The sequence below is a fragment of the Campylobacter sp. CNRCH_2015_0814 genome (assembly GCF_025772765.1).
Lineage (GTDB): Bacteria > Campylobacterota > Campylobacteria > Campylobacterales > Campylobacteraceae > Campylobacter_D.
In genome coordinates, this window is the sequence record NZ_JAKMSR010000010.1 from 1 (window position 1) to 56,632 (window position 56,632).

A 56,632-nucleotide genomic window follows, 5' to 3' on the forward strand; every position below is an offset into this window, starting at 1 on the left:
TTGCTTTGTTATTAAAAATATTGTTAATTAGTCATATTGTAAAAATATAATGCTATTATAAATATAGAGTTAGCAATATTTCATGATAAATGTGAAATTTGTATCTTTATAAAATAATACATTAGAGGTTGAGTGAAAAAATACATTTTTTTAAGCTGTATATGCATAAATGCATTTGCTTTAAATTTAGAAGAAAGCTTAGGTGAGGGTGAGGCTAATATTAGCAAATATCAAAAGTCAAACACTGTTTCTAAGCAAGTATTTTTTCAAAAACCACAAGAATACCAAGCTCAAAGTACAGATCTTAGTTCTTTTGCTAGTAATTCTTTAGGTCAAGTTTTAAATTTAAGTTCTAAGGATAAAACAGAGGCTAATTTAGACTATGATGCTTTAAATGTAAATATAAAAAATATTAATTCAATACTAGATTATGAAAATGCTACTTTACTTTTAGAAAAACAAGCAAGAATAGGGCAATTAGAACAAGCTTATTCTTTAGGACTTATTAATCGTTATGAATTTGATGAGTTTAATTTAGGTTTTAATTATTTTAATGATCAGTATAAAGAAGCTTATGAAAAAAATAGTTTTGGTGCTGAATTTCAATTTAGTCATTATTTTAAAGCTTATGCTAATCACTATAATATAAAAGAAAATGATAGTGAAGATAGCACAGAGCTTGGTTTGATGTTTGATTTGCCTTATTTGAATGTTTTAAATGTAAATTCTAATATAAAAGAATTACAAAATCAATATAACATTACTTATTCTCCAATTTCTATTTTAGATTTATCACTTAATTATCAAGATGAAAAAACCAGCGCCAAAGATCAAACAGCAATGTGGGTAAGATTTAGACTAAATTATGAGCAAAGTTTAAGTAAGCAATTTTATAATAGTTTTTACCGTAAAAACAATATAGGTGAATTTAATCGCTATGATTTTGCTACTAGGACTTATTAATTACTCATAAAACGAGTAATATCATTATAAGTTACAAACACCATTAAACTTAAAAGTAAAGCCATGCCAAAATAACTAAGATATTCAAAACATACCTTTGGCACTTCTTTTTTAAAGACTAACTCATAAAGGTTAAAAAGTATATGCCCTCCATCTAGCGCTGGAATGGGAAGTAAATTTAATACTCCAAGGTTGATAGAAATTAAAGCGGTGATTAAAAATAAAACCACTATGCTAGTATTTGCTGCTTTGGAAGTTATATCCACCATAGTGATGATTCCACCCATATTCTTAGCGTCTAATTCCCCGCTGATGATTTTAGCAAGACCTTTAAAAATAAGTAAAGAAGCTTCTATGCTTTCTTCATAAGCATATTTTAAACTACTAAATCCTGGATGATAAATAGTAACAAACTCACCCTTAGGTGCTATGCCAATTAGTGGTTTTTGAACTTTTTGATAAAACTCATTATAACCTTGATCAATTTGTGGAGTTAGGGTGATGTTGATGAGTTTACCATCGCGTTCTATACTAAGTAAGGTTGGTTTTATATGCACAAGTTTACCGATTTCTTCAAAGCTTTGAATTTTAACTCCATCTATAGCTAGGATTTTATCTCCAATTTGTAAATTTGCTTTTTGCGCAGCTGAGTTTGGTGCTATATTGCCAATAACAGGTGCAAGTTTTTGAACTCCTAAAAAACCTATGGCTGTATAAAGTAAAAATGCTAGAAAAAAGTTAAAAAATGGTCCTGCAAAAAGTATGTAAATTCTAGCTAGAGGACTTAAAGTGTTATAGCTATTTGGTTCGTAATTTTTTTCGCTAGGATTTAAATCATCTTGTCCTTTGAGTTTAACATAACCACCAAAAGGTAGAGCAGATAAGCGATATTCTGTGTTTTTGTAAGTTTTTTTAAAAACAGCTCTTCCAAAGCCTATACTAAAAATTTCTACATCTACTTTCATATGTTTTGCGGCTAGAAAATGTCCTAACTCGTGAAAAAAAATTAAAAAAGATATAACCAAAAGCGTTATTAAAAAGCTAAAAGAATAAAATTTAAAGCCAATAGCTAAGATAATAAATAAAAATAAATATGATTTCAAATTATACCTTTTTTAAATGTTTTGTATAAGCTAGTATGTATTCAAAAGCCGAATAAAGTGTAAGTACTAAGGCAATAAATAACAATGTATTAGCAAAAGGCCATTGCATGATTAAAAATATAATGGCTATCATTTGAAAGGTTGTTTTTATTTTTCCTGCAAAAGAAGCACTTACATCAAATTTTTCACTCACCATAACTACTCGAAAACCGGTTATAAAAAACTCTCTTACTAAAATAATATAAATCATCCAAGGATCAGCTTTTTGGGTGAGTAATAATCCTAAAAAAGCAGCCAAAACAAGCATTTTATCTGCTAGTGGATCTATAATAGCTCCAAGTTTTGTAGTTTGATTCCAAGTTCTTGCAATATAACCATCAAAAAAATCAGTCAAGGCAGCTATACCAAAAACAACACAAGCAAAATAATTTACCCAACTGGGATGAATATTTTCAAAATCATTAATAAGTAAAAAAAACAAAAGTGGAGCTAATAATATCCTTATAAATGCTAAGATATTAGGTAAATTCATTGTTTGTTAATCCTTGTGTTTAAAGAAAATACCCCAAAATGGGGTAATGAATTATTTAAAAGTGGTACCACCATCTACGATTAAAGTGTGTCCTGTGATCCAATTTGCTTTATCAGAACATAAAAATAAACATGCTCCTGCTAAATCTTGAGGCTGTCCAATACGGTTTAGTGGACTAAGATTAATAGTTGCATTTTTAACTTCTTCATAATTTGTAAATGCTTTAAGCGCATCAGTGTCAATTGGTCCACCACTTACTACATTTACACGGATGTTTTTAGAACCAAGTTCGGTTGCAGCATATCTTGCCATAGCCTCAACTGCTGCTTTTGCTGTACCGTGTCCTGCGTAATTTTCAATATGTACTAAATTTCCTGTTGAAGAAATAGATAATATACTACCTCCACCAACTTTTTCCATTCTTTTTGCTGCTTCTTGTGCTCCAACTACAAATGCATTTACGGTTGCTGTGAAAATATTATTTATTCCGCGAGGTTTTAATTTCATAAATTTAGTATATCCACCTACAACGGCACGACCTGAGATAATAGCATTAGAGATGAAAAAATCTATTCTGTCAAAATCTTGATCGATTTTTTCAAATAATTCTTTATAAGTTTCTGGTTCAAGTATGTTAAACTCGTAAGCCTTTGCTTTGATTTTGTAGTTATTTTCTAAATCTTTTACAATTTCTTGAGCTAAATCTGCATTAGAATTATAAGTAAAAGCTACATTGGCTCCTGCTTTTGCAAACTCATATACAATAGCTTTACCAATCCCTCTTGTTCCACCGCTAATTACTAAAGTTTTATTTTGAAAAAAAGTATCCATTAAAATCCTTTGATATTATAGTTTTTCATAATCGCTTCTATTTTTGCTAAATTGCAATCACTAGGTTTACAAAGTGGCAAACGATATTCTAAGGTAGGGGTTAAACCTGCTATATACATTGCTGCTTTAATAGGTATAGGATTGCTTTCGCAAAATAAAATTTTATTGATATTATATAACTCATCATTAATTTTTTTAGCTTCAATATATTTTTCTTCTAAAGCTAGATGAGTTAATTTTGAAATCATATCAGGAAGTAAATTTGAAGTAACTGAAATCACACCTTTACCGCCATTTGAAAGTATAGGATAATTAATCGCATCTTCTCCGCTTAAAAGCATCATTCTAGGCTCATGTGCTAGCAAATCAACGCATTTATCAATGCTCCCACTAGCTTCTTTTACTCCATAAATATTTTCACAATCTCTAAATAATCTTATAATGGTTTCTGTTTGAAGCTCACAACCTGTTCTTCCTGGCACGTTGTATAAAAGTACAGGTATATCTATGCTTTTTGCTATTTTTTTATAATGTAAATACAAACCTTCTTGTGTGGGTTTGTTATAATATGGAGTAACGCTTAAAATACCATCAGCTCCATGCTCTTGTGCAAATTTAGCCAAACTTACAGCTTCATGGGTAGCATTGCTTCCTGCTCCTGCTAAAACCTTACAAGAACTTCCCTTGCAAGCATCTAATGCTATTTCTATACAAATTCTATGTTCTTCATGGGTTAAGGTGGCACTTTCTCCGGTTGTTCCAACAGGCACTACTGCATTAATCCCATTTGCTATTTGTCTTTTGATGAGTTTGTGGTAAGTTTGTTCATCTAATTTCCCATTTTTAAATGGAGTTATTAAAGCTGTCATTGCTCCTATGATGATTTTATTGTCCATTTTCACTCCTTTTTTAAGATTATTGTAGTAGATTTGTTTTCATTGAAATATTTTCTAGCACAATGAATTAAATCATCTTTGCTTAGATCTTCTATATTTTTTTCATAATCAAGTAAAGGTTTTAAATCGCCTTTAGCAAGATAAGATCCATAAATATTTGCAACACTACTTGCATTGCTTAGTGAAAAAATAAAATCACTTTTTACGGTGTTTTTGATTTTTTCCATGATAGTATCATCAAATTTAGCATTTTTTATATTTTCAAGAATTTTTAAAAGCTCTTTTTCAACATCTTCTGCTTTTATGCCTTCATTGCAAACACAAATAAATATAAATAAATTCTCATCTATATTTTCACTTGCATAAGCATAAAATTCATTGATAAGTTCTAATTTATCAATTAAAATTTCACTTATTAAAGAACTTTTTCCATTTCCTAAAAGCTCACTCAATGCGCAAAGTTTTGGCATATCCTCATGATTAAATGCAGGAATTTTATATGCAAGTGCTAGCAATTGTGTATCGCTTTCTTTATGCAAGATCACACGTTTAGCACCATCTTGCTCAGGTTCTTTTTCATGCACTATAGGGATTTCTTTGGTATTTTCTATATCTTGAAAATGCTTTTTAGCTAAAGTAAATACTTCATCTTCGTTAATATCGCCACTTACAAGCAAAATAGCATTTTTAGGTTGATAAAAAGTTTGATGAAAATCTTGTATATCTTCTATTTTCCAATTTTGTATATCTTTAAAAAAGCCTATCGGGGTCCAGTGATATGGATGGTGTAAAAAGGCATGATTGTATAATCTAAAATACAAATATCCCAAAGGATTATTATCAGTTCTCCAACGCCTTTCTTCTAAAACTACATTTCTTTCAGGCTGAAACTCATCATCTTTTAAATTTAAATTACGCATTAATTCAGCAAAAAGCCATAAAGACTTATCTAAATTTTCACTAGAGCATTTTATAAAATAATGCGTATAGTCAAAGCCCGTGCTTGCATTATCCACTCCGCCAAAACCCTTGACTATTTCATCAAATTCACCTGCTTTTAAATTTTTTGTACTTTTAAAATTTAAATGTTCAAGCATATGAGCTATGCCACTTTTTCCCATTTTTTCATTTCTTGAGCCAACTTTATAAAAAATATCTACACTTATAACCCCGCTTTTTTTATTTACAGGTAAAGTATAGACTTCAAGTTTATTTTCAAGGGTGATTTTTTTATAATTAATCATTTAAAATTAACTCCTATAGCTTGACTAATATGATTAAAACCATCTTGTTTTAAAAGTTCAATTAAGCCTTGATTGATATTTTTAACAATACTTGGTCCTTTAAAAATCATAGCTGTATAAATTTGAACCAAACTAGCCCCATTTTTAATGCGCTCATAAGCAAGTTCAGCACTATCTATGCCTCCACTTGCTATTAAAATAGTATCTTGATAAATTTCTTTAGCTACTTCTTTAAAAAATGTCGCACTTTTTTGGGTGATTAATCTACCACTAATCCCGCCAAAAGTTCTTGCATTATCAATCAAAGAATAATCTATACTAGTATTTGCCATGATAATACCATTAGCTTTTGCACTAATAGCGCTTTTACAAAGTGAAATTGCGCTGTCTATATTCATATCTGGAGCAATTTTTAAAATCACAGGTTTATTTGTGATTTCTTTTGCTTGGTTAAATAAAGTACTTACAAATTCCTCGCTTTGTAAATCTCTTAAATTTTTGGTATTTGGAGAGGAGATATTAATCACAAATAAATCACATAAATCTTTAAATTCTTTTAATAAAATAATATAATCATTAATAGCTTCTTCATTTGGGGTGATTTTGTTTTTACCTATATTTGCTACTAAAGGTATGCTAAAAGGATAGACTTTTTTTACTTCTTTTGCAATGGCGTCTTTGCCTTTATTGTTAAAACCCATAGCATTTTGAATACTTTCTTGTTCAACAAGTCTAAAAAGTCTAGGTTTTTCATTACCATTTTGAGGTTTTGGAGTAAAAGTTCCATACTCTAAAAAACCAAAACCTAAAGCACTTAGTGGTCTTATCATAGTTGCATTTTTATCAAAACCACCTGCTAAACCCACAGGATTATAAAAATTCAGATTAAAAATTTCTTGATTTAAAATTTCATCATTTATTACACGATCTTTTGCAAAAAAACTAAGCCCTCCAGGAAATATACAATCTAGCGTCCGCATACTAAATTCAGCCAGAGCATGAGCATTTTCTGGATCTAATTTATATATTAAAGGTTTTAAGCTTTCATAAGTCATATTTTTCCTTTATTTGCAAAATAGCATATTGTACTAAAAAAATGATAATTTTTAGTTTTCATTTTCTTTGACTTTATCAGTTTTTTGTACTTTTTGTTTTAATTTTTGATAAATTTCACAATGTTGCATTAAATAAGCATCATTTCCTATAGAAGCTATTTTTCCTTTATCAAGCACAGCAATTTTATCAGCATTTTCTATAGTGCTAAGTCTATGAGCGATGATGAGTATCAAACGATCTTTTTTTAAGCTTTCTATAGTTCTTACTATGGCTTTTTCGCTTTCATTGTCAAGTGCTGAGGTTGCTTCATCAAAAATTAAAATTTGAGGATTTTTATATAAAGCCCTTGCTATAGCAATGCGTTGTTTTTGTCCACCGGAGAGATTTTTTCCATGTTCTTTTAATTCAGTATGTATACCACCAAGTTCTTGAACAAAATCATAAGCATTAGCTTGTTTTAAAACCTCTACTACACGTGCTTCATTATATTCTTTAGCATAAGCTATATTTTGAGCTATAGTGTCATTAAATATATAAATATTTTGAGTTACCAAAGAGATATTTTCTCTTAAACTAACAATATCAAAAGAGCTAATATCTTTTTGATTGATTAAAATTTCACCGCTATCTTTTTCAAAAAAATACATCAAAAGATTGATAATAGAAGATTTTCCTCCACCGCTTGATCCAACTAAGGCTAGAATTTCTCCTTTGTTAAAAGAAAAATTTACATCTTTTAATACCATTTTATCTTTTTGATAGCTTAAAGAGACATTTTTAAAATGGATATTTTGGATATTTTCTGTAAGTTTTTCTTCACCACCTTTAATTTGTGGTTCTAAATCAGTTAGATAAAAAGTTCTCTCACTAGCTGCCACAGCATTTTGTAATCTTGTATAAAGTGAAGAAAGTCTTTTAATAGGAGTATAAGCCATAAATAAAGCTGTAGTAAAACTAAAAAAAGAACCTATGCTTAAACTTCCATCGATTACTTCTTTACCACCTATTATAATTACTATTGCAAAGCCAATTGAACCCATAGATTCCATTAAAGGGCTACTCAAAGCTTCGATTCTAATGCCCTTTAAGGAAAGTTTACAAACTTCGCTATTAGTTTGGCTGAATTTTTGCATTTCATTTTTGCCTGCATTGGAAGCTTTAATAAGTTCTATATTGGAAAAGATTTCACTTAATCTTGAAGTAAGATCAGAATTTTTTTCTTGGGTATTGCGTCCTATTTTTTTGATTTTTTTAGCAAAAATAGCAAGAGGGTAAATTGCTAAAGGTAAAATAACTAAAGCAAAAAAAGCAAGTTTTGGGCTTTGATAAATCACTACGCTTAAAAGTCCAATGGCAGTTAAACTTTCTCTTAAAATTTCAGGTATGATAGTAGAAACTATATTTTGCAAAGCTCCAATATCAGAAGTACACCTGCTGATTAATTCCCCACTTCTGTATTTATGAAAAAAACTCATATCTAAGCGCAAAAGATTGCCAAGAACTAATTCTCTTAATCTTCTTAAAATATCTGTCCCAACATAAGATATATAATAAACTTGCATATAAGCACCAAGATTTTTTAAAGCATAAATTAAAACAACAAGTAAAGGCATGTAGTAAAGCAAATTAACATTTTTTTCTATAAAAATTTTATTTAAAATAGGCTCTATGATGTATGCGCTAGCTGCTGTGCCACCACTAGTTAAAAGCATGCCAATGATAGCTAAAACAAAATAAAACCAATAATCTTTATAATAAGGCTTAAAGCGAGTAAAAACCTCTTTAAGCTTCATTTCTTTGTAGTTTTTATCCATTTTTCTCCCATACCACACCATTTGGTGTATCCATTAAAAGAATATTCTCTTTAGCTAAATCATCACGAATTTGATCTGCTAGGGCATAGTTTTTTTCTTGCTTTGCCTTGTTGCGTAGAGTGATTTTTTCTTCTATTTCTTGACATTTTTCTTCACTAATGCCAAATTGAAAATATTTTATGGTATCTATGAAGCCTATACCAAAAATAAAAGCAAGTTCTTTTAAGGTTTTTTCTACTTGTATTTTATAAGTTTTATCTTTTGGGTTTTGATCTAAGTAAATATTACTTTCATTGATAAACTCATCAAGTAAAGCTAAGGCTTTAGAGGCATTTAAATCATCATTTAAAACTTCTAAGATATTTTTAGCTACTTCACTTTCTATGGTAGTTTTTTCATCTATAAAAACATTTAAATTTAAGCGTTTTTTTAAGCGGTAAAATTTATCAAGTCTTTTTTTAGCAGCTTGTAAGTCTTCTAAAGCATAGTTAAAATGCGCTCTATAATGCACACTTAAAAGATAAAATCTCAAAACCTCTCCACTAAAAAGTTTTAAAGAATCTTTTAGAAAAAAGCTATTTCCCAGGCTTTTGCTCATTTTTTCACCATTAATTTGTACAAAGCCATTATGCAACCAAAAATTAGCTAATTCATGATTGTTTTTACAACGACACTGGCAAGCTTCATTTTCATGATGAGGAAAAAGTAAGTCTATGCCCCCTGCGTGAATGTCAAGTTTATCTTTAAAAATACTTTCTATCATCACAACACATTCTGTGTGCCAACCTGGTCTTCCTTTGCCAAAACTTGCAGGATAAAATTTTTCATCAAATTTCCATAAAACAAAATCGCTATCGTTTTTTTTAGCCACGCTTTCTTCAAGGCGTGATTGATTGTCTTCTAAATTTCTTTTAGAGATATAAAAGTATTTATCATCTTTGCTGGTATCAAAATAAATCCCATCTTTAAGTTTATAAGCTAGGTTTAATTCTAAAAGTTTTTCTATATATGTAATCATTTGCTCAATATAAGTTGTAGCCTTTGGTTTAAAATCAGGTTCTAAGATATTAAGTGCTTGCATATCCTCTTCATATCTTTTAATATAAAAATTTGTAATTTCTTCTAAGCTTTTACCACTTTCTTGCATTTTTTTTAAGATTTTATCATCAATATCAGTGTAATTTCTAGCAAAAACTACTTCATAATCATTTGCTATCAAAACTCTTCTTAAAAAATCAAAACATACACTACTTCTTGCATGTCCTAAATGCGCATCATCATATACAGTAGGCCCGCATAAATAAATATTTGCTTTTTTTGCCTCATGTGGGATAAATTCGCATTTTTTCTTTAAAACACTATCAAAAAAAACCATTAAAACAAACCTTTAAAAAAATGATAAATTTCAATTAAAAATTGTATTAAAATATCTTTAATTTCAAATAAGCCTAAAGCAAATAAACTTAAAAATACTATACTAATAAGCCAAAATTTAACCCTAAAAATACCCCAAAGATTTTTAAAACCAAATTCTTTAATATTAGCATACAATAAATAAAAAGCACTAATAGATGAAGCTAGTGCAATACCCAAGCTCTTATAGGCTTCTTCTTTGATGAGTAAAATAATCACTATGCTAAAAAATGCTGATATAAAAAGTGTTTTAAAGGCTATTATAGCGGCTATTTTTTGTTTAAATTTAGCATAAAGCCATAAAGAAAAAAGTTTTTGCAAACCAAAAGGTAAAAGCCCCAAAAGATAAGCTTGTAATAAAAATGCAGTGATTTTTGTATCTTCTTGATTAAAATTTCCTCTTTGAAACAAAAACTCCACAATCTCTTTAGCTAAGATAATCCCCACTATACTAGCTAAAATCAAAAGCACGCTTAAATACTCAAAAGCTTTTTGCATAAAAGCCAAGGCTTTTTGTTCTTCATTTGCTTTTAAATGTCTTAGTATTTTTGGGAAGCTTACTTGACTTAGAGCGATTGCAAAAAGAGCTAAAGGAAGCTGAAAAACTCTGTTAGAATAATACAAATACGAAATACTTCCAGCCATTAAAAAACTAGCTATAGTGGTATCTAATAAAGAACTAATTTGATTTGCCGAAGAGCCTAAAAGTCCATGGGTAAATGTAGAGTGGAACTTATCTAAATTAGTCTTTGTTTTTTTAAGTTTTATGCTTAAATACATACTTTTTAAAATTCTAGTGTTTTTTAAAGCAAAAATATGCCATATAAGTTGAGCTAGACCACTTAAAACAGTCGCATATGAAAAATAATACAAAGCTTCTAAAGGTTCATCTTGACTAACAAAAAATCCGGCAATCACAACAAAAAGATTAAAAAATGAAGCAGAAAAAGAAGTGATGAAAAAATTTTGTTTATAATTTAACAAAGAGCCTAAAAAAGTTACTAAAAAAATAAAAAACAAATACCAAAAATTAATAGAAACTAAAGGTGCGGCTAGAATAATCGTTTCTTTATTAAAACCAAAGGCAAAAATTTTTGTAAAAAATTCAGCAAAAAAACTCACTAAAACACAGGTTAAAAAAACAATAATACTAAATTGCAATAAGACATTTATACAAAAAGCACCTTTTTTACTCGCTTTTAAAAAACTTGGTAAAAAGGCTTGTCCAAAGGCTCCTTCAGCGAAAATTCTTCTAAAAAAAGCAGGCATTTTTAAAGCTACAAAGAAAATATCACTATAAATTCCAGCCCCTAAATATAAAGCTAAAACAATATCTCTTAAAACACCCATAATCCTAGAAAATAAAATTCCTAAGGCATTGATGATAAAATTTTTAAAAATAATATTTTTTCTCATTAATTTTCATTCTTTAAATATTAGTTTGAGTATTATAAAATTTTTTAGTAGCAATAATTTTAACTAAATTTTGATTTTATTTTTGCTAAAATCAAAATTTTATACACAATAAGGAAGCTTAAGCTATGGAAGAGAAGAAAATTTTATATACTAAAGACCCTTATAAAGAGCTTTTGATATTTGCTTCTGAAAATAAATGCGAAGTTGATGAACTTGATTTTAGATTATTAAGTTTTAGTACTTCTTATACTTATGATAATCAAGAATGGATAAAAGTTAATGAAAAAGAATTAAAAATTTTTGAAGAAGATGAAAAATTTTTAATTCATGATTTAAGTATAGAGCAAGAGTATAAAATAGAAATTTATTTTAAAAAATTTGCACACTCACCAGCTTTTGAGATCAGTTTATACACTAATGAAATTTGCACTTTATTAAAAGCTAGTGTTAAAGCCAGTGAAATTATTGCTTTTCATGATAAATTGGCACTAGAGCTTTTAGAAGCTATTTATAAAGCAATGATAAAAGAAAAATATTTGCTTGGATTTAGAATTTTTGATTTTAAAAAGCAAATTATTGATTTTAATACCAAAGTTAAAGAAAAGCAAAAATTTGATTTTGAAGTTGAATTTGAAGTATGCAAGGGAGTTAATCCTCAAGAGCCTACAAATGAAGAAATTCAATATCACTACCTAGAAAATCTAAAAAAGCACAATGATGTGATGAATAGAAACTATGTAGCACCCATAGGAAAAGATGAGGTGGCTATTGAGAGGATTAAACCAAAAGAGGGTAGCGATGGCAAGGATTTAAGATTTAAAATTTTAAAAGCACTTCCGCCAAAAACAAATAAAGAAAAAGTTGTTTGTTCGGATAATTTTGAAGTTAAAGAAGATGATGAAAGCATAAAATATATTGCCAAAAAAGATGGCTTTATTATCCAAAAAAAATCTATTTATGAGATAGAAAATTATTTAGAATTTAATAAGGTTGATTTTAAAAGTACGGGTTCTATTTGGGCGGGTTTTGATAAACAAGTTATCATTGTGATTAAAAATACAAATAGTTTAGAAGATGCAATAGGTCCTAGGATTACTGTTGAGGCTCAAGAATTAGAAGTTACTGGTAATATGGCTCAAGATTCTGTCTTAAGAGGTAAAAAAGTAATTCTTAAAGGTAATATGCATCATAAAAGCACTATTATAGGGCAAAAGGTTGAGGTTAATATCTTAAGAGGATGTTGTGAGGCCGAGGAAGTTTTTGCTGAAACTTTAGAAAATGGCTCTATCAAGGCTAAAAAAGTAAATATCAAAAAGGCTGTGGGTGGGGAGATTATTGCGGATGAAATTTATATACAAGAACTTGGTGGAAATTGTTTATGTAGTGCTAAAAGTTTAATCCGCGTTGAAAAAATTCAAGGAAGTGGCAATAAACTTGTAATTCAAGATCTCAAAGCTTTTGATAAAGAAAAAAGTGGCGAGGAAATACTTTTGCATATTGAAGAGTTAAAAAAAGAACAAGAAAATTTAGTCAAGGAGATTGAAGAAACCAAGCATACTATCCATGTGAGTAAAGATTCTGTGAGAATTTTACAGCAAAAAACAAAAGAATTAATGAGTGCAAAAAGAGCTATACCGCAAGCTTATAAGATTACTATTAAAGATTTTAATCAAAAGATTGAAAATTTAAATATTTTAGCTAATAAGATAGAAACTTTAAAAGAGGAAGAAAAAGCAAATATAGAAAAGCTTAAAAAAATTCAAGATGAACTTTTAAAATCAAAAATTATTAATAAAAGTGGAAAATGGATGGATTTAAACGAGGTTAAATTTGTTTTATTAAATCCTAGAAAAGAATTAAGTTATCATCCGCGTAATGATGAGATGATTGAGTGTTTTGAACTTGAAAAGATAGATACTGAAGATGGAATAAGTGTTTATGAAATTCGCTCTATTAGCAATTACAAGGAATAAGCTAAATGATAGTGGCAATTGAAGGAATAGTGAGTAAAAAAGAACCTACTTTTGTAATTTTAAAAACTTCAAGTGGGGTAAGTTATGGTGTTTATGTGTCGATTTTTTGCTCAAGTAATTTTGAAAAAGATCAAAAGGTTGAGTTTTTAATCACACAAATTATCAAAGAAGACTCTCATAAATTATATGGATTTTTAGACATTAACGAGCAAAGAATGTTTGAATTATTAATCAAAATTAGTGGTATAGGAGCAACTACTGCTATGGCACTTTGCTCAAGTTTAGATACTAATACTTTTTATGCAGCTTTGCAAAGTGGTGATGAGAGTGTATTTAAAAAGGTTCCTGGTATTGGTCCAAAGAGCGCAAAAAGAATTATAGCTGAGTTAAGTGATGCAAAAATCAATATAGAAAATTCCAATCAAGACCAAGCGCAAGCTTTGGCAGCTTTACTTTCACTTGGTTTTAAACAAGAAAATATTTTAAAGGTTTTAAGAACTTGTGAGAGTAAAAATACTAGTGAGCTTATTAAAGAGGCTTTGAAAAAATTAGCATAATAAAAAGGAAAAATATAATGATATATGGTGTAATTTTTGGTGCAAATTCTTATGAGCATGAAATTAGCATTGTGAGTGCTGTGGTATTAAAAAAAGTACTCAAAGCGCAAAAAAAATTTATATTTTGTGATAAAAATAAAGAATTTTTTCTTATAGATGAAGAAAAAATGAATGCAAAAACTTTTAGTAGTGGTGCTTATAAAAAAGAAAAAGTCTTGGTGCTAAAGCAGGGTGGGTTTTTTATAAAAACTATGTTAGGCGAGAAAAAACTTGACATTGATGTAGCGGTAAATATCGTACATGGAAAAGATGGCGAAGATGGCAAAATAGCTGCTTTGCTTGATTTTTATGGTATAAAATACATAGGACCGCGCATAGAAGCTAGTGTTTTATCTTTTAATAAGGTTTTAACTAAACTTTATGCACAAAGTGTAGGGGTAAAAACACTTGATTATAAAGTTTTAAATTTGCATAAAGAGCAAAATGTTTCTTTAGACTTTCCTTGTATTTTAAAGCCTGCAAGATTAGGTAGTAGCATAGGTATAAGTATAGTTAAAGATGAAAGCGAGCTTAAATATGCTAAAGATGTTGCTTTTGAATTTGATGAGGATGTTGTGGTTGAAAAATTTGTAAGCAATATTAAAGAATATAACTTAGCAGGTTGTATGATAGGTGAAAAAATGGAATTTTCTATCATTGAAGAGCCTAGAAAAAATGAAATTTTAGATTTTGAACAAAAATATTTAGGTTTTTCAGAAAGTTCTAAAGTCAGTGAAGCAAGTATTAGTGAAGAATTAAAGCAAAAACTAAGAGATAATTTTACGAGAATTTATAATCCTTTATTTAAAGGAGCTTTGATTCGCTGTGATTTTTTTGTGATAGGTGATGAGGTTTATTTAAATGAGATCAATCCAAATCCAGGATCATTGGCAAATTATTTATTTGAAGATTTTACTAACATAGTTGATAATTTAGCAAAAAATATAGAGCTAGAAAAGCAAATTAAGATCGATTATGCTTTTATTCACAGCATTAATGGACAAAAAGGTAAGTTATAATCATGGCTACTTTTAGCAAAGATGAAATTTATACTGCAACTGAAGTAGTAAGAAATTTCAGTGCTATGCTTGAAAAAACAAAAAAGAGCGAAAACGGTAGAGTGGTGATAGTAAAAAATAATAAATTTGAAGCTGTGCTTTTAAGTTTTGAAGAATATGAGCGTTTAAATGAAGCTGTAATGCTTTTAGAAAAGATTTATAAAGATAAAAAAGGCTAGAAATGGCAAAAACTAGAGTATATTCTAATGGATATTTTTATAATTTAAGTTATGAAATCATCAATCCAAAATGTGAAAAAACAATTCTTATTTTACACGGTTGGGGAGCTAATAAAGAGCTTATGAAACAAGCTTTTGAAAAGCCTTTGAATGATTTTAAACAAATTTATTTAGATTTGCCTGGTTTTGGAAATTCAAGCATAGATGCACCTATGGATTCTTATGCTTATGCTAAGGTTGTAGAAGACTTTTTAATTACAATTGAGCAAAAAACAGATTATTTAATGGGACATTCTTTTGGTGGAAAAGTTGCGACTATTATGTGTCAAAATGCTAATTTTCAGGGTTTGATTTTACTCTCTAGTGCAGGTGTGGTTTTGCCAAAAAGCTTTAAAGTGAGGTTTAAAATAGCCTTGTTTAAAATTTTAAAAAATCTTCCTTATGGGGATTTTTGGAGGAAATTTTTTATTAGCAAAGACGCTCAAGGCATGAGTGAAGTGATGTATGAAACCTTTAAGAAGGTTGTTAATGAAAATTTAGAAAATGAATTTCAAAAGCTTAAAAACCCTATTTTGATTTTTTGGGGTAATGAAGATAAAGCTACGCCTTTAAAAAGTGGAGCGATTATCCATTCTTTAGCACAAAAAGGAAATTTTTTTGCATTAGATGGGGATCATTTTTTCTTTTTAAAACATGCTGATTTTATAAATGAAAAAATACATGAGGAATTTTTAAAAAATGATTAGTATGATAGCTTTTTTAAGTTTGAATTTTTTACTTGGATTTTACCTGATTTTAGCTTTGCAATGGTACTCTTATAAATTCTCACGCATAATTTTACATTTTGCTAAGCCTTTGTGGCATTTATATTTTTTAATAATTCCTTATTTTGCTTTTGTGTTTTTTTTATATAGTGGAAATTTTTATTTATATTTTATAGTTTTTGCTTTATCTTTGTTACATGGTGGATATTTATATAAAAATTTAGATAAAAAGCTAGTTTTTACTGCTAGGATTAAGCGTTATTTTTTATTTTTGTCGCTTTTTACTTTAGTATTTATGCCATTTTTTTGGATAGGTTTGGAAGCTTTAGTAGCTGCATTTTTATTAAGCTTTTTAGTAGAAAAAATAAACCAAAATACATTTATAAAAAAGGCAAATAAAAAAATTTGTGATAATCCAAATTTAAAAATTATTCTAATTACTGCAAGTTTTGGAAAAACAAGTATAAAAAATTTTTTATACGAACTTTTAAAAGATGAGTTTAAGTGCTATAAAACTCCAAGAAGTGTTAATACTTTTATGGGTATAGTAAAAGATATCAATGAAAATTTAGAAAATAATACTGAAATTTATATCGTAGAAGCTGGCGCAAGAGAGCAAAATGATATTTTAGAAATTACAGAGTTTTTAAATCCTCAAATTTGCATAGTTGGTGAGATTGGCTTGGCGCATTTGGAGTATTTTAAAACTCAAGATAACATCCGCAGAGCTAAGTTGCAAGCTTTAAAATCCAAACGTTTAGAAAAATACTTTTTACACTCAAGCACCTTATATGAAAATGAATTTTATGATGATTGTTTAAGTGATGTTAGGGCAAGTTTAGAAGGTTTAGATTTTAAAATAAGATTAGATAATAATATTTATGATTTTCATGCAAATTTACTAGGCGCTTTTAATGCTTATAATATTAGTGTGTGTATTTTACTTGCTCATTATTTAGGAATAGAAATAGAAAATATTATAAAAAGTGTATTAAATTTAAAAGCAGTAGAACATCGTTTGCAAGTGATTTCTAAAGAGCCTAAATTTATCATAGATGATGGTTTTAATGGAAATTTTAAAGGTATGAGTCAAAGCTATGAGCTTTGTAAAAGCTATCAAGGAAGAAAAATTTTGGTAACTCCTGGTATAGTTGAAGTTAATGAAGAAGAAAATATAAAATTATGCAAGATAGTCAATGAATGTTTTGATTTTGTAATTATTACTTCAGAGGCTAATAGCGCAATTTTGCAAAAACATATTACATTAGATTTTTATGTATTAAAAGAAAAATCTCAACTTGTGCAAACTTTATCAAAATTAACCCAAAATGGAGATTTGATTTTATTTTCTAATGATGCACCAAGTTTTATGTAAAACCATTTAGCTTAAAAAGGCCAAATGGTTTCCATGAATTTTGTCCCCCAAGGCTTGCGTGTAGATTTATCTATATCACCTTCTGTTTTATAAAGAATTTTTGCATCAGCTATGTATTTACTATCTATCATATTATCTTGAGAAATATCATAAGGTCTTATAACCCCACTTAGCTGAATGATTTGTTTTTCACCATTAATTAAAAGCTCACGACTTCCTTCTATAAAATAATTTCCATTAGATAAAACTTTAATCACTCTAGCAGAAATGGTGGTTTGGAAATTTTCACTTCTAGTTTGGCTTCCTGTGCCTTGATATTGTGAAGTACTTGCTGTAGTATAACCTATGTTTGTATAATCATTAATAAAATCTCTAGCTTTGCTAAGTCCAGCACCAGTGGTTACTTGTCCTCCGCCTAAATTAACATTATTGTTTTTACTTGTAGCTTTAGAGCCTTGTGAGTTTTGTGTAGCATTTTCTCTAATGACTACAGTAACTAAATCATTTACATTCATTGCTTTTTTATCAGAAAATAAAGGATTATCTCCTTTGCCAAATAGCGATCCAGGATTGCTTTGGGTGTTATGATTTTGCTTTGGAGCTAATTCTTCTACATAAGTTGGAGGTTTCATGTTAATATGTGGATCGACTGTGGCGCTACAACCAAACATTACAAAAGGTAACAAGTAAAAATTAACATTTTTAAATTTCATAGCTTTATAACCTTATATTATTGTGATGAATTTTAAAATTATTATATTACAAAAAAACAATTATTTTGTTAAAAAAGAGGAAAAAATGAAATCCATGTTTTTATTAAATTGTGTTGATGAGAAATTTTTAACACAGTCTTTAGGAAAAGTTCAAGGTAAAATAGCCTTTTACTTTCCTGTTTTTTGTGAAAAAAATAAAGAAAAAATTGCTTTAATATGTTCAAAAACCAATTTTAAGCTAGATTTTTTTAGTAGTTTTGAAAAAAATAATTATCAAAGCAAATTTGCTCAAAATTCAAATGATTTTTTTAAAAAAATAATTCAAGATTATGAAAAATTAAAAAAAGAAAATGATTTTGTTATAGTAGTTGGAGTAGATGATTTTGGTTTAATGGGAGATTTGAGTTTAAATATAGCTTTAGCTAAAGAGCTAAATGCTCCACTATATGCAAAAAGTCAAGATGAAAATCATACTATGTTAAATTTCTTACTAAGCCAAAAGCTTAGTGACTTTGTTTTGTTAAAAGAAAATGAAGATTTTACTCAAGATTTATTACAAGAATATACCTATAAAACTCAGGCAAGATTTTCTTATGAGCTTTTTGAAAAAGCAAAAGCAGATAAAAAGGTAGTGGTTTTACCTGAAAGTTTTGATGAAAGAGTATTAAAAGCTAGTGAGTTTTTAATGCAAAATGAGATTGTTGATTTGATTTTGCTAGGCGATAGCAATGAAATTTGTGCTAAAGCTAATAGTTTAAATATTAACATCGATGGTGTACGTATTATAAATCCTAAAAATTCTCAATATAATGAAGAATTTGAAGAGCTTTTGTATGAAGCTAGAAAAAGTAAAGGTATGAGTAAAGAAGAAGCTAAAAAGTTAGTGCAAGATAAAACATATTTTGCGACCTTGCTTGTACATACTCAAAAAGCTCATGCTATGGTAAGTGGTGCGAGTACAACTACTGCTGAAACTATTCGTCCTGCCTTGCAAATTATCAAAACAAAACCTGATGTGAGTTTGGTTTCTGGTATGTTTTTTATGTCTTTAGAAGATAAGGTTTTGGTTTTTGCTGATTGTGCTGTTATGCCAAATCCAACTCCTGAGCAACTTGCTGAAATTGCTTATGTGAGCGCAAATAGCGCTAAAGCTTTTGGGCTTGAACCTAAAGTGGCTTTGCTTTCGTATTCTAGTGGAGATAGTGGAAGCGGGGCTAGCGTGGATGCAATTAAAGAAGCTACTAAAATAGCTAAAGAAAAATATCCTCAACTTGAGCTAGAAGGTCCTATACAATTTGATGCAGCATATGATATGCTAACAGCAAAAAGTAAAATGCCAAATTCTAAAGTAGCAGGAAGAGTAAATGTATATGTGTTTCCTGATTTAAATGCGGCAAATATTTGCTATAAAGCAGTTCAAAGAACGGCAAATTCTTTAGCGATTGGTCCGATTTTACAAGGTCTTAAAAAGCCTATTAATGATTTAAGTAGAGGATGTTTGGTAGAAGATATTGTTAATACTGTGATTTTAAGTGCTATTCAAGCACAAGAATAAGGAGAAAAATGAAAATATTAGTTTTAAATTCAGGTTCATCTTCAATTAAATTTAAGCTTTTTGAAAAAGATGAGGCTTTAGCATCTGGTTTGGTGGAAAAAATAGGCGAGCAAAGCTCTAAAATAGAGTTAAAAGATCTAAAAAGTGGTCAAAAATACAAAAAAGAATTGGCGATTAAAGATCATGAACAAGGTATTGAATTAGTAAATGAATTATTTGCTCAAAGTGGAATTTTACATGATTTAAATGAGCTTGATGGATGTGGACATAGGATAGTTCATGGAGGCCCAAATTTAACCAAGCATTGTTTGGTAGATGATGAAATTTTAAAAGAAATTGATAGAGTTGCTCACATAGCACCTTTACATAATCCTGCGCATTTAATAGGTATTAAAACTATGATAAAAGCCGCTCCAAAAGTTCCTAATGTGACAGTTTTTGACACAGCTTTTCATCAAAGTATGCCTGATTATGCTTATATGTATGCTTTGCCTTATGAGTTTTATGAAAAACACCAAGTTAGAAAATACGGCTTTCACGGTACATCACATTCTTATGTAAGCAAGCAAGCTGCACATATACTTGGTAAAGATATTAATGAATTTAATGCAATTAGCGCTCATCTTGGAAATGGTGCGAGTGTTTGTGCTATAGAAAATGGAAAATGTGTAGATACTTCTATGGGTTTTACACCGCTAGAAGGTTTGATTATGGGAACTAGATGTGGTGATATTGATCCTGCTGTATTACCATTTTTAGCAAAAGAATTAAATTTAAATCCATCCGATTTAGATACTATAATGAATAAAAAAAGTGGTGTTTATGGAATTTGTGGGTTTAATGACTTTAGAGATATTGAGGCCCAAATTGAACAAAATAATGAAAAAGCAAGACTTGCTCTTGATATGTTTTGTTATCGTTTGAGTAAATATATTGGCTCATATTTTGCGATTTTACCTAGAGTTGATGCGTTGATTTTTACTGCTGGTATAGGCGAAAATGATGATATTGTTAGAGCAAAAGTTTGTCAAAGACTAGCGCATTTAGGATTTGATATAGATTTAGATAAAAATGCACAGCTTAGAAATGGTGAGATTAGTAAAAAAGACTCTAAAATTAAAATTTTAATTGTTCCAACAGAAGAAGAATTAGAAATAGCTAAAATTACCACAGAACTTATTAAAAATAAATAACCTTGAGTTTTAAAACTCAAGGTTTGTTTTAAAATGCAGGAACTACTGCACCTTGGTATTTTTCATTGATAAAGTCTTTTACTTTTTGACTTTGCAAAGCCTTTACTAAAGCTTTGATTTTAGGATTGTCTTTATTATCTTGAGTAGTTACTAAGATATTTGCGTAAGGACTTTCTTTGCTTTCTATTAAAATAGAATCTTTTACAGGATTTAAATTTGCTGATAAAGCATAGTTTGAATTAATTACTGCAAAATCAACATCGTCTAAAGCTCTTGGAAGTTGTGCTGCTTTTAACTCTTTAAATTTGATATTTTTTGGATTATCTTTAATATCAAGTGGAGTTTTTAATGCAGCATTTTCAAAACTAACGAGCTTGGTGCTAGCGATAATATCCAAAGCTCTGCTTTCATTTGTCGGATCGTTTGGCACAGCTATAGTAGCATTTTGTGGAAGATCTTGGATATTTTTATATTTTTTAGAATAAACAGCCATTGGTTCGATGTGAATTTTTGCAACGCTAATTAATTTTGTGCCTTTATTGGCATTAAACTCATCTAAATAAGGCTGATGTTGGAAGAAATTTGCATCAAGTTCTTTACTATCTGTACTAAGATTTGGTAAAACATAGTCGTTAAATTCTTTAATTTCTAATGTGTAACCTTCTTTTTTTAGCAAATCTTTAGTTTGTTCTAAAATTTCAGCATGAGGAACAGGTGTTGCACCTACAGTGATAACTTCATTAGCAAATAAACTTGCACCTAAAATTGTGCTTGCAGCGAGCAATTTTAACAATTTCATTTTAACTCCTTTTTATAGTTTTTAAAATGTTTGATTATATTGTAAAAATATTAATAAGATAAGAAAAGTTTTATTTTTGTTTGTTTTTGTATTCTTTAGTAAAATGTTTAAGTTCTTTTATAAATTTTATATAACCACCTTTGTGCCAATTTTTTTGAGCCTTAATGAGAGCTTGTCCGATTTTATAAGAATAAGTATTTTGATTTTTAATACCTTCGCTTTTATAATCATCATAGCTTGATAAAGGTGGAAGTTTAAGATAAGGTTTTGTTTTTAAATCTTTTTGATATTGCTTGGCAAGTTTTGTGTGTTTATAGTAAATCTTTAGTAGAGTAAAAGGTAAAAAAGGAATTTTTTTCTTATTTTTAGTACATTCTATAAAAGCGTAACCTAGTTTGTATGATAAATGATATCTTGTACGTTGAATAGATTGTTTATTATCTTTATAAAAAGATCCTGTATATTTACTTCCTCCAAGCTCTAGCCATTTTTCATAATATTCTTGCCATTTAGGCCATGTTTGATTGCAAAATTTACTATTCCAAAAACGACTATTAGTTCCACAAGCATGAACTATAGAGGCATTTTGTGTAAGATTTGTAAGATAATGAGTACTTCCTGTGTATTTGTCTTTTAAATCTTTGACTTTAAAGTGATTTTCATAAACCATTAAGGAAAAAATTCCTTGATCCTGCCAGTTTTTAGTATTTTGTGAAAGATAGTTATAGATAAATTGATAACACTGTAAAGGATTTGGTATAAGATCGTTAAATACTAAAATCCCTGTTTGATATACTCGTTTATTGTTATGATTTTTTTCTAAAGGCAGAGCTGTTTGAAGCAAAGTTTTACCTAATCTTGCACCAAAATGATATTTTCTAGCTCTTAATTTACTAAGTTCATCTATACTTTTTAAAAGTAAAACATCAAAATCAAGATAAATAATACTTTCGCATTCATCTAAAAACTTAAAAGCTTCAAATCTTGCAAAAGCCATATGCGTCCATCTTTTTAAGAAAAATAAATGATTAATATCATTTTGATTTTTACCAAGAGTAGTTAAAAAATCTTCTTGAGTAAAAGGAATAAATTTAATTGTTTTGTTTTTAACAATTTTTTGCATGATATTTTGATCATTCAAGCTAAAGCCATCATGTAAAATGTAAAATACATCTACCTTTTCATCCATAACATCCATGATATTAATGAGCAAGGTTCCTATGGTAAAGCTTGAATTTTTAGTTGCTGCTAGCAAAATACCAAGTTTATGTTTCATTGTTTATCTTTTGGTGATTTTATAAAGAATATTTCCTATAAATTGTATAATTTGCACTAGTATAATTAAAATCACAACAGTTTGAATCATAATATCAGTTCTAAAACGTTCATATCCATAGCGAATAGCCACATCACCCAAGCCACCACCACCAACAGTTCCTGCCATAGCAGAAAATCCAATAACAATAATTAAAATTAAAGTAATACCATTAATAATACTTGGCAAAGCCTCACTAAACATAACTTTAAAGATGATTTGTGCTTTGCTAGCTCCATAAGATCTTGCTGCTTCAATGATAGCAGGATCAATTTCTTTAAAAGCACTTTCAATCATTTTAGCTAAATAAGGTGCAATTCCTATGGTAAGTGGCACTATCGTAGCAGTTGTACCTATACTAATACCAATAAGATATTTTGTAAAAGGACTTAAAACTACAATGAGCACTAAAAATGGAAAAGATCTTAAAATATTGATAATAAAATCAAGCACACTGTAAATACTTTTATTTTCCCATAAGCCGCCTTTATCAGTAACAGTAAGTACAATTGCAGGGATAAGTGCAATTAAAAAGGCTAAAAAAGTGGCTGTAAAACTCATATAAAGAGTTTCCAATAATGCTGGATAAAGTATATTTTCAAAATTTCTTAAAATTGTTTCTAAGTTCATTATACAAGCTCCCAAATAACGCCATTTTCTTGTAAATAATTTAAAACTCTTTCTTGATCTTTGGCTTCTATATTGATTACCAAATTTCCTAAAGCATTGTTGTTTAGTTTTTCTATCTTACCCCAAACTATATTAAAATCAATGTTTAAACTTCTAGCCATATGAGTGATAATGCTTTGGTTTGCTTTTTCTTTACAAAAATATAAACGCACATTGACTCCATTTTGTGGTAAAAAATCACTTTCCCCTAGGAATTCACGCATTTTTTCACTTGGCTTTAAGAATAAATCTTCGATTTTTCCTTGACCTATGATTTGTCCATGCTCTAGCAATACGGCCTTTTGTGCTATTTGTTTTACTGCTTCCATTTCATGAGTTACTAATACTACGCTGATGTTAAATTCTTGATTGATTTTAGCAATAAGTTCTAAAATATTATTTGTAGTATTTGGATCAAGTGCAGAAGTAGCTTCATCGCTTAGTAAAATTTTAGGATTTAAAGCAAGGGCTCTAGCTATGGCTACTCTTTGTTTTTGCCCACCACTTAGCTCATTTGGATAAGCTTTGCTTTTAGCTAAAAGTCCCACAAGATCTAAAAGTTCATTAACTCTTTTTTGAATTGTGCTTTTGTTAAAATTATGAATTTCTAAAGGCATAGCTACATTTTCAAATACATTTTTTCTACTCATAAGTGCAAAATGTTGAAAAATCATCCCTATATCTTTTCTAAATACTCTTAACTCTTTTTCTTTTAAGGTAGCTATTTCTTTACCAAAAACTTGCACGCTACCGCTTTGATAATTTTCCAAACCATTAATACATCTTAGCAAAGTTGATTTTCCTGCCCCACTGTGTCCAACAAGAGCATAAATTTCTCCTTCTTTAACTTCTAAAGAAACATCATTTATAACTAATTCTTTGCCATAATATTTTTTAAGATTTTGTATTTTTATCACTTATTAGCCTTCTAAATTAGAAATTTCATCATTGATTTTTTCAAGTTGAGTTTTAATGCTTTCAAGTTGAGTTTTATTTTGCTCAACAACCGCAGCAGGTGCATTAGAGATAAATTTTTCGTTTTTCATCATAGCATCTAACTTGTTAAATTCTTTTTCAAGTTTTATTTTTTGACTATTAAGTCTATTTAAAACACCGCTTAAATCAAGATCTTGAGTTGGTATAAATACTTCTAAATTCTCACTTACATCTCTAATGGATTTTTCTAAATTTGTACTAATAAACTCGATGTTTTCACATTTTGCAAGTGTCGAGATAAAATTAGTGTAATTTTTTAACTCAGCTATTAAACTCTCATCGTTTAATTTTATGCAAGCTTTTTGAATTTTTGCATTTGCAAGCTCTACTAAGGTTTTTGCACGACGTAAACTCACTATGCTTTCTATAATGATATTAAATAATTTTTCTATTTTTTCATTTCTAGAATTAAATTTAGGATATCTTGAAATCATTATAGACTCATGAGTTTGGATAGAAGTTTTACTTAACTCATGGTATAAATACTCACTAATAAATGGCATAAAAGGATTTAAAAGCTTTAATGCTTCTTTAAAAATGCTTCCAAGTTCTTTTATACTTGATTTTTCAGCCTTACTAAGCTCGATCCCCCAATCACAAAATTCATCCCAGAAAAATCTATACAAAGTATTTGCTGCATCATTAAAGCGGTAATTATCTAAATTTTCTCTTGTTTCTTTTACGCATACTTCAAAACGAGACAGCATGTATTTTGCCAAGTTAGTTTGAATTTTGCTTTTATCTAAATCTTCAAATTTTTCTTCATTTAAAAGTAAAAATTTGCTTGCATTATAAAGCTTATTCGTAAAATTTCTAACTTGTATGAGTTTGTCATTGCTTAATTTTATATCTCTACCTTGGATAGCTAAAAGAGCAAGGGTAAAACGCAAGATATCAGCACTGTATTCATCCACGCTTTGCACAGGATCAATGACATTACCTAAAGACTTACTCATTTTTCTACCTTGCTCATCTTTAACCAAAGCATGCAAATATATATCTTTAAAAGGAAGCTCACCTAAGGCATTAGTACTTTGAAACATCATTCTTGCAACCCAGAAAAATAAAATATCAAAGCCGGTGATTAATAAAGAATTTGGATAAAAATCTTTTAAATCATCTTCATGCCAAAGTGTATTTTTACCCCAGTCTTTATTACCCCAACCTAAAGTACTCATAGCCCAAAGACCTGAAGAAAACCAAGTATCTAAAACATCAGGGTCTTGTTTGAAATTAGTGCTTTGGCATTTTGGGCATTGACTTGGAGTTTCTTCGCTTGCCCATTCATGAGAGCATTCACAGTAATACACAGGAATTTGATGACCCCACCAAAGTTGTCTTGAAATACACCAATCTTTTAAATCCCTCATCCAAGCATTAAAACTATTAATCCAATGTGCAGGGTAGAATTTGCTTCCACCAAGATTAACTTTTTCTATGCTTTCTTTTGCAATTTCATTTTTTACAAACCATTGTTTAGAAATGTAAGGTTCTACTACATTTTTACAACGATAACAATATCCCACTTGATTAGTGTAATCTTTTATTTTTTCAACAAAACCTTTTTCTTGTAATTCTTTTATAATAATATCTCTTGCTTCTAATCTTTCTAAGCCTTTAAAATGCAAGCAATGTTCATTTAAAATACCTTTTTCATCAAAGATGGTAATAAATTCAAGTTTATGTCTTAAGCCTACTTCATAGTCATTATGATCATGTGCTGGGGTTACTTTCACAAAGCCTGTGCCAAATTCCATATCTACATGTTCATCAGCAATAATAGGAATTTTTCTGTTTATTAAAGGTAAAATGACATTTTTGCCTATTAAGTGTTTAAATCTTTCATCGTTTGGATTAACCATCACAGCGCTATCACCAAAATAAGTTTCTGGTCTTGTAGTGGCTACTACGATGTATTCTTGAGAATTTTCTAAGAAATATTTTAAATAATATAATTTTCCTTTATTTTCTTTATGCTCAACTTCTATATCGCTTAATGCTCCATCATGAGTGCACCAATTTACCATGTAATTTCCACGCATAATAAGCTTTTTATCATAAAGATCTACAAAGGCTTTTTTTACCGCATTTACTAAACCTTCATCCATAGTAAAGCGCAAGCGACTCCAAGCAGGAGTGATACCTAAAATTCGCATTTGCTTAACTATAGTACCACCGCTTTGTTCTTTCCACTCCCATACTTTTTTTATAAATTCTTCTCTACCGAGTTCTTCTTTTTTAATACCTTGAGCTAAAAGTTGTTTTTCCACAACATTTTGTGTTGCAATGCCTGCATGATCAAGCCCTGGTTGATAAAGAGTCTTATAGCCATCCATTCTTTTATAACGCGTTGTGATATCTTGTAAAGTACAAGTTAGAGCATGGCCTATGTGTAAAACGCCTGTTACATTAGGTGGAGGCATCATAATACAAAAGTTTTTGCTTTTTTCTTGAATTTTTTCATTGCCATTGATTTCAAAATATCCGCGTTCTTCGCAAATTTTATAATATTCTTTTTCTAGTGATTTATCATACATAATTGCTACCTTGAGAATGAAAATAAATTGTTATGTTAGCTTAAAATTGTTAAAGAAGTTTTGAAATTTAGAAATTAGTTATAAAAAACTAATTTCTACTTTACGATTATTTTGTCTTTGAGAATCAGATTTATCTTTAATAGGATAGGTGTCTTTTCCTAAAGATTCTATTTCTATAACCTCAGTAAAGCTAAAGAAATGTTTAGCCACATTCATTGCTCTATTTAATCCTATCATGTAGTTTGCAAAAGTGCTACCTCTATCGTCTGCATAACCTTGAAATTTAATTCTTTTGATTATATCTTCTCTTGCTAGATTTTGATTGATTTTTTCAAGTAAATTTTCATTGCTGTATTCGCTATATCCATTTCTTTCAAATAAAAATTTCAAATCAGAAATTTTAACATCTACATAATTGTATTTTTTCTTATTTTTAGCAAAAACAATATCTTTATTATAAATGCTTAATTTCATATTATCATTTGATAGCATATCGATAAAAATAGTTAAATTATAATCTTGGGAATTAACTTTAATAGGATTAATCATTTCTTTTAGCATATCAATTCTATAATCACTTAAGCTTTTTCCATCTAGCACATAAACTTTAACAAAATCATCACTCAATCTTGGCTCATATCTGCTAGTTTTACCTTTTGCAATGTATTCTTGCATGGTATTTTTATATTTTGTTGTTTTTTCTTTTTTTACGTTTGTTTGTTTGTTGTTTTCAATGAGAACTTTTTGTTCTTCTTGGGTTGCTTTAGGTGTAATAGTTTCATTTTTAGAAACTTCAGCTATATTTGTTTGAGTTGTCGGAGCAACTTCTTGAGTGCTTATATTTTCATCTATGATAGGATTATTTTGTACCAGAGTTTCTTCTTTTAAAGGCTCTTGGTTTGTTTGCTGTGGTTGGTAGTAAGTATTATTACTTATATTATTTCTTTCTTGATTGTATTGAGTGCTTGGTGGAGTGTAGCTTTGATAAGAACTACTTTTTTTATAATCATATACATAAGTATTTGAATCATCTTCAAAATACCACATATAAAAACCAATACTAGCGCCTATTAGCACCACAAAAGCTATACTAAAAGCAATAATACTTTTCATTTTTTATCCTTTGTGAAGTCCTTAAAAGGACTTTGATTATTTATAATTTTTAATAGAATTTTCTAAAATTTCACTTGCTTTTTCAATACCTGCAAATTCTTTTACTTTTACCCATTTGTTTGGCTCAAGCATTTTATATGTTTCAAAGAAATTTTTGATTTTATCTAAGCTTGCTTTTGGTAAATCATCTAAACTTTTAATATTATCATATCTTGGATCAATTTTACTTACAGGAACAGCAAGTAATTTTTCATCCATACCGCTTTCATCTTCCATTAATAATACCCCTATTAAACGACAAGGAATCACAGCTCCTGCCTGGATAGGGTATTCATTTAAAACTAAAACATCAATAGGATCGCCATCATCTGCAAGAGTATTTGGTATAAACCCATAGTTTGCCGGATAAAACATAGCTGAATACATCACACGATCAACCATGATGGCTCCGCTTTCTTTGTCAAGTTCGTATTTAATGTTTGATCCATAAGGAATTTCAACAACTGCATTAAGTTTGTTTGGCACTTCTCCAACTTTGATTTTGCTAATATCCATTTTTTATCCTTTATTTTAATAAATCATTGATTAAATTTTTCATATCAGCTACGATAGCTTCAATACTTCTTTCACCATTGATTACATGGTGGATATTTTCTTTAGTATAAAAATTTGTTATTTCTTCTAAAGGTTCTAAATAAACTTTCATTCTATTATTGAAAACTTCTTCGTTATCATCAGCACCTCTAGCACGTCCTAAAACTCTTTCTCTAGCAACTTCTTCGCTAACTTTAACTTCTATAACACCTTTTAAATTTACTTCACTTTGATTTTTTAATACCTTATCAAACTCAAGCATTTGTTCAACACTTCTTGGATAACCATCTATTAATATAGTATTAGTTGGTGCATTTTTTAAAGCAGTGATGATGGTATTAACTACCACTTCTAAAGGAACCAAATTTCCTTTAGAAATAAAACTATCAATAGTCTTTCCAAGTTCGCTTCCACTAGCCACTTCTGCTCTTAGTAAATCACCTGTAGAATAATGAGTAATATTTGCATCATCTTTAGCTATGATGCTTGCATCGGTTGTTTTACCACTACCTGGTGCACCTATAATTAAAAATAATTGTTTCATTTAGTATTCTCCCTTAATCTTATACCTAATTCTCTCATTTGTTCATTGCTTACTTCGCTTGGAGCTTGAGTCATAAGACATTGTGCTCTTTGTGTTTTAGGAAAAGCTATGACTTCTCTAATGCTTGAAGATTTTGTTAAAAGCATGATAAGTCTATCAAGGCCTATTGCTATACCACCATGTGGCGGTGCTCCAAAGCTTAATGCATCAAGTAAGAAACCAAATTTCTTTCTTTGCTCTTCTTCATCAATATTTAAAAGCTTAAAGACTTTTTGTTGGATAGGGCTTTTATGAATTCTTATACTACCACCACCTAATTCTACACCATTTAACACCACATCATGCGCAATAGAATTAATTTCTTCTAAATCTTGCTCGTCAATATTTTTTGGCATAGTAAATGGATGGTGCATTGCAGAATAGCTTCCATCATCATTTTGTTCAAACATAGGAAAATCAATAACCCATAAGAATTCTAATTTATCCTCATCAATAATTTTCATTTCATCAGCAAGGAATAATCTAAATCTACCCATATAATCAAGCACGGTTTTCTTAGCTCCTGCACCAAAAAATACTACATCTCCAACTTCTAATTCACATCTTTGAATTAAAGCATTCAAATCCTCTCCATTAAAGAATTTGCAAAGTGGACCCTTAGGACCATCTTCTTTCATTTGTATAAATGCAAGTCCTGCCGCTCCAAATTTGCGTACAAATTCTTCAAATCTTTGCATTTGGCGTTTAGAAAAAATTGTATCGCCTTTTGGAACTCTTAAAGCTTTAATGCGATTTTTCTTCGTATCTTTTGCGATATTTGTAAAAATTTCGTTATTTGATTTTGAAAAAATATCAATCACATCAATAAATTTCATATCAAATCTTAAATCAGGCTTATCAGAGCCATAATTTTCCATAGCTTCTTTATAACTCATTTGTCTAAAAGGTATGCTAATTTCTTTTCCGCAAGCTTTGAAAATATCTTTGAGTAAATTTTCTGCCATAGCTATGATATCTTTTTGCTCACAAAAACTCATTTCTATATCTATTTGAGTAAATTCAGGTTGGCGATCTGCTCTTAAATCCTCATCTCTAAAACATTTTGCAATTTGAAAATATCTATCAAATCCTGAACACATTAAAAGTTGTTTGAAAAGTTGAGGACTTTGAGGTAAGGCATAAAATTCGCCTTGATGTACGCGTGATGGTACTAAATAATCCCTTGCACCTTCTGGAGTGGCTTTAGTTAAAATAGGGGTTTCAACTTCTAAAAATCCCATTTTTGCTAAAGAATTTCTTGTTGCTATACAAGCAGTTGATCTTAGAGCAAAATTATCATAAAGCTTTTTACTTCTTAAATCTAAAAATCTATATTTTAATCTTAATTCTTCATTTACGCTTTCATCACCTATAGCAAAAGGCACTACAGCGCTTTCATTTTCAATAGTAAGTTTGCTTATAACAACTTCTATTTCTCCAGTTTTTAATTTTGGATTTACAAGTCCTTCACCGCGTGGGCGAATTTTACCTTGTGCTATTAAAACATATTCATTTCTTACTGATGAAGCTATATTATGTGCTTCTTGATTATCTGCAGGATCACATACTAACTGTATAAGTCCGCTACGATCTCTAAGATCGATAAAAATTACACCTCCATGATCACGGTAAGAATTTACCCAACCACATAATGTTACTTCCTCGCCAACATTTTGTATGTTAAGCTCTGTATTATAATGAGTTCTCAAAATTTTTCCTTAGCTTAATTTTGTTCAATTTTGTTATTATAGTATTTTATTCTTTTGCTTAGCTAAGTTTTGTTATAATTTTTTTATGAAAAAATGTATAAATATAGAAAAAATTCAAAAAATAGGCTTATTTTGTAGGTTAAATACAAATTTAAATGAGCAAATTGCTTTTTTAAAAACAATTTTTTTGCAAAAAAATATAGAGCTTGTATTATTAGAACAAGAAAAAATTAATCTAAAAGATTTACAAAAATTAGATTTTTTGATTTCTCTAGGTGGGGATGGCACGCTTTTGTCTTTATGTAGACAAGCTTATCAGGCTAAAAAGCCTATTTTGGGGATAAATGCAGGAAATTTAGGTTTTTTAACAGCTCTTTCTTTTAATGAGGTAGAAAGTTTTTTTAAAGATTTTTTTAAAAGTGATTTTAAAATAGAAAAAGCCAAAATGCTTCAAATTACCTTGTATAAAAAAAATAAAATCATTAAAAAATTTGCTTTTAATGACGCAGTTTTTTCTCGTGATAATGCTTTAATGGCAAATGTGGAAGTTTTTTTTGAAAATAAACTTTTTAATGCTTATTATGGAGATGGTTTGATTATAGCTAGCTCAAGTGGCTCAACTGCTTATAATATTAGTGCAGGTGGGCCTATAGTTCATCCTTGGAGTGAAATTTTTGTTTTAACTCCAGTTTGTTCTCATTCTTTAACTCAAAGGCCTATAGTTTTACCTTATGGCTTTGAGCTTGAATTGAAAGTTGAGCATTGTTTGTTGTATTTAGATGGACAAGAAGTGATTGATCCTAAAGAATATGATAAAATTCTTATAGGACTTAGTAAAAAACAACTTAGTTTTATACATAAAAAAGATAGAGATTATTTCCAAGTTTTAAAAGAAAAGTTAAATTGGGGTAAGTGATGATAGAAAGTATTTTGATTAAAGAAAATTTAGGTTTTAAACAAGCAAAATTAGACTTAGAAGCTGGACTTACTGTCTTTACTGGTTTAAGTGGTGCTGGAAAGTCTGTACTTTTTAAGGCTATTTTGGCAGCATTTGCTCTAAGTGAGAGTGAAGCTAAAATGGTAGAAATTTTGTTAAATGATGAGCTTGAATTAGATGAGTTTGGTATTGAAAATGAAGAATTAAACGTATTTAAACTTTTAAAAGATAAAAGCTCGCGTTATTTTATCAATAATCAACTTATTTCAAAAAAGAATTTAGCCTTGCTTTCTAAGAAATTTGTAAAATATCTTTCAGCTAAGGAAAATAATGAGTTCTCAAATGAAAGGTTTTTAAACTTACTTGATTTTATGCAATCAAAAGAGGATAAGAAATTTCAAGATTTTTTAAATGAATATAAAAATATTTATAAAGAATATATGGAAAATAAAACTAAATTAGAAAAAATTCAAGAAGAAGAAAAAAAGGTAGAAGAATTAAAAGAATTTACGAGCTTTGAAATACAAAAAATCCAAAGCATTAATCCAAAAATTGGCGAATTTGATGAATTAATGAGTTTTAAAAAAAGGCTTTCAAAAAAAGACAAAATCGATGCAGCTTGGAATAGGGCAAGTAGAATTTTTGAGTTAGAATCAGCAGTGATTGAAGCTTTGCAAATTAGTGATGTTGATAGTTCATTTTTTTCAGAGTGTTTAAATGAGCTAAGGGCAGTGTGGGAAAATCAAAGCTTTGATGATTTTGATTTTGATATAGAAGAAGTGCTTGATAGGATAGAAAAACTTTCTTCTTTGATTTCAAAATATGGAAGCATAGAAGAAGCTTTAGAAGCTTTAGAGAAGAAAAAGGCAGAATTAGCTCATTATGAAAATTTAAGTTTTGAAAAAAAGGAATTAGAAGAAAAAGTACAAAGTACTAAAATACTTTTAGATGAGAAAAGTCAAAAATTAAGTACTTTGCGTAAAAAAAGATTAAAAGAGCTTGAAAAATTACTGAATTTTTATCTTGAAAAACTTTATATGAAAGAAGTTAAATTAGAACTTAAAGATTGTGCTTTAAGTATTTTAGGTAAAGATGAAGTGAGTTTAAATATCAATGAGGCTAGTTTAAAAAATTTAAGTTCAGGCGAGATAAACCGTCTAAGACTTTCTTTTATTGCAACAGAATGCAATGTTACTAATAAAGCTAGTGGGATAATATTTTTAGATGAAATTGATGCAAATTTAAGTGGCAAAGAAGCTATGAGTATAGCTGAAGTATTAAAAGAACTTGCTAAGTTTTATCAAATTTTTGCAATTTCACATTTACCACAGCTTTCATCAAAAGCAAGCAATCATTTTTTAGTAGAAAAAATAGGAAATGAAAGTAGGGTAAGAAAAATAGAAAAAGAAGAAAGAGTAAGAGAACTTGCTAGAATGGTAAGTGGGGAAAATATCACACAAGAGGCTTTAGAATTTACTAGAACTTTACTTTAAAAACAAAAAGTAAATTTCTATATGTTATAATTATACTTTTAAATTATAAAGAGAGTTGGCTATGGAAGAAAAAATTTTAATTATTGATGATAACAAAATGCTTACAAAGCTTTTAGCAAAAAAAGTAGAAAACACTTTGGGTTTAAAAGTAGATGTTGCTTTTGATATGAATAGTGCTAAAGAATTAGTGAAAAATGATTATTTTATGGCTTTTATAGATCTTTGTTTGCCAGATGCTCCCAATGGAGAAGTGGTGGATGTGGTTTTAGAAAAAAATATTCCTGCTATAGTACTTACAGGAAGTAGTGATGGGCAAACGCGTAAGAAATTTATGGAAAAAGATATTATAGGTTATATTCAAAAAGAAAGCGAAAGCTGTATTGATGAAATGCTAAGTTCCATTAGAATGCTTCAAAAAAACAATAAAACTAAGATAATTTTAGCAATCGCTAATGTAACTTTACGCGCAGAAATGAAAAAAAATCTTAATAATCAACTTTTTAATGTTTTAGCAGCAGCACATGGAGAAGAAGCGCTAAGTTATCTTAGTGATAATCCTGATACAAAATTAGTAATTTGTGATGCAACTATGCCTGTAATTAATGGGGAAGATTTGCTTGTAGAAATTCGCTCAAAATATTCTAAGATAGAACTTGGTGTGATCATGGTTGGAGATAAAGATGATGCGCTAGAGGCAAGGGCTTTTAGAAAGGGCGTAAATGACTATGTGATTAGACCTTTCCAAAAAGAATCACTTAATTGTAGAGTGAATAATTGCTTAGATTATATGCAAAAATGTGTTTTACTCGATGAGTATAGTTTGGGCAAAGATTTGCTAACAGGACTTGATGATTATGCAAATTTTGAAAAAAGATTTTTAGATTATTTAGAAGATATGCAAGAAAGTGAAGAATTAGCTTTAGCATTAATTGATATAGACAATCTTGCAACAATTAACTATGAACTAAGTTATGATTGTGGTGATGGAGTGATTAAACACACAGCTAAAAAAATCAAAGATCAAATTCGCGGTATAGATTTAGCAACTAGAATTGAAGATGGTAAATTTTACGTACTTTTAAAAAATATAGATAATAAAGAAGCATTGAAAGCTTTTTCAAATATAAGAGTAAATATTGCTAAAGAAAGTGTTTTAATAGCTTTAGATGAGGTTGATTATAGTGTTTCTGTAGGAGTTACTTTTGGAGGTAAAACAAGCCAAATACAAGATTTGCTTAATAATACTCAAAAGGCACTAGATTTAGCTAAGGCTAATGGTAAAAATAGGGTAGAGGTATGTTTTTAGATTGTGATTTTAGCGAAAAAATCATAGATACGCATTGTCATTTAGATAATCAAGTTTATTTTGGATGTTTGGATGAGATGTTAAATCATGCCTTTGCTAGTGGAGTAGATAAAATCATCATACCTGGTGCAGATATAAAAGATTTGCCAAGAGCAAGAGAAATTGCACATGATTATGAAAATGTGTATTTTTCTTGTGGGGTACATCCTTATGATATAGATGATTTTGATTTGGATGTTTTAAAAGAATTTATAAATGATAAAAAATGCATTGCAGTGGGTGAGTGTGGGCTTGATTATTATCGTTTAAGGGTTGATGAGGATGAAATAAAAGCAAAGCAAAAAGAAGTTTTTATAGCTCAAATTCAGCTAGCTATCGAATATAAAAAGCCTTTGATTGTTCATGTGCGTGAAGCTAATGAAGATAGTTTTAATATTTTAAAAACATATGCAAAAGATTTACAAGGTGGCGTTTTGCATTGTTTTAATGCTAGTGAGCTTTTACTTCAGCTAGCAGATGATGGTTTTTATTTTGGTATAGGTGGGGTTTTAACTTTTAAAAATGCAAAAAAACTAGTAGAAGTTTTACCTAAAATTCCAAAAGATAAACTAGTCTTAGAAACAGATGGACCTTATTTAACTCCAGAGCCATATCGTGGCAAGGTAAATGATCCTATTTTGACCCATTTTGTAGCTCAAAAAATGGCTGAGCTTTTAAATTTATCTAAAAATGAAATAATAAAACTTACTAATTCTAACGCTAATCGTTTGTTTTTCCAAGGTTTATGATGAAAAAAAGCTTTTTATTTTTTATTTTAGTATTATTATGTTTAAATGCTAAAGCCTTGCAATTTACTCCAGAGCACTATACTCAACAAGCACAAATTTTAAGAAATTTAGATATAGAAGCAAGCTATCTTAGTGATATGATTTTTTTAGAATTTAAAGAATCTTCCATGGATATGCATTCTAAAACTTTAGTAGATACGATGAGGGAATTTTACAAAATCACTCCAATTATCCGCAAAATCCTAGAAAAAGAAAATATCCCTCAAGAATTTTTATACTTAGCAATTGTAGAATCTGGTTTAAAAATTCATTCTATTTCAAGAACTAAAGCAGTAGGTGTTTGGCAATTTATGAAACCAACGGCACAAACTTTGGGTTTAAGGATAGATCCTTATGTAGATGAGAGAAAAGATTTAGTAAAATCAACTTATGCAGCTATTACTTATTTAAAGCAACTAAAAGAGCAATTTGGAAAATGGTATTTGGCTATTTTAGCTTATAATTGCGGTGATGGTAAATTACGTCAAGCTATAAAAAAAGCAAAAAGTGATGATTTAAGAACCTTACTTGATCCTGATAAAAAATACTTGCCATTAGAAACTAGGATTTTTATTAGAAAAATTCTTACTATGGCATTTTTGGCTAATAATAATGATTTTTTAATTTCTCAAGATAGTGCCTTGCTTAATTATGCCCTATCAAGTGAAGTTAAAAAAATCTCAGTTCCACCAAGTGTTTCTTTAAGAGAGCTTGCCAAAGTAGCTAAAATGTCTTATAAAGAATTTAAGCGTTATAATCCACATTTTAATTATGACTTTACTCCACCTGATAAAAAAGATTATTATATATACATTCCTTTAAGCAAAAGTGTGGCAGTAGAAAAGGCATTGGAGAATGTAAAATTAGCTAAGGTGGATACAACCATTCCGCATACAAAAATTTATATAGTAAAAGAAGGTGATAGTCTTTATACTATTGCAAGAAAACATAGAATAAGCGTTGAAAGTATTAAAGAATATAATAAAATAAAAGGAAATTTAATCAATATCAATCAAAAACTTGTGTTAAAAATTAAGGAGAATAATAATGCAAAAATTAAAACAACTCAAAAAATATCAAAAAACTCTCATACAAAAGTCGTTAGTCGTTAGTTGTGTAGGGGTTTTGTTCAGTGCTTGTAGTATGGTACCTATTAGCACACCTACTGTGTATTATCCAGAGAGGGATTTTAAAAGTGTAAAGCACAATAACACTAGTTTAAAAGGTACCATGAAGCCCTATACTATTAATGGTAAAACTTATTATCCAACTGTAGTAGAAGTAGGTGAGACTGCTGATGGTATAGCTAGTTGGTATGGACCGGGCTTCCATGGTAAAAAAACTTCCAATGGTGAAACTTATGATCAACACGCATATACTGCAGCTCATAAAACTTTACCTATGAATACCATAGTAAAAGTAACTAATTTAAAAAATCATCGTCAAACTACTGTTAGGATTAACGATAGAGGGCCTTTTGTAGCAGGTAGGATTATAGATTTATCTAATATGGCTGCAAGAGATATAGATATGATTCAATCTGGAACAGCTCCTGTAAGACTTGAAGTGATTGGCTTTGGAACAAGTGCAAGTTCGGGTTCAGTTCATACTAATTCTAATTTAGGCAGCAGTGGAGAGATTGCTGATAGTGGTCATATTTTCCAAGGTGGATCTTTTATGGTGCAAATTGGAGCATTTAGAAATAAAAGTGGCGCAGAGCTAATAGCAGGTAGATACAAAAATTATAATTCTTATACTACAACAATACAAACAAGTGCTAAAGATGGCTTGCATAGAGTATTTTTAAAAGGTTTTAGAAGTGAGCAAGAAGCAAGAGATTTTGTTGATAGTGGATCTTTCCCAGGTGCGTTTATAGTAAGAGAGTAAGATTATGATAGAACTTATTTTTTTAGATGTAGATGGTTGTCTAACAGATGGTAAAATCATCTACACACAAAATTATGGCGAGATTAAAGAATTTAATGTAAAAGATGGTGCGGCGATTGAAGCTTGGCAAAAGCTTGGTAAAAAAGTTGCTATCATTACAGGTAGGACTAGCGAGTGTGTGTATTTTAGAGCTAGGGATTTAAAAATTGATTTAGTCTATCAAGGTATTAGTGATAAACTAGCTTGCGCTAAAGAAATTTTAGAAAAATTAAATTTAGATTTTTCTCAATGTGCCGCTATTGGGGATTATTATAATGATATGAGTTTGCTTGAAGCAGTTGGATATAGCTTCAAGCCAAAAGATGCACATAAGGCTTTGAAAACTGATAAAGTTTTAAATAGAAAAGGTGGCAATGGAGCAGTGAGTGAGATGATTGAAATTTTAATTGAACATAATAATTTGCAAGCTCAATGGGATAAACTTTGGCGATAAAAATTTTTGCTATATTGATGAGTTTATTTGCCTTTGTTATGGTGATTTTAAGCACCCAAGATCCTTATTTATTTACCATAAAACCACAAAAGGTAGATGTGGCAAATATGCAAGCTTTTGATGTGCTTGATTATGAGTTAAATGCTAGTGTAATTAAGGCTACATATCAGGCAAGTCGTTGGGTAAAATATCAAGACAAAGATATTTTTGATGATTTTAAAGTTCAAGCGCTTGATTATAATTTAAGTTCAGATTTATTAGTAAGAAATGAAGAAAAATCCATTTTAGAAGGCAATGTAAGTTATTTTGATCATAACCAAACTTCTATTTTTACCCAAAAAGCAACTTATGATATGAAAAATAAAATTTTATTTTCTAATGATAATTTTAAAGCATATATAGGTTTAAATGAAGTTTTTGGGGATAATTTTTTATATGATGTAAATCAAAAAGAATTAAAAATTCAAGGAATAAAAGCATGGTTTTTAGAGCAATAATTTTTCTGTGTTTGTTAAATTTGTTCGCATTTAGTGCACAAAAAATAGAAGTTTACGCTAAAGATTTTTACTTAGATGAAAAAAATGAAACAAGTGTATTAACCGGTGATGTGGAAGTTAAAAAAGGCAATGATGTTTTAAATTCGCAAAAATTAGTTATTTATATGAAAAACAAACAACCCATCAAGTATATAGCTACTAAAGATGCTAAATTTAAAATCATGATGAAAGATAAAACTTATCATGGAAGCGGTGATGAATTTATTTATAATGTAGCTAAGGATACATATGAGATTAATGGCAATGCAAAAATTACAGAAATGCAAACAAAAAAAGAACTCATAGGGGATAAAATCATAGTAGATAGAAAAAATATGACTTATAGAGTAGTGAGTAAAGATAAAAAACCTGCCAAATTTGTATTTGAAGTAAAAGAATGATATTGAATGCTAAATTTTTAATTTCTGCTTCTAAAATAGACGAAGCGCCACAACCTATATATACTGAAATCGCCTTTTTAGGACGTTCTAATGTGGGTAAAAGTTCTTTGATTAATACACTATGCAAAAATAAAAATTTAGCAAAAAGTTCTTCAACTCCAGGTAAAACCCAACTCATTAATTTTTTTGAAGTTGATTGCAAAAAAGATGAGGATAAATTTAAACTAATATTTATTGATTTACCTGGTTTTGGTTATGCTAAAGTGAGCAAAAAAACTAAGGCTATTTGGAATAAAAATTTAGATGAGTTTTTAAAAGAGCGTAGTTCTATTAAGCTTTTTATCCATCTAATAGATTCAAGACATGAAAATTTAGATATTGATGCAAATTTGGATTTATATTTGGATTCTTTTATTAGAGCTGATCAAAAAAAAATAACAGTTTTTACAAAAGCAGACAAGCTCAATCAAAGTCAAAAAGCAAAAATTTTAAATACAAATAAAAATGCTATCTTAGTGTCAAATTTGAAAAAAAGCGGTATTGATAAATTAGAACAAAAAATCATTTTAGAGAGCTTGGGTTTGAATGAGGAGTAGAAATTTAGTAAAAAATAGATTTGATTTTTCTTATTTATTTTTTTATTTATCTTTGATTTTTTATCAAGTGCTAAGCTCTGTGTATTATTGGATGCCTCCTTTATTTGGGGTGTTTTTTTGTTATATGATAGTGCTTTTAAAAGAAAAAGAAAGAACTCTTAATAAGCTTGATTTTAGATGGTATTTTTCTTTATTTTATCTTTTGCTAGTTGATATTATCCATGGATTTTATCTTTTTAGCTCATGGATAGCTTTTTTTGTTTTTTATCATCTTTTTGTCGATTGGTTTAAAAGCAAGTTAAAACTAGGTCATTATTTACTCGTTATATTTACTTTGTGTGCTTATATTTTTATCTATCTTTTTGATGTGTTTTTAGCATATTTAGATAATAATGAAATTTTAAAATTTGGTATTGAATATCTATGGTTTTTTGCTGTTGAGGCTTTGATTTCTTTTGTTATTTTTAAAGGGAAAATCTAATATGCGCATGCGTTTGGTGACGGGATTTATAGCTTGTTTTTTCTTGCTTTTGCTTGCTAGGGTGTATTATATAAGTATTAAATCTAATGTTTATTATGAAGAAATAGCTAAACAAAATGCCATTAAAACGCAATTTTTAGCACCTGTTAGAGGACAAATTTTAGATATAAAGGGTAGACCCTTAGCGGTAAATAAATTAGGTTTTTCGATCTCTATAAAGCCATATTTGCATATAAAAAAGAAAAATAGAGCTCTTTTAGAGCAAGAATTACAAGCTATAGTAGGAGCCTTTCCGGATTTAAATGCTACTAAGCTCAAAAGAACTTATATAAAAGCAGATTCTTATTATAACCAAGATTATATAGAAGTGGTTCCATTTGTAGAATATGATGCGATGATTAAGCATTTTACTAAGCTTAATTTGCGCGAAAACATGCAAGTTAAATCTACTACTCAAAGATTTTATCCTTATGATGCTTTAGCTAGCCATGTTATAGGTTATGTTGGAAAAGCAAATTTAAATGATATGAATGAAAATGAAATTGCAAGATTGACTAGCTATGTAGGGCGTAGTGGCATAGAGCGTTCTTATAATGATATTTTACAAGGTCAAAAGGGTGAAAAGGTTAGCAAGGTAAATGCATTAAATAAAGAAATAGAAGAACTTTCTTATAAAAAACCTACTTCAAGCAATATCACTTTAAGCATAGATCTTGACTTGCAAGAATACTTAGCCAGTATTTTTGAAAATTTAGCAGGTGCAGCTATAGTAATGGATGTAAAAAGCGGAGCTATTTTGGCAGCGGGTAGTTTTCCTGAGTATAATCTTAATCCATTTGTTACGGGTATTAGCCAAGAAGAATGGGATAAGCTTTCTAATGATTTAAATCATCCTTTTACCAATAAACTTATTAACGGTCTTTATCCTCCAGGTTCAGTTATAAAAATGGGTACAGCTTTGGCCTTTTTAGATAGTGGAAAAGTAAGTGAAAATCATAAATATTTGTGTGATTCTAACTTTGAGCTTGGCGGTAGAAAATTTAGATGTTGGAAGGCTATAGGTCATGGTTATGTAGATATGACAGATGCTATTAGGGAAAGTTGTGATGTGTATTTTTATAAAGGTGCTTTAGAGGTTGGTATTGACATTATTAGTTCTGTTTTTGAAAGAATAGGTTTTGGTGTAAAAACAGGAGTGGATTTACCTAATGAATTTATAGGAACAGTACCTAATAGAATATGGAAAAAAGAAAAATACAACCAACCATGGTATCAAGGTGAAACTTTAAATACAAGCATAGGACAAGGTGATTTTCTTGCTACTCCTATGCAAGTGGCTAAATTTACAGCTATGATTGCTACGGCTAAAAATATCACACCGCATTTTTTACATAGCGTTGATGATAATGTTACTAAGATAAATTTTGATAATAATGAAAGTGTTTTTACGACTTTTGAACTATCAAAACTTCCACTTTTAAGGCGTGCTATGTATGAAGTTGCTAATGAAGACGGTGGAACTACGGCAAGATTTTTAAGAAATTCACCTATTACCATAGCAGCCAAAACAGGAACAGCACAAGTAGTTGGAATTTCTCAAAGTGAAAAAAAGCGTATTAAAGAAGAGGATTTAGAGTATTTTTTAAGATCTCATGCTTGGATTACTTCTTATGCACCTTATGAAAAACCACAATATGTAGTAGTGGTTTTAATCGAACACGGAAAAAGCGGTAGTAGTACAGGAGGGCCTATACTGGCTAAAATTTATCAAAAACTTATAGATTTAGGCTATATTGATAAAAAATATATCAAGAAAAAGACTAAATAATTAGCATTCCATCACCATATGAGTAAAAACGATAGTTATTTTCTATGGCTTCATGGTAAAGCTCTAAGGTTTTTTCTCTACCTATAAATGCTGCTACAAGCATAATTAAAGTTGATTTTGGCAAGTGAAAATTAGTAAGTAAATAATCAAGTCTTTGCGGGGTATTTTGTGGGTGTAAAAACAAATCACAAAAACCTTCTTTTAATTTTTTTCTATAATAATATTCTATACAACGAGTAACAGTGGTACCAACGCCTAGTATTTTCTTAGAAGAATCAATCAAAGCACAAGTTTCATCATCAATATGAAAAAATTCTGAATGCATTTTATGATCACGTATATCTTCACATTCTACACCTTTAAAAGTTCCTGCGCCAACGTGTAGTGTGATAGTATAGATATTATGATTTTTTTTAAGTTTATCAATCATTGCTTTATCAAAATGTAAGCTTGCAGTAGGTGCGGCAACTGCGCCTTGATTTTTAGCAAAAATGCTTTGATAGTTAATACTATCTTGTGCCTCATCTGCTCTTTTTATATAAGGTGGTAAAGGCACATGGCCTATTTTTTCTAAAATTTCAAAAACTTCATGATGACTAAGCTCTTTTTCATCATTAAAAAACTCTACTTCTCTTGTGCCATCATCATGTAATTTTTTGATTTTAGCTTTTAAAGAATTTTCAAAATATAAAATTTGCCCTTCTTTAACCTTACCCCGAATTTGCACTAAAAAATCATTATTTTTTAAAGGATGGTTGATAAAAAGTTCTATTTTACTACCACTTTCTTTGTTTCCATAAATTCTTGCTTTGATGACTTTGGTATCATTAAAGATGATTTCACAAGGTGGTAAAATTTTAGCTAAGTCCTTAAAATGTAAATGTGAAATTTGATCTTTACATCTTTCATATACTAAAAGCTTGGCATTTTCTTTGGGTAAAATAGGAAAATTTGCTATAAGTTCATTGGGTAAATCATAATCATAACTAGAAAGCAAAAGATCTTTATCAATCATTTTCATCATCTTCTTTTTGACTAGGATTAACTTTTTTAGCTATATAAATAGAAATTCCATAAAGCCCGCATAAAGGAACAGCCATTAAAAATTGCGATATAACATCAGGTGGTGTCATCATAGCTGAAAAAACAAAAATCACTAAAACTGAAACTCTAAAATGTTTTTTCAAAAAAGTATCATCAATCAGTCCAAGTTTAGCAAAGAAAAAGGTTATTACAGGCATTTCAAAAGCTAAACCAAAAGCGATTACTAATTTAGTAAAAAAGCCTACATATAAACCTATACTAATTAAAGGCTTAAAATCTTGGGTTTGTACCCCAAAATCAATCAAAAATTTAAAAGCCAAAGGTATAACTATATAATAACAAAATAAAGCACCAAGTGCAAACATAATACTAGCAAAGCTTACAAAAGGTACTACTAATCTTTTTTCATTATCATAAAGTCCAGGTGCTACAAATTTCCAAAACTGCCAAAAAATAACTGGCAAAGAAATCAAAAAAGCTGTAAAAAACGAAACCTTCATCGCAGTAAACAAAGGCTCTTGTAACTCAACAAAGGTCATTTGTCTTGAAATTTCAGGTAAGGCCGCTTCAACAGGCGCTTTTAGTATATCTATGATATAGTTATTAAAACTAAAACATACAAAAAACATCACAACAACACAAGCAACACTTATAAATAATCTTTTTCTAAGTTCTACTAAATGCGGTTTTAATTCTTCAAACATTCTTAGCTTTCCATTTTCTGAGTATTTTTTTCATCTTTTTGAATTTTTTCTTCAAGATTAGAAAGTTCTTGTATATCTTTTTCTAAATCATTAATTTCACTTTTTAATTCTTTGGTATTATTTAAAATATCTTCTTTGAGTTGATCAAATTCTTCAAAACTTAGTTTTTTTCTGATATTTTCATTAGTTTGTGAAAATTCATCTTTGTATTTTTGTGCTTCATCTTTTAATTCTGCTATTTTTAGTTCTTTATTAATACTTGCTTTTGCTTCATCGATATTGCTTTTAATGGCTTTTAAAATTTTTGCAATTTCAACTATAGTTGAAGGTAATTTTTCAGGCCCAAGCACTAAAATAGCTACAACTAAAATAACTAAAATTTCACCAAAACTCATTATTTTATCTTCTTTCACTTGAATATATGATTTACATTTTACATAAAAATACTTAAAAATATTATTACTTTTACTATATTAATATATTAATATATCTTGATATATTAATATATTTTTGTTATATTGAATTAAAAATAAAAAAGGAAAAGCATGGAGAAATTAGTTTTTATTTTAAAAGATTTTCTTATTTTATTTATAGAAATATCTGTTTTGTTTATTTTGGTTAGTATGCTTATTGCTTATTTAAATGAGCGCTATGCCAAATTTTTTAATGAGCATTTAAAGAAAGATTCTTTTACAAGCTATATAAAAGCCATACTTTTAGGCTGTTTAACCCCATTTTGCTCATGTTCAAGCATACCGCTTTTAAACGCATTTTTAAAAGCTAAAGTCCCACTTGGGGTATGCATAGCTTATTTAATCACCTCGCCTTTAATTAATCCTATTATAGTAGTGATGTTTATGGTGAGTTTTGGCTTAAAAATATCTTTATTTTATGTGGGATTTTTATTTTGTGTGATTTTATTTATTGCTTTTTGTGTTTCTAAAATAAACACTCAAGGATTTTTTAATGAAGACTTTTTAAAAAATGATTTAGAGCAAAAGTCATGTTGTTCTAATAATACTTTTCAAAGCTCATGTTGTCAAAAACCTAGCTTGGTTTTTGCTAAAAATTCTAAAACAAGTAAAATTTTAAATTTTAAAAACAAAGCTAAAGAAAGTAAAATCAAAATATTATTTTCACAAAGTTTTAAAGAGTATAAAAAAATTTTACCTTATATTGTTATAGGTATGGCTATAGGGGCTGTTATACATGGTGCTTTTCCACAAGATTTTTTCCAAAATTATATGAAAGATTATGGAGTTTTGGGCGTATTTATAGCAGCTTTTATAGGAGTTTTACTTTATATGAATTGTACAGCTATGATACCTGTAGCACTAGCTTTAACTACCAGTGGAATTCCACTTGGTATAATGATGAGTTTTTTAATAGCAGGAGCAGGGTGTTCTTTGCCTGAGCTTATTTTGCTTAAAAGAATTTTCAAAACAAGCTTTTTGATTTTATTTGCAAGTATGATTGTTGCTATTGCGATTAGTTTTGGTCTTTTAATGTTTTTTATATAAGGATTTTTATGCAAGAGTTTTTAAAAATAACAAGTGCGGTTAATGATGAAAGCAGGATTTTGATCCTAGCTTTCTTACAAAAATACGGAAAGCTTTGTGTGTGTGATTTGCAAAGCTCTTTAAATATGAGTCAATCAAGGCTTTCAAGACATTTAAAAATTTTAAAAGAAGCTAATTTTTTAGAAGTAGATAGACAAGGTGTTTGGGCGTATTATGGAGTAAAAGAAAATTTAAATAATTTTTGTAATGATATATTAAAAAACATCAATGAACTTTCCATAAAGCTTCCTGAGCTTAAAAGGTTTTCTTGTGAATGTAAAGCTTAAGTGCTAATATACAAAGCTAATTCATCGCTTAAAAGGTAGTTGGTATTATAAAAAATTCCATTTTTATAAACTAGCTTTCCTTTTTTACTAAGAAACATCGCTTTTTCTTTTTCTAAAGGTTCTAGCTTTGTTTCATCCACTCCTATAATACTTCTAAGTCCTAAGAAAATATGCTCTAAGCGTAAATCTTTTGAATTTAAATTTTCAATCTCTCTAAAACAAGGATCATTGATATAATCTTTTAAACTTTTTTTAGTATAAAATCTTTGATTTTTTAAAAATCCCACCGCACTTAAACCACAGCCTATATAGTCTTTTCCTTGCCAGTATGCAAGATTGTGTTTACAAATTTGTCCAAAATTGCTGATTTCATATTGTTTATAGCCAAGGATTTCAATTGCTTTAATAAAATGCTTTGCAAGGCGCGGTGCATTTTTTTTAAAATGAAATTTTTTAGCAAATCTTGTCTTTTCTTCTATGGTTAGATTATAAGCACTCACATGGTTAATATCAAGCAGAGTAAGTTTGGAAATTTCATAATCAAGCATTTTTTTATCATCAAGTTTTGTATCGTAAATTAAGTCTAGATTGATATTATTAAATCCTGCTTTTTTTGCATTTTCTATACTAGTAAAAATACTTTTTTGATCATGAATACGCCCAAGAAATTGTAATTTTTTTTCATGAAAACTTTGCACTCCAAAAGAAATACGATTAAAACCTAAATTTTTTATCTCTTTAAGCCAAGAAAAATTACTCGAGTTGGGGTTTGCTTCTATACTAATTTCACTATCTTTTTGTAAATAACTTTGTATAAAAATAAATATTTTTTCATAAAAACTAGCATCCATTAAACTAGGCGTTCCACCACCTATAAAAACAGTCTTTATGGAATTTTTATCAAGTTTGAAAAAATTTAGTTGATATTTTATATCTTGCGTTAAAGCATTTAAATAATCTTTTTCAAAATCCTTTTTCTTAAGTGAAGTAAAAGAACAATAAAAACACTTGCTTTCACAAAATGGTATATGTATGTATAAATGCATAAAACTTCTTTAAAATGTGATTATAAATTCGTATTTTTTTGTTAGAATTATATTATTAAAAAGTCAAGGATAAGAAAATCATGGAAAAAGAAAAAAAATATAGGCCAAATGTAGCCGCTGTTGTACTATCATCAGCTTATCCTTTTGAATGTAAAATTTTACTTGCTAAACGCAATGATATGGAAGATATATGGCAATTTCCTCAAGGTGGTATAGATGAGGAAGAAGAAGTTAAAAGTGCATTATTTAGAGAGTTAAAAGAAGAAATAGGCACAGATGAGGTTGAAATTTTAGCTGAATATCCTGAGTGGATTAATTATGATTTTCCAACTAAGGTCGCACAAAAAATGTATCCTTATGATGGTCAAAGCCAAAAATATTTTTTAGTTAGATTAAAAAATAAAGCTATCATTAATCTAAACACTAAAAATCCTGAATTTGATGCTTATAAATTTGCTTCATTAGAAGATGTTTATGATATGATTAACCATTTTAAAAAACCTATATATATTAAGGTTTTAAAATATTTTAAAGAAAGGGGGTATATTTAATGCTGGTCGTACAAAAATATGGGGGAACGAGTGTAGGAACGCTTGAGCGTATTGATGAAGTTGCTAAAAGAGTAGCAAAAAGTAAAAAAACTTGTGATAAGTTAGTTGTAGTAGTTTCAGCGATGAGTGGGGTTACTAATGAACTTATTGATTTTGCACATCATTTTAGTAAAAATCCTTCAGGTCGTGAGATGGATATGCTTTTAAGTAGTGGTGAGCGCGTAACTTCATCTTTACTTGCTATTGCATTAAATGAAATGGGTTTGAAAGCTACTGCATTTTCCGGACGCAATGCAGGAATTATCACAGATGATGTTTATACTAAAGCAAGAATAGAACACATTGATACTACAAATATTAACAAAGCCTTAGATGAGGGATATATCGTAGTAGTTGCTGGCTTTCAAGGTATTGACAAAATGGGTAATGTTACTACTTTGGGTCGTGGTGGAAGTGACTTAAGTGCGGTAGCACTAGCGGGAGCTTTAAATGCTGATTTATGTGAAATTTATACTGATGTAGATGGGGTATATACTACCGATCCTAGAATTGAGCCAAAGGCTAAAAAGCTAGATAAAATTTCTTATGAAGAAATGCTAGAGCTTGCAAGTTTAGGAGCTAAAGTTTTGCAAAATCGCTCTGTAGAGCTTGCTAAAAAATTAAATGTAAAATTAGTTACTAGAAGTAGCTTTAACGAAAATGAAGGGACGATCATTACTAAGGAGGAAAATATGGAACAAGCTTTGGTTAGTGGTATAGCACTAGATAAAAACCAAGCAAGGGTTACTTTAAGAAATATCGATGATAAACCAGGTATTGCTGCTGAAATTTTTGGGACTTTAGCAAATGAAAATATCAATGTAGATATGATTATCCAAAATGTAGGTTTAGATGGAGCTACAAATTTAGGTTTTACTGTGCCTGAAAATGAGCTTGATTTAGCAACTAATGCTATGAAAAAAGTTTTAGGTGCTAATGCTAATATAGAAACAGATAGTGCTGTGGTAAAAGTTTCAGTTGTGGGTGTGGGTATGAAATCGCATTCTGGAGTAGCTTCGGCAGCTTTTAAAGCATTAGCAAATGAAAATATTAACATACAAATGATTTCTACAAGTGAAATTAAAATTTCAGTTATCGTGCATGAAAAATATGGCGAATTAGCTGTAAGAGTATTGCATGAAGTTTATAAACTAGATATATAAATGAGCAATAGTTTTTTAAAATTTACCCTAGAGCAAATCCGAGAAAATGGTACTTATACAAGTTGGTTGGAAGAAAGGCGTCTTGAATGGTCGCCTTTGATCGCTTCTAAGTTAGCTTTGCTTTTGCAAGGTTATACTTTTATTGTGATTACTGATGATCAAAGAACGTGGTTTGAAGAGTATTTTTTAAGTCAAATTAACGCTAGTTCCACAAGACCTTTGGTGCCTTTTGTGTCTTTAAAAGGAATTTATAATAAAGCTTGTAATACCCAAGAAGATATAGATTTGCTAAATGATCTTTTAAGTATTTCTTTTCCTAATGGCTATGCCTTTTTTTATATAGGAACTAATACAGGTTTTAAATTTAAAATCGCTAATTCCAAAGCTGAAAGTATGCTTTGGCTTTTTGATGAGCAGTTGCAAAATAGCTTTTACCTTTCTTCGCGTGATAAGGAATTAGACTATAAACTCATTTCTTTATATAAAGTATTTGAGCAAAGCTTAGAGGCTGTGCTTTTTTCTAAGGTAGAAATTTGAATCTAAGAAATAAAATCATTATCCATAATGATTTTGAGCTAATGCAAGAAAAGCTCACAGAAGAATATGGTCAAAAAAATCTAAGATTTTTCATACCCAAAAATCCTGACTTAGAATTAAGACTAAATGACTTAACTTATGACAAAAACGGCCAAGCAACCGCAAAAGCTATTATGAATGAAAGTTATATAGCTGAAGCACAAGCTAAAATCATTGTTATACTAGCTAAGTCTTTTCGTGAAGAAGCGCAAAATTTTTTGTTAAAACTTTTTGAAGAGCCACCAAAAAATGTATATTTTATCATCGTAGCTCCTTCAAAAAATGTTTTTTTACCTACTATACTTTCAAGATTTATCATAGAAAAACATAAAATTCAAAAAGAAAAGATGTCTTTAAATTTGGATCTTAAAAAAATGGATCTAGCTCAAATTGCTTCATTATTAAAACAATATGAAAATATAGACAAGCATGAGTGTTTAGAGCTAATTAGTGCTTTAAGCCATGAATGTTTTAAACAAGATATAAAATTAAACGATGAAGAAATTGAATTTTTTTATAAAGCTTATGAATTAGCTAAATTAAATGCAAAGCCAATTATTTTACTAAGCACTATAGCTTTAATTTTACACGAGAGAAAAAATGAAAATCATTAAAATCAATCCTAATACAGATTTTGAAAAAATTTCTAAATATATAAAGCCACATAAAGCAGGCGAGAAAATTATGAGTGAAAAAACTCAAATTCATTTTTTTCTTATTAAAGAGTTAAGAGCGCCTGCTGCAAATATACTCAAGCAAGATGCATTAAGAGTTGGAGCTGAGCTTGTAACACATAAAGAAGTTATATTAGGTAAAGAACACACCAATGCCTTACTTATGGTAACGCAAGATCAAGCCAAAAAGCTTATAGAAAAAGAAAAATTACAAGATTTTAAGCTTAAAAATTTGGCATTATTTTTAAAGTCTAATTTCACTAAACCCAAATATGCAAAAATTATGGGTGTGATTAATATTAATGAAGATAGTTTTAATGCTCAAAGTAGGGTTAAAGAAAATGAAGTTTTAGAAAAAATCGAACTCATGATTTCTCAAGGGGCTGATTATATAGATATAGGCGGGGTTTCTTCAAGACCTGGTAGTGTGTATTGTGGGCAAGAAGAAGAGTTTAAGCGTTTAAAAAATACCTTAGATTTAATCTATAAAGAAAAACTTTATGAAAAATGTATTTTTAGCTTAGATAGTTTTGATGAGTATTGTTTAGAATATGCTTTAAATAAAGGCTTTAAGCTTATTAATGATATCACCGGTTTTAAAAATGAAAATTTAGCCAAACTAGCTTTAAAATACAAAGCTACCTACACACTCATGCATATACAAAATACCCCACAAAATATGCAAGATAACCCGCATTATGAAGATGTATTAACCGAGCTTGATGATTTTTTTGCGCAAAAGCTAGAGAGGCTAAGTGAGCTTGGTTTAGAAGATGTGATTTTAGATGTTGGCATTGGTTTTGGTAAAAGTCCTTGGCATAATATGATGTTAATCAAGCATTTAGAGCATTTTTTACGCTTTGAAAAAGAACTTTTAATCGGAGCTAGTAGGAAAAGTATGATAAATGCTTATTTTAGCTCAAGTGTTGAGCAAAGACTAGCTGGCACGCTTTATTTGCATTTAGAGGCTTTTAAAAATGGTGCAAGCATTATAAGAGTGCATGATGTGTATGAACATAAACAAATGTTTGAACTTGCAAAAGCTATGGATGAACTTTCTTTGGAGTAATGATGACTTATCAAGAGTATTTAGAAAAGGTAAAATTAGCAAAAGAATGGATGAGGGCTTATTATGAAGATGATGAGCCTTTAGCAAGCGATGAAGAATACGATAAACTTATAAGAGAGTTAAAAGCATTTGAAATGCTTCATCAAGAAAAGATTTCTAAAGACTCTCCTACGCAAAATATCGCCCCGATTATACAAAGTGAGTTTCATAAACTTGCACATAGTGCAAAAATGTGGTCTATGGAAGATGTTTTTGATGAAGCTGAACTTAGAGCTTGGGCAAAAAGAGCTAAATGTGAGTTTGATTTTTTCATAGAACCTAAATTTGATGGAGCAAGTTTAAATCTTACTTATGAAAATGGTATTTTAATCAGCGGTGCTACAAGGGGCGATGGGGAAGTAGGCGAGGATATTACTTTAAATGTTAAAGAGATATCCAATATACCTCAAAAAATTCCTTATAAAAACAAGATAGAAATTCGTGGCGAAGTAGTGATTTTAAAAGAAGATTTTGAAAAAATCAATGAAAAAAGAGCCAAAGATGGCTTGAGTTTATTTGCAAACCCACGCAATGCAGCAAGTGGCTCTTTAAGACAGCTTGATACAAGCATTACAAAAGAAAGAAATTTAAAATTTTATCCTTGGGGAGTGGGGGAGAATTCTTTAGAGTTTAAGAAACACTCTGAAGTGATGGAGTTTGTAAGAAATCTTGGCTTTTTAAAAGATGATTTTGTTTTTTGTGTAAAGACTTTAGATGAGGTTTTAGAAAAATACCATGAGCTTTTAGAAAAAAGAGATCAAAAGCCTATGATGATGGATGGTATGGTTGTAAGGGTAGATGATTTAGCTCATTGTAAGCTTTTGGGTTATACCGTGAAATTTCCAAAATTTATGTCTGCGTTTAAATTTCCTGCTTTGGAAAAAACTACAACCTTACTCGGGGTTAATTTACAAGTTGGAAGAAGTGGGGTAATCACTCCTGTGGCGGTTTTAGAGCCTGTAAATTTAGACGGGGTTATCGTAAAGTCTGCAACCTTGCATAATTTTGATGAGATAGCTAGACTTGGAGTGATGATAGGCGATAGTGTAAGTGTGATAAGAAGTGGCGATGTTATACCTAAAATCACTAAAGTTTTTACCCAAAGACGCGATGGTTTAGAAAGTAAAATCACCAAGCCAACTCTTTGTCCTGAGTGTTTTAGTGAGCTTTTAGATGAGGGTGCTTTTTTAAAATGTCAAAACCTAGACTGCAAAGCAAGACTTGTAAATTCTATTATACATTTTGTATCCAAAAAGTGTTTAAATATAGACGGCCTTGGAGAAAATATCGTAGAACTTTTATTTAAAGAAGGAAAAATCACTAATATAGAAAGCATATTTTTCTTAAAATATAGTGATTTTGAAGGTTTAGAAGGCTTTAAAGAGAAAAAAATCAATAATCTTTTAAACGCCATTGAAAATGCAAAAAAATGCTCTTTATCAAGGTTTATCACTGCTTTGGGTATAGAGCATATCGGAGAAGTGGCAGCTAAAAAGCTAGCGCAATCTTTTGGCTTTGAATGGTTTATACAAAGCTATGAAGCTTATGCAAATTTAGAAGGCTTTGGCGAGCAAATGGCTAAAAGCTTAGAAGAATTTACTCATGTTAACGCAAACCGCATTAAGCATTTTTATGAAATTTTGCATTTAGAGGATGAGAAAAAAGAGCTTATTATAAATGAAAATATTTCTAATAAAACCTTTGTTATCACAGGAACTTTAAGCAAATCACGCGATCATTTTAAGGAATTAATCGAAAGCTTTGGAGCAAAGGTAAGCTCAAGTGTGTCTAAAAAAACGGACTTTGTATTATACGGAAGCGAAGCAGGCTCAAAGCTTGAAAAGGCTCAAAGTTTAGGGGTTAGATGTATTAATGAGGCTGAGTTTAATGCTCTTTTAGGCGGTGATGATGAGGTTTGATGTCTTTGTAAGTGCAAAGTTAAACATTTCTCGTAATAAAGCTTGTGAGCTTATAGAAAACAAGCAAATTTTACTCAATGATGAATTTAGAAAAACCTCTTTTAAAATCACATCTCAAAGCCCCTTAGAAGATGAGAGTTTAAAACTAACGCTTTTAGAAGAGCTTTTTGTAAGTAGAGCTGCTTTTAAACTCAAGCGTTTTTTACAAGAGCATACATTTACTATCAAAGATAAAATTTGTTTAGATATAGGCTCATCGACTGGAGGTTTTGTGCAAATTTTACATCAAAACAAGGCTAAACATATCACAGCTTTGGATGTAGGTTCTAATCAACTTCATGATAGCTTAAGAAATTTAGAAAATATCCAAATTTGTGAAAACACTGATTTGCGTGAGTTTAAAAGTGAAATTTTATATGATGTTATCACTTGTGATGTGAGTTTTATATCTTTAACACATTTGATTTTTCATATAGATAAACTTGCTAAAGATCTTATCATCTTACTTTTTAAACCTCAATTTGAAGTGGGTAAAAACGCTAAACGCGATAAAAATGGAGTAGTAAAAGATATAAAAGCTATTAAAACTGCTAAAGAAAGCTTTGAAAAAGCCTGTGCAAAGCTTGGTTGGATTTTACAAGTAAGTCAAGAGTCGCACTTAAAGGGAAAAGAAGGCAATGTTGAGTTTTTCTACGCCTATAGAAAAAACTAAAATCACGAGCTTAGCCATAGGGCGTTTTGATGGTATGCATTTGGGGCATTATGAGCTTTTTAAGCATTTAGATGAAAACGGAGTCTTGTTTATCATCACTAAAGAGGAAAAAGAAGCTCTAACGCCTAAGGATTTTAGAGTAAATTTGGTTGATTTTCCTTTGATTTTTTGTGATTTTGAAAAAATCAAAAATTATAAAGGCGAGGATTTTTTAAAGCTTTTAAAGCAAGAATTTCCCAAACTAGAAAAAATCATCGTAGGTTATGATTTTAAATTTGGTAAAGAAAGAAAATGCAGTGCCAAAGACATACAAAGCCTTTGTGGTATAAACACCATCATTGTAGATGAGTTTAAAATTCAAAACAAAAGCGTTCATACAAGTATGATTAAAACCTTACTTAAAGAAGCAAAAGTTAAAGAAGCTAAAAATTTCCTAGGTAGGTTTTATACTATACAAGCAAATATCATCAAAGGGCAAGGCATAGGCGCTAAAGAGCTTTTTGCAACTTTAAATTTATACGCAAAAGACTTCTTTTTGCCTAAAGATGGTGTATATGCGACTTTGGCAAAGATTGAAAATAAAAGCTATCATAGTGTAAGTTTTATAGGTATAAGATCTACTGATGAAAATTTTGCTTTAGAAACGCATATTTTAGATGAAAATTTCACAAACACAAAAGCAATTTCAGTGGAGTTAAGTTTCATTGACTATATAAGAGCTAATGAGAAATTTAACGACTTAGTCTTATTAAAGGCACAAATTAGTAAAGATATCAACAAAGCAAAAGAAATTTTAGGAAAATTAAATGAAAGATGAAATTTTTAAAAAACCCTTAGAAAAACAATTTGAATTTGATAAAAGTGTAGCAAGTGTTTTTGATGATATGGTGTCAAGATCCGTGCCTTTTTATACGCAAAATTTAAAACTCATAGTCGAACTCATAGATCATTTTGCACCGCAAAATGCGAGAATTTGCGATCTTGGTTGTTCTACTGCTAGTTTATTGCTTGCACTTTATGAAAAAAGAAAAGATTTTCTTTTAAGTGGGGTTGATGAGGCTAATGCTATGCTAGAGATTGCTAAAAGTAAATGTCAAGCCTTTGGAGCTAGGGTGGATTTTTATCAAAAAAATTTAGATGACTTTGAGTTTTTTAAAAATGATGTTTTTATAGCTACTTATACTTTGCAGTTTATCCGCCCACCTAAAAGACAAGAATTGGTTGATAAAATCTATCAAAACCTAAATGAAAATGGTATGTTTGTGCTTAGCGAAAAAATTCTTTATGAAGATGTCAAAATAGCTAAAAAAATGATACAAATTTATGAGCAATACAAACTAGAGCAAGGTTATAGTAAGCTAGAAATTTCAAGCAAACGAGAAGCTTTGGAAAATGTTCTCATACCTTATACTCAAAATGAAAACATAACCATGCTTAAAAAAGCAGGATTTTCTAAAGTTGAAAGTGTTTTTAAATGGGTAAATTTTGAAACATTCATAGCTTTTAAATAAAATATTTTCAATATAAAAGTTAAAAATATTAGCTTAAAAATTATATTTATAATTATAAATATCTTACAAATTAATTTTTCTACTATTGCAAACATTTATAATTTATTATATAATTTGGTTATTTTGTTATACTTATTTATGTTTATTTTTTGGTTGTATTTTTTTATTAAAAAAAGGGCTTTTATGATTAAATGGTCGAAAGAATATAGCGTGCATAATAAAACCATTGATGAGCAGCATAAAGTTTTATTTGATATAGCCAAAAAGGCTTATCTTATAGCAGAAAATCATGCAAGTATTAGTGAAATCAAAAGTGTTTTGATTGAGCTTTTTGAGTATATTAAAACTCATTTTAAAGATGAGGAGGCTCATATGCAAAATATTGCTTATCCTGGATTAGAGCAACATAGAAAAATCCATCAAGAAATTACAACTTCATTAATCTCTTTAGTGAAAAACATTAAAACTGTAAATGATTTCAAAGAAAAACTTAATGTAATTACAGAAAAATGGCTTGTAGAACATATATTAAAAGAAGATATGAAATATCATAGATATGAAAAACAAAAACAACAAAAAACCGATGAGGTAGATTTTGATAAGGATGAAAATTTAACTGTAGAGCATTTTGTTGAAGAAACACCAAAATATGTTGTTTATATTTGTGGTTGTGTAAATGAAAAGCATAAAATCCCTCATCGTGTTCATTTACAAATTCTTAATGGTGTAAAATATAACTGCAAAGTTTGTAAAAAAAATATTCGCATTGCTTAGGATGTCTTATGGAAGCATTTCCAATATGGAATGAAAAATTCAGCATTGAAAATGCAGATATTGATTTGCAACATCAAACTCTTTTTGCTTTAGCAGAAAAAACCGCTAATCTTTTAAATAGACATATTTATAAAGCAGAAGTCAAGGAATTATTGGGTGATTTTTTTGATTATATGCGAACCCATTTTAAAGATGAAGAAGATTATATGTATTCTATAAATTATCCGTATTTATCAGAACACAAAGCAATGCATAAGAAAATTATCAAAGACATGAGTGTATTGCTTAGTGAATGTTCTAGTACAAATGATCTTAAAGAAAAGCTATATAAGATAGTTTCAGTATGGCTTTTAGAGCATATAGTAGAACATGACATGAGAATTAGTAAATTTAAAAAAAGTTTAGATAAAAAAGATTTAAATCAAAAACAGGTGCAAGAGAGCAGTGATAAATTTGAGTATATTTGCGCTTGTAAGGATATGATTCATAAACTTGATTATGGAGTGCATATTAAAATAAAATATTTAAATATAGCTTATAAGTGTAAAAAATGCTCCAAAGAATTAGTTTTTAATTATATAGAATAATTTTTCCAATATTAAATATAAAAATTATAAAATAAAAATTTATAATTTAGATAATTTTTATTCATAAAATTATTATTAAGAATAATTTTATGAATAAAATATTAATATTATACTCATTATCAAAATATACATAAAACAGCTATATCCATTTTTTATATCAATTTTATGAAAGGGTTTTTTAATGAATAAAAATTTATCTAAAAAATGTTTTATGGGGGGGGGTAGTAGCACTTTATTAAAACTCTATTTTATCACTATCATCTCTTTAAGCTCCCTACAAGCAGCCACCCAGGCAAATTATGATAAAGCTTCTAATGCTTATGTTATTAAAGAGCACAAGTTTAATAATAATGATGTATATGATTATAATCTTGATACTTATAAATTTATCAACGGTGCGAATTATTATGGACAATTTTCTACTAATAAAAATATTTCGGATACTACTTTGATTTATGATAATCCTAAAAATAAGGATTATTTTAGGTTAAATTTAAAAGAATCACAACAAGACATACTCACTCCAAGTATTAAAGAAGATATTTTTGTAGTTAATGGCTTTCATAGTACTAATTTATCTAATACCACATTACATCAAACTAGC

Annotated in this window: 56 protein-coding genes and 2 pseudogenes; 35 read left to right on the top strand and 23 right to left on the bottom strand. The window is 29.2% G+C overall.

Going from position 1 to position 56,632, the window contains the following annotated elements:
- The first annotated feature begins 132 nt into the window (after positions 1-132).
- On the top strand, positions 133-963 hold the full coding sequence (locus L8X24_RS06355; protein WP_263664093.1) for a hypothetical protein: 831 nt from the start codon (positions 133-135) through the stop codon (positions 961-963).
- On the opposite strand, the gene rseP is transcribed toward L8X24_RS06355, so the two are convergent.
- The 9 genes from rseP to murJ are packed head-to-tail and all read right to left on the bottom strand — an operon-like array spanning position 960 to position 11,268.
- The gene (gene rseP, locus L8X24_RS06360; protein ID WP_263664094.1) at positions 960-2,066 is read right to left on the bottom strand and encodes an RIP metalloprotease RseP; all 1,107 of its coding nucleotides are present in this window, start codon (positions 2,064-2,066) and stop codon (positions 960-962) included. The two genes, L8X24_RS06355 and rseP, sit on opposite strands and share 4 nt — an antisense overlap.
- A gap of 1 nt (position 2,067) precedes the next feature.
- On the bottom strand, positions 2,068-2,598 hold the full coding sequence (pgsA, locus tag L8X24_RS06365; RefSeq protein ID WP_257928099.1) for a CDP-diacylglycerol--glycerol-3-phosphate 3-phosphatidyltransferase: 531 nt from the start codon (positions 2,596-2,598) through the stop codon (positions 2,068-2,070).
- A 51-nt stretch (positions 2,599-2,649) separates the two neighbouring features.
- The gene (locus tag L8X24_RS06370) at positions 2,650-3,429 is read right to left on the bottom strand and encodes an enoyl-ACP reductase (RefSeq protein WP_039618024.1); all 780 of its coding nucleotides are present in this window, start codon (positions 3,427-3,429) and stop codon (positions 2,650-2,652) included.
- A complete protein-coding gene (dapA, locus tag L8X24_RS06375; protein WP_263664095.1) occupies positions 3,429-4,325 on the bottom strand; it encodes a 4-hydroxy-tetrahydrodipicolinate synthase in 897 nt (298 codons plus the stop codon). Before dapA ends, L8X24_RS06370 begins: the two co-directional genes overlap by 1 nt.
- 2 nt (positions 4,326-4,327) lie before the next feature.
- The gene (locus L8X24_RS06380; protein WP_263664096.1) at positions 4,328-5,569 is read right to left on the bottom strand and encodes a M16 family metallopeptidase; all 1,242 of its coding nucleotides are present in this window, start codon (positions 5,567-5,569) and stop codon (positions 4,328-4,330) included.
- A complete protein-coding gene (locus tag L8X24_RS06385; protein WP_263664097.1) occupies positions 5,566-6,624 on the bottom strand; it encodes a quinone-dependent dihydroorotate dehydrogenase in 1,059 nt (352 codons plus the stop codon). Before L8X24_RS06385 ends, L8X24_RS06380 begins: the two co-directional genes overlap by 4 nt.
- 51 nt (positions 6,625-6,675) lie before the next feature.
- Positions 6,676-8,439: an ABC transporter ATP-binding protein gene (locus L8X24_RS06390; RefSeq protein WP_263664142.1), complete on the bottom strand. Its 1,764-nt coding sequence runs from the start codon at positions 8,437-8,439 to the stop codon at positions 6,676-6,678.
- Positions 8,432-9,814: a cysteine--tRNA ligase gene (cysS, locus tag L8X24_RS06395; RefSeq protein WP_263664098.1), complete on the bottom strand. Its 1,383-nt coding sequence runs from the start codon at positions 9,812-9,814 to the stop codon at positions 8,432-8,434. Before cysS ends, L8X24_RS06390 begins: the two co-directional genes overlap by 8 nt.
- Positions 9,814-11,268 (bottom strand): murein biosynthesis integral membrane protein MurJ, encoded by a 1,455-nt coding sequence (gene murJ, locus L8X24_RS06400; protein ID WP_263664099.1) that lies wholly within the window; start codon positions 11,266-11,268, stop codon positions 9,814-9,816. Before murJ ends, cysS begins: the two co-directional genes overlap by 1 nt.
- Before the next feature lie 125 nt (positions 11,269-11,393).
- Here murJ and L8X24_RS06405 point away from each other — a divergent pair, with 125 nt between their 5' ends.
- Genes L8X24_RS06405 through L8X24_RS06430 form a run of 6 tightly spaced genes read left to right on the top strand, consistent with a single transcriptional unit; the run spans position 11,394 to position 17,213 of the window.
- Complete coding sequence (locus L8X24_RS06405; RefSeq protein WP_263664100.1) at positions 11,394-13,241, top strand: FapA family protein; 1,848 nt, start codon at positions 11,394-11,396, stop codon at positions 13,239-13,241.
- Between the two features lie 5 nt (positions 13,242-13,246).
- Positions 13,247-13,798, top strand: coding sequence for a Holliday junction branch migration protein RuvA (gene ruvA / locus L8X24_RS06410; protein ID WP_263664101.1), 552 nt, complete (start codon positions 13,247-13,249; stop codon positions 13,796-13,798).
- A 17-nt stretch (positions 13,799-13,815) separates the two neighbouring features.
- Positions 13,816-14,856 carry a D-alanine--D-alanine ligase gene (locus L8X24_RS06415; protein ID WP_263664102.1) on the top strand — a complete coding sequence of 347 codons (1,041 nt, stop codon included), beginning with the start codon at positions 13,816-13,818 and terminating at the stop codon, positions 14,854-14,856.
- A 2-nt stretch (positions 14,857-14,858) separates the two neighbouring features.
- Complete coding sequence (locus L8X24_RS06420) at positions 14,859-15,074, top strand: type II toxin-antitoxin system Phd/YefM family antitoxin (RefSeq protein WP_263664103.1); 216 nt, start codon at positions 14,859-14,861, stop codon at positions 15,072-15,074.
- 2 nt (positions 15,075-15,076) lie between these two features.
- The gene (locus L8X24_RS06425) at positions 15,077-15,820 is read left to right on the top strand and encodes an alpha/beta fold hydrolase (protein WP_263664104.1); all 744 of its coding nucleotides are present in this window, start codon (positions 15,077-15,079) and stop codon (positions 15,818-15,820) included.
- The gene (locus L8X24_RS06430; protein WP_263664105.1) at positions 15,813-17,213 is read left to right on the top strand and encodes a Mur ligase family protein; all 1,401 of its coding nucleotides are present in this window, start codon (positions 15,813-15,815) and stop codon (positions 17,211-17,213) included. Before L8X24_RS06425 ends, L8X24_RS06430 begins: the two co-directional genes overlap by 8 nt.
- 11 nt (positions 17,214-17,224) lie before the next feature.
- Here the strand turns inward: L8X24_RS06430 and flgH are convergent, their stop codons facing one another.
- Complete coding sequence (gene flgH, locus L8X24_RS06435) at positions 17,225-17,926, bottom strand: flagellar basal body L-ring protein FlgH (protein ID WP_263664106.1); 702 nt, start codon at positions 17,924-17,926, stop codon at positions 17,225-17,227.
- Positions 17,927-18,011: 85 nt separating this feature from the next.
- Between flgH and pta the strand changes: the two genes are divergently transcribed.
- A complete protein-coding gene (gene pta, locus L8X24_RS06440; RefSeq protein ID WP_318529564.1) occupies positions 18,012-19,481 on the top strand; it encodes a phosphate acetyltransferase in 1,470 nt (489 codons plus the stop codon).
- Positions 19,482-19,489: 8 nt separating this feature from the next.
- Entirely contained in the window at positions 19,490-20,674 is a 1,185-nt protein-coding gene (locus tag L8X24_RS06445; RefSeq protein WP_263664107.1) for an acetate kinase, read from the top strand.
- A 28-nt stretch (positions 20,675-20,702) separates the two neighbouring features.
- On the opposite strand, the gene L8X24_RS06450 is transcribed toward L8X24_RS06445, so the two are convergent.
- From L8X24_RS06450 to aspS, 9 genes and pseudogenes are all read right to left on the bottom strand, one after another.
- On the bottom strand, positions 20,703-21,473 hold the full coding sequence (locus tag L8X24_RS06450; protein WP_220516277.1) for a MetQ/NlpA family ABC transporter substrate-binding protein: 771 nt from the start codon (positions 21,471-21,473) through the stop codon (positions 20,703-20,705).
- A gap of 70 nt (positions 21,474-21,543) precedes the next feature.
- Positions 21,544-22,749, bottom strand: coding sequence for a glycosyltransferase (locus tag L8X24_RS06455; RefSeq protein WP_220555381.1), 1,206 nt, complete (start codon positions 22,747-22,749; stop codon positions 21,544-21,546).
- A gap of 9 nt (positions 22,750-22,758) precedes the next feature.
- Positions 22,759-23,421, bottom strand: a pseudogene (locus tag L8X24_RS08015) (methionine ABC transporter permease); the annotation flags it as partial.
- Entirely contained in the window at positions 23,418-24,374 is a 957-nt protein-coding gene (locus tag L8X24_RS06460; protein WP_220555383.1) for a methionine ABC transporter ATP-binding protein, read from the bottom strand. The gene L8X24_RS06460 and the pseudogene L8X24_RS08015, both read right to left, overlap by 4 nt.
- A 3-nt stretch (positions 24,375-24,377) precedes the next feature.
- Positions 24,378-26,990, bottom strand: a complete 2,613-nt coding sequence (locus L8X24_RS06465; protein WP_263664108.1) for a valine--tRNA ligase — start codon at positions 26,988-26,990, stop codon at positions 24,378-24,380.
- Positions 26,991-27,068: 78 nt separating this feature from the next.
- On the bottom strand, positions 27,069-28,103 hold the full coding sequence (locus L8X24_RS06470; RefSeq protein WP_220555385.1) for a hypothetical protein: 1,035 nt from the start codon (positions 28,101-28,103) through the stop codon (positions 27,069-27,071).
- 36 nt (positions 28,104-28,139) lie between these two features.
- Positions 28,140-28,658 carry an inorganic diphosphatase gene (ppa, locus tag L8X24_RS06475; RefSeq protein WP_263664109.1) on the bottom strand — a complete coding sequence of 173 codons (519 nt, stop codon included), beginning with the start codon at positions 28,656-28,658 and terminating at the stop codon, positions 28,140-28,142.
- A gap of 10 nt (positions 28,659-28,668) precedes the next feature.
- Positions 28,669-29,241 carry an adenylate kinase gene (locus tag L8X24_RS06480; RefSeq protein ID WP_263664110.1) on the bottom strand — a complete coding sequence of 191 codons (573 nt, stop codon included), beginning with the start codon at positions 29,239-29,241 and terminating at the stop codon, positions 28,669-28,671.
- A complete protein-coding gene (gene aspS, locus L8X24_RS06485) occupies positions 29,238-30,989 on the bottom strand; it encodes an aspartate--tRNA ligase (RefSeq protein WP_263664111.1) in 1,752 nt (583 codons plus the stop codon). The genes L8X24_RS06480 and aspS overlap by 4 nt, the downstream gene beginning before the upstream one ends.
- An 85-nt stretch (positions 30,990-31,074) precedes the next feature.
- On the opposite strand from aspS, the gene L8X24_RS06490 reads away from it, so the two are divergent.
- The 12 genes from L8X24_RS06490 (at position 31,075) to mrdA (ending at position 41,774) form a co-directional block, all read left to right on the top strand.
- Positions 31,075-31,905 carry an NAD(+)/NADH kinase gene (locus tag L8X24_RS06490; protein WP_263664112.1) on the top strand — a complete coding sequence of 277 codons (831 nt, stop codon included), beginning with the start codon at positions 31,075-31,077 and terminating at the stop codon, positions 31,903-31,905.
- On the top strand, positions 31,905-33,419 hold the full coding sequence (locus L8X24_RS06495; protein ID WP_263664113.1) for an AAA family ATPase: 1,515 nt from the start codon (positions 31,905-31,907) through the stop codon (positions 33,417-33,419). The genes L8X24_RS06490 and L8X24_RS06495 overlap by 1 nt, the downstream gene beginning before the upstream one ends.
- Positions 33,420-33,480: 61 nt before the next feature.
- Positions 33,481-34,725 (top strand): diguanylate cyclase, encoded by a 1,245-nt coding sequence (locus L8X24_RS06500; RefSeq protein ID WP_263664114.1) that lies wholly within the window; start codon positions 33,481-33,483, stop codon positions 34,723-34,725.
- Positions 34,716-35,513, top strand: a complete 798-nt coding sequence (locus tag L8X24_RS06505; RefSeq protein ID WP_263664115.1) for a TatD family hydrolase — start codon at positions 34,716-34,718, stop codon at positions 35,511-35,513. The genes L8X24_RS06500 and L8X24_RS06505 overlap by 10 nt, the downstream gene beginning before the upstream one ends.
- Positions 35,513-36,664 (top strand): lytic transglycosylase domain-containing protein, encoded by a 1,152-nt coding sequence (locus L8X24_RS06510; RefSeq protein WP_263664117.1) that lies wholly within the window; start codon positions 35,513-35,515, stop codon positions 36,662-36,664. The genes L8X24_RS06505 and L8X24_RS06510 overlap by 1 nt, the downstream gene beginning before the upstream one ends.
- Positions 36,600-37,439 carry a septal ring lytic transglycosylase RlpA family protein gene (locus L8X24_RS06515; RefSeq protein ID WP_263664118.1) on the top strand — a complete coding sequence of 280 codons (840 nt, stop codon included), beginning with the start codon at positions 36,600-36,602 and terminating at the stop codon, positions 37,437-37,439. The genes L8X24_RS06510 and L8X24_RS06515 overlap by 65 nt, the downstream gene beginning before the upstream one ends.
- Before the next feature lie 4 nt (positions 37,440-37,443).
- Positions 37,444-37,932, top strand: coding sequence for an HAD hydrolase family protein (locus L8X24_RS06520; RefSeq protein WP_263664119.1), 489 nt, complete (start codon positions 37,444-37,446; stop codon positions 37,930-37,932).
- A complete protein-coding gene (locus L8X24_RS06525) occupies positions 37,923-38,429 on the top strand; it encodes a hypothetical protein (RefSeq protein WP_263664121.1) in 507 nt (168 codons plus the stop codon). The genes L8X24_RS06520 and L8X24_RS06525 overlap by 10 nt, the downstream gene beginning before the upstream one ends.
- A complete protein-coding gene (gene lptA, locus L8X24_RS06530; RefSeq protein ID WP_263664123.1) occupies positions 38,411-38,869 on the top strand; it encodes a lipopolysaccharide transport periplasmic protein LptA in 459 nt (152 codons plus the stop codon). The genes L8X24_RS06525 and lptA overlap by 19 nt, the downstream gene beginning before the upstream one ends.
- A complete protein-coding gene (yihA, locus tag L8X24_RS06535; protein ID WP_263664125.1) occupies positions 38,866-39,465 on the top strand; it encodes a ribosome biogenesis GTP-binding protein YihA/YsxC in 600 nt (199 codons plus the stop codon). The genes lptA and yihA overlap by 4 nt, the downstream gene beginning before the upstream one ends.
- Positions 39,455-39,946 (top strand): hypothetical protein, encoded by a 492-nt coding sequence (locus L8X24_RS06540; RefSeq protein ID WP_263664127.1) that lies wholly within the window; start codon positions 39,455-39,457, stop codon positions 39,944-39,946. Before yihA ends, L8X24_RS06540 begins: the two co-directional genes overlap by 11 nt.
- A 1-nt stretch (position 39,947) precedes the next feature.
- Positions 39,948-41,774, top strand: coding sequence for a penicillin-binding protein 2 (gene mrdA, locus L8X24_RS06545; RefSeq protein ID WP_263664128.1), 1,827 nt, complete (start codon positions 39,948-39,950; stop codon positions 41,772-41,774).
- On the opposite strand, the gene queA is transcribed toward mrdA, so the two are convergent.
- From queA to tatB, 3 genes are read right to left on the bottom strand one after another with little or no spacing between them, the layout of a single operon-like run.
- Complete coding sequence (gene queA, locus L8X24_RS06550) at positions 41,767-42,795, bottom strand: tRNA preQ1(34) S-adenosylmethionine ribosyltransferase-isomerase QueA (RefSeq protein ID WP_263664129.1); 1,029 nt, start codon at positions 42,793-42,795, stop codon at positions 41,767-41,769. The genes mrdA and queA overlap by 8 nt on opposite strands.
- Positions 42,782-43,522 (bottom strand): twin-arginine translocase subunit TatC, encoded by a 741-nt coding sequence (gene tatC / locus L8X24_RS06555; protein WP_039628251.1) that lies wholly within the window; start codon positions 43,520-43,522, stop codon positions 42,782-42,784. The genes queA and tatC overlap by 14 nt, the downstream gene beginning before the upstream one ends.
- 2 nt (positions 43,523-43,524) lie before the next feature.
- The gene (tatB, locus tag L8X24_RS06560) at positions 43,525-43,917 is read right to left on the bottom strand and encodes a Sec-independent protein translocase protein TatB (RefSeq protein ID WP_039618091.1); all 393 of its coding nucleotides are present in this window, start codon (positions 43,915-43,917) and stop codon (positions 43,525-43,527) included.
- Between the two features lie 150 nt (positions 43,918-44,067).
- On the opposite strand from tatB, the gene L8X24_RS06565 reads away from it, so the two are divergent.
- Both L8X24_RS06565 and L8X24_RS06570 read left to right on the top strand, forming a co-directional pair.
- Positions 44,068-45,042: a permease gene (locus L8X24_RS06565; RefSeq protein WP_263664130.1), complete on the top strand. Its 975-nt coding sequence runs from the start codon at positions 44,068-44,070 to the stop codon at positions 45,040-45,042.
- 8 nt (positions 45,043-45,050) lie between these two features.
- Positions 45,051-45,368: an ArsR/SmtB family transcription factor gene (locus tag L8X24_RS06570; protein WP_263664131.1), complete on the top strand. Its 318-nt coding sequence runs from the start codon at positions 45,051-45,053 to the stop codon at positions 45,366-45,368.
- Here the strand turns inward: L8X24_RS06570 and hemW are convergent.
- On the bottom strand, positions 45,365-46,414 hold the full coding sequence (hemW, locus tag L8X24_RS06575; protein ID WP_263664132.1) for a radical SAM family heme chaperone HemW: 1,050 nt from the start codon (positions 46,412-46,414) through the stop codon (positions 45,365-45,367). The genes L8X24_RS06570 and hemW overlap by 4 nt on opposite strands.
- Positions 46,415-46,494: 80 nt before the next feature.
- Here hemW and L8X24_RS06580 point away from each other — a divergent pair, with 80 nt between their 5' ends.
- The 12 genes and pseudogenes from L8X24_RS06580 to L8X24_RS06635 all read left to right on the top strand — a co-directional run.
- Complete coding sequence (locus L8X24_RS06580; protein ID WP_263664133.1) at positions 46,495-46,965, top strand: RNA pyrophosphohydrolase; 471 nt, start codon at positions 46,495-46,497, stop codon at positions 46,963-46,965.
- Complete coding sequence (locus tag L8X24_RS06585) at positions 46,965-48,167, top strand: aspartate kinase (RefSeq protein WP_263664134.1); 1,203 nt, start codon at positions 46,965-46,967, stop codon at positions 48,165-48,167. Before L8X24_RS06580 ends, L8X24_RS06585 begins: the two co-directional genes overlap by 1 nt.
- Positions 48,168-48,704, top strand: coding sequence for a HobA family DNA replication regulator (locus L8X24_RS06590; RefSeq protein WP_263664135.1), 537 nt, complete (start codon positions 48,168-48,170; stop codon positions 48,702-48,704).
- A 41-nt stretch (positions 48,705-48,745) separates the two neighbouring features.
- Complete coding sequence (locus L8X24_RS06595; protein ID WP_263664144.1) at positions 48,746-49,357, top strand: DNA polymerase III subunit delta'; 612 nt, start codon at positions 48,746-48,748, stop codon at positions 49,355-49,357.
- Complete coding sequence (folP, locus tag L8X24_RS06600) at positions 49,344-50,486, top strand: dihydropteroate synthase (RefSeq protein ID WP_263664136.1); 1,143 nt, start codon at positions 49,344-49,346, stop codon at positions 50,484-50,486. Before L8X24_RS06595 ends, folP begins: the two co-directional genes overlap by 14 nt.
- Before the next feature lie 2 nt (positions 50,487-50,488).
- Positions 50,489-52,444 carry an NAD-dependent DNA ligase LigA gene (gene ligA / locus L8X24_RS06605; RefSeq protein ID WP_263664137.1) on the top strand — a complete coding sequence of 652 codons (1,956 nt, stop codon included), beginning with the start codon at positions 50,489-50,491 and terminating at the stop codon, positions 52,442-52,444.
- Entirely contained in the window at positions 52,434-53,156 is a 723-nt protein-coding gene (locus L8X24_RS06610; RefSeq protein WP_263664145.1) for a TlyA family RNA methyltransferase, read from the top strand. The genes ligA and L8X24_RS06610 overlap by 11 nt, the downstream gene beginning before the upstream one ends.
- The gene (locus tag L8X24_RS06615) at positions 53,122-53,973 is read left to right on the top strand and encodes a bifunctional riboflavin kinase/FAD synthetase (RefSeq protein WP_263664138.1); all 852 of its coding nucleotides are present in this window, start codon (positions 53,122-53,124) and stop codon (positions 53,971-53,973) included. Before L8X24_RS06610 ends, L8X24_RS06615 begins: the two co-directional genes overlap by 35 nt.
- Positions 53,963-54,667, top strand: coding sequence for a carboxy-S-adenosyl-L-methionine synthase CmoA (gene cmoA / locus L8X24_RS06620; RefSeq protein ID WP_263664139.1), 705 nt, complete (start codon positions 53,963-53,965; stop codon positions 54,665-54,667). The genes L8X24_RS06615 and cmoA overlap by 11 nt, the downstream gene beginning before the upstream one ends.
- 183 nt (positions 54,668-54,850) lie before the next feature.
- A complete protein-coding gene (locus L8X24_RS06625; protein ID WP_263664140.1) occupies positions 54,851-55,441 on the top strand; it encodes a bacteriohemerythrin in 591 nt (196 codons plus the stop codon).
- A gap of 8 nt (positions 55,442-55,449) precedes the next feature.
- Positions 55,450-56,028: a bacteriohemerythrin gene (locus L8X24_RS06630; RefSeq protein ID WP_263664141.1), complete on the top strand. Its 579-nt coding sequence runs from the start codon at positions 55,450-55,452 to the stop codon at positions 56,026-56,028.
- Between the two features lie 181 nt (positions 56,029-56,209).
- Positions 56,210-56,632 (top strand): annotated as a pseudogene (locus L8X24_RS06635) (hypothetical protein); the annotation flags it as partial.

Coding starts and splice junctions, on each gene's coding strand:
- L8X24_RS06590 (WP_263664135.1), top strand. CDS start 48,168: ATGAGCAATAGTTTTTTAAAATTTACCCTAGAGCAAATCCGAGAAAAT.
- pta (WP_318529564.1), top strand. CDS start 18,012: ATGAAATCCATGTTTTTATTAAATTGTGTTGATGAGAAATTTTTAACA.
- L8X24_RS06505 (WP_263664115.1), top strand. CDS start 34,716: ATGTTTTTAGATTGTGATTTTAGCGAAAAAATCATAGATACGCATTGT.
- queA (WP_263664129.1), bottom strand. CDS start 42,795: ATGAAAATGATTGATAAAGATCTTTTGCTTTCTAGTTATGATTATGAT.
- L8X24_RS06565 (WP_263664130.1), top strand. CDS start 44,068: ATGGAGAAATTAGTTTTTATTTTAAAAGATTTTCTTATTTTATTTATA.
- L8X24_RS06580 (WP_263664133.1), top strand. CDS start 46,495: ATGGAAAAAGAAAAAAAATATAGGCCAAATGTAGCCGCTGTTGTACTA.
- L8X24_RS06385 (WP_263664097.1), bottom strand. CDS start 6,624: ATGACTTATGAAAGCTTAAAACCTTTAATATATAAATTAGATCCAGAA.
- L8X24_RS06515 (WP_263664118.1), top strand. CDS start 36,600: ATGCAAAAATTAAAACAACTCAAAAAATATCAAAAAACTCTCATACAA.
- L8X24_RS06430 (WP_263664105.1), top strand. CDS start 15,813: ATGATTAGTATGATAGCTTTTTTAAGTTTGAATTTTTTACTTGGATTT.
- L8X24_RS06370 (WP_039618024.1), bottom strand. CDS start 3,429: ATGGATACTTTTTTTCAAAATAAAACTTTAGTAATTAGCGGTGGAACA.
- L8X24_RS06570 (WP_263664131.1), top strand. CDS start 45,051: ATGCAAGAGTTTTTAAAAATAACAAGTGCGGTTAATGATGAAAGCAGG.
- L8X24_RS06490 (WP_263664112.1), top strand. CDS start 31,075: ATGAAAAAATGTATAAATATAGAAAAAATTCAAAAAATAGGCTTATTT.
- L8X24_RS06495 (WP_263664113.1), top strand. CDS start 31,905: ATGATAGAAAGTATTTTGATTAAAGAAAATTTAGGTTTTAAACAAGCA.
- cysS (WP_263664098.1), bottom strand. CDS start 9,814: ATGGTTTTTTTTGATAGTGTTTTAAAGAAAAAATGCGAATTTATCCCA.
- L8X24_RS06585 (WP_263664134.1), top strand. CDS start 46,965: ATGCTGGTCGTACAAAAATATGGGGGAACGAGTGTAGGAACGCTTGAG.
- L8X24_RS06510 (WP_263664117.1), top strand. CDS start 35,513: ATGAAAAAAAGCTTTTTATTTTTTATTTTAGTATTATTATGTTTAAAT.
- L8X24_RS06420 (WP_263664103.1), top strand. CDS start 14,859: ATGGCTACTTTTAGCAAAGATGAAATTTATACTGCAACTGAAGTAGTA.
- L8X24_RS06595 (WP_263664144.1), top strand. CDS start 48,746: ATGCAAGAAAAGCTCACAGAAGAATATGGTCAAAAAAATCTAAGATTT.
- L8X24_RS06610 (WP_263664145.1), top strand. CDS start 52,434: ATGAGGTTTGATGTCTTTGTAAGTGCAAAGTTAAACATTTCTCGTAAT.
- L8X24_RS06470 (WP_220555385.1), bottom strand. CDS start 28,103: ATGAAAAGTATTATTGCTTTTAGTATAGCTTTTGTGGTGCTAATAGGC.
- pgsA (WP_257928099.1), bottom strand. CDS start 2,598: ATGAATTTACCTAATATCTTAGCATTTATAAGGATATTATTAGCTCCA.
- L8X24_RS06380 (WP_263664096.1), bottom strand. CDS start 5,569: ATGATTAATTATAAAAAAATCACCCTTGAAAATAAACTTGAAGTCTAT.
- L8X24_RS06540 (WP_263664127.1), top strand. CDS start 39,455: ATGAGGAGTAGAAATTTAGTAAAAAATAGATTTGATTTTTCTTATTTA.
- L8X24_RS06615 (WP_263664138.1), top strand. CDS start 53,122: ATGTTGAGTTTTTCTACGCCTATAGAAAAAACTAAAATCACGAGCTTA.
- L8X24_RS06390 (WP_263664142.1), bottom strand. CDS start 8,439: ATGGATAAAAACTACAAAGAAATGAAGCTTAAAGAGGTTTTTACTCGC.
- yihA (WP_263664125.1), top strand. CDS start 38,866: ATGATATTGAATGCTAAATTTTTAATTTCTGCTTCTAAAATAGACGAA.
- L8X24_RS06625 (WP_263664140.1), top strand. CDS start 54,851: ATGATTAAATGGTCGAAAGAATATAGCGTGCATAATAAAACCATTGAT.
- murJ (WP_263664099.1), bottom strand. CDS start 11,268: ATGAGAAAAAATATTATTTTTAAAAATTTTATCATCAATGCCTTAGGA.
- ligA (WP_263664137.1), top strand. CDS start 50,489: ATGACTTATCAAGAGTATTTAGAAAAGGTAAAATTAGCAAAAGAATGG.
- ruvA (WP_263664101.1), top strand. CDS start 13,247: ATGATAGTGGCAATTGAAGGAATAGTGAGTAAAAAAGAACCTACTTTT.
- ppa (WP_263664109.1), bottom strand. CDS start 28,658: ATGGATATTAGCAAAATCAAAGTTGGAGAAGTGCCAAACAAACTTAAT.
- mrdA (WP_263664128.1), top strand. CDS start 39,948: ATGCGCATGCGTTTGGTGACGGGATTTATAGCTTGTTTTTTCTTGCTT.
- folP (WP_263664136.1), top strand. CDS start 49,344: ATGAAAATCATTAAAATCAATCCTAATACAGATTTTGAAAAAATTTCT.
- L8X24_RS06445 (WP_263664107.1), top strand. CDS start 19,490: ATGAAAATATTAGTTTTAAATTCAGGTTCATCTTCAATTAAATTTAAG.
- L8X24_RS06450 (WP_220516277.1), bottom strand. CDS start 21,473: ATGAAATTGTTAAAATTGCTCGCTGCAAGCACAATTTTAGGTGCAAGT.
- L8X24_RS06405 (WP_263664100.1), top strand. CDS start 11,394: ATGGAAGAGAAGAAAATTTTATATACTAAAGACCCTTATAAAGAGCTT.
- dapA (WP_263664095.1), bottom strand. CDS start 4,325: ATGGACAATAAAATCATCATAGGAGCAATGACAGCTTTAATAACTCCA.
- L8X24_RS06500 (WP_263664114.1), top strand. CDS start 33,481: ATGGAAGAAAAAATTTTAATTATTGATGATAACAAAATGCTTACAAAG.
- L8X24_RS06425 (WP_263664104.1), top strand. CDS start 15,077: ATGGCAAAAACTAGAGTATATTCTAATGGATATTTTTATAATTTAAGT.
- L8X24_RS06455 (WP_220555381.1), bottom strand. CDS start 22,749: ATGAAACATAAACTTGGTATTTTGCTAGCAGCAACTAAAAATTCAAGC.
- L8X24_RS06415 (WP_263664102.1), top strand. CDS start 13,816: ATGATATATGGTGTAATTTTTGGTGCAAATTCTTATGAGCATGAAATT.
- L8X24_RS06480 (WP_263664110.1), bottom strand. CDS start 29,241: ATGAAACAATTATTTTTAATTATAGGTGCACCAGGTAGTGGTAAAACA.
- flgH (WP_263664106.1), bottom strand. CDS start 17,926: ATGAAATTTAAAAATGTTAATTTTTACTTGTTACCTTTTGTAATGTTT.
- lptA (WP_263664123.1), top strand. CDS start 38,411: ATGGTTTTTAGAGCAATAATTTTTCTGTGTTTGTTAAATTTGTTCGCA.
- hemW (WP_263664132.1), bottom strand. CDS start 46,414: ATGCATTTATACATACATATACCATTTTGTGAAAGCAAGTGTTTTTAT.
- L8X24_RS06520 (WP_263664119.1), top strand. CDS start 37,444: ATGATAGAACTTATTTTTTTAGATGTAGATGGTTGTCTAACAGATGGT.
- L8X24_RS06630 (WP_263664141.1), top strand. CDS start 55,450: ATGGAAGCATTTCCAATATGGAATGAAAAATTCAGCATTGAAAATGCA.
- cmoA (WP_263664139.1), top strand. CDS start 53,963: ATGAAAGATGAAATTTTTAAAAAACCCTTAGAAAAACAATTTGAATTT.
- tatC (WP_039628251.1), bottom strand. CDS start 43,522: ATGTTTGAAGAATTAAAACCGCATTTAGTAGAACTTAGAAAAAGATTA.
- tatB (WP_039618091.1), bottom strand. CDS start 43,917: ATGAGTTTTGGTGAAATTTTAGTTATTTTAGTTGTAGCTATTTTAGTG.
- L8X24_RS06465 (WP_263664108.1), bottom strand. CDS start 26,990: ATGTATGATAAATCACTAGAAAAAGAATATTATAAAATTTGCGAAGAA.